Raw genomic sequence first — 56,433 nt, forward strand, 5'->3', positions numbered from 1 at the left:
GAGATGGTGATGCCGGGCGACAGCGTGACGATGGACGTGGCGCTGATCGTGCCGGTGGCCATGGAGGAGAAGCTGCGCTTCGCCATCCGCGAGGGCGGCCGCACCGTCGGTGCCGGCGTCGTCGCCGCCATCAACGACTGAGCCTGCAAGGCCCGGCGCATGTCGCGCCGGGCCACAGGTATCCCGCCCTGTCTGCGGCGGGTATCGACCCAGATCGATGTGCATCACGCCGGCCTTCGTCTTGACGGAGCGCCGGCGTTGCTTTGTCCTGTCTCTGCCTTGTCTTGGGGGAGACTCGGATGTCGGTGGGTTCCATTCTCCGGGCCGGGTATTTTCTTGTCCTGATCTGTGTGGGCGCGGCGGTCCTGACCGGTGCAGCCCGGGGTGATGCGTTGACCGACGGGCGCTTCCGCGCGGAAGTTGCTGCGCTGATCCAGGGCATTCGGCCGGGGGTGGAGGTCCGTCTGGAGGCGGATCCGGCGCAGCTCAGCGTCGGCACGAAGACGATCGACCTGACAAATCTGTATCAGGGCGTCCACGGCCTCTCCGAAACCGAACGCCGGCGGGAGGTCGAGGAGTTCCTCGCCGTTGCCTTGGCGAGGGCCGCCCCCGCGCCGGACACAGGCAACTTCGCGGCGGTCCGGTCGCGCCTGCGCCCGCAACTCGTGCCGGACGAGATCCTCCAGCAATACACGATGCTCGCGCATCGCCGGTTTTCCGAGACGCTGCACGTGGTCTACGTGCTCGACGAGCCGAATCGCTATCAGTACGTGACCCGCGAGATGCTCGCGGGCTGGCGGGTCGATCCCGCAGAGGTGGAGACGGCGGCCGTCGCGAACCTAGCGGCGACCTCGCGGGACGCGCCGTTCCAGTTGATGCTCGGGGACGGTGCGCCCCTGTTCACCATGGCCGATCCCGGCGACGACTTCGCCATCGCGCGGCTGCTCGTACCGTCCTATCTCGACGAGATCCGGCACGCCCTAAAGTCAGACAGCATCACGCTGGTCGGACCGACCCGCAACCTGCTCCTCGCATGGCCCTCGGACAGCCCGGCCCGGCGCGACTTGGCCGCCGAAGCCACGCGTTCCCTGCGCGAGGGCCCGTACGGCCGCAGTGACGAACTGTTCCGCTACGACGGTCACCAAGTCCGGCCGCTGAACAGGATGGAGCGGGCGGATCACGGCCGCTGATCTGCGGTGGGCGCGCAGTTCGCGGTCGCCGCGCATTGCCGCCGGCCGATCGGCTGCGACGGCGCTGTATCGGATCCGGAGTCTTGGGCCCTTCGCCGGGCGCATCCCGATCCGGCTGGCATCGAGGGCGGCGATTTCCGGCCCTCCGACCCCGCTCCGGCCGCCGAACCCCTTGCAAGCCGGGCCGCGATGAGGCATTGGGCAACGCGCTAGGAGTGTAGCTCAACTGGTCAGAGCGCCGGTCTCCAAAACCGGAGGTTGCGGGTTCGAGTCCCTCCACTCCTGCCAGACATCCTGCCCGATCCCGCGCGGCGGCCCGGTCGACAAGGCCGCGGAGTTGCGTTAGAGCGGGCGCAATCCGAGATCTGAAGCGACCGTCGGTGCGGGCCCATCCGGGTCCTCGGCGCCGTCATTCGTGTTCCCGGAGCGGTCTCTGCCCGGGGCCGAACACGCACAGACACTGGCGCCATGGCATCGAACGAAGCGACCAAGAAGGTGGACCTGGTGCGCGGCGCGGCCCGCGGCCCCGCGAACCCGCCGCCGGCCCGTCCGGTGACCCCGGCCCGGGCGCCGCAGAAGCGCGCCACGCCGGGCGAGTTCTTCGCCCAGGTCCGCGACGAGGCCCGCAAGGTCACGTGGCCATCCCGCCGCGAGACCACCATCACCACCATCATGGTGTTCGTGATGGTGGTGGCCGCGAGCCTGTTCTTCACGGTGGTGGATCAGGCCCTGCGCTTCGTGGTCGGCCTGATCCTGGGCCTCTGAGGCCGGGTACTATTGGACGAGGGAGACCTCGCAGACGTATCGGAGTTGAACGGAACCGTGTCGAAGCGCTGGTACATCGTCCACGCCTACTCGAACTTCGAGAACAAGGTCGCGCAGTCCATCAAGGACCAGGCGGCCCAGCGCGGGCTGACCGAGCTGTTCGACGAGGTGATGGTCCCGATCGAGAAGGTCGTGGAGGTGCGCCGCGGCCGGAAGGTCGATGCCGAGCGCAAGTTCTTCCCCGGCTACGTTCTGGTGAAGTGCGACCTCACCGACGAGGTCTACCACCTCATCAAGAACACCCCGAAGGTCACGGGCTTCCTGGGCGCCGACAAATCGAAGCCGGTGCCGATCCCGGACGCTGAGGCCGAGCGGATCAAGGGTCAGGTTGCCGAGGGCGTCGACCGGCCGAAGCCGTCGGTCTCCTTCGAGATCGGCGAGACCGTCCGGGTCGCCGACGGCCCGTTCGCCAGCTTCAACGGCACCGTCGAGGAAATCGACGAGGCCCGCTCGCGTCTCAAGGTGGCGGTGTCGATCTTCGGCCGGGCCACCCCGGTGGAGCTCGAATACGCCCAGGTCGAGAAGGCCTGAGCCTCCTGATTTCGGCAGCCCCCGGGTTGCCGATTTTTCCGGCCGGCGCTGAGCGGCGGCCGTGAAGCCGCCGCATCCCGCTGGGGATGCGGCACCATCCGCGGGAGATCCGCCCGGCCTCGCCTCCGGGATCGCCGGATCGCACCGCGACCTGCAACCGTCCGACCCGCCGCGCTTCAGGCCGCGTGGGGGCGGATTCTCATTGGGAGCAGTCCCATGGCGAAGAAGATCACGGGCTACGTGAAGCTTCAGGTCCCGGCCGGCGCGGCGAACCCGTCGCCGCCGATCGGCCCCGCGCTCGGTCAGCGCGGCCTCAACATCATGGAATTCTGCAAGGCCTTCAACGCGAAGACCGCGCAGATGGAGAAGGGCACCCCGATCCCGGTGATCATCACCGCGTATCAGGACCGCTCCTTCACCTTCGAGATGAAGCAGCCCCCGGTCACCTTCTTCCTGAAGAAGGCTGTCGGCCTGAAGATCGGCAAGAAGCCGGCCTCCGGCTCGAAGACCCCGGGCAAGGGCCCGACCGTCGGCAAGATCTCCGAGGCGCAGCTGCGCGAGATCGCCGAGAAGAAGATGCCCGACCTCAACTGCGACTCGATCGAGTCGGCCGTTGCCATGATCCGCGGCTCCGCCCGGGCCATGGGCCTCGAAGTGACGGCCTGAGGGAGGACAGCATGGCTAAGGAAGGCAAGCGCATCCGCGCCGCCCGCGAGGGCATCGAGGTCACCAAGCTCTATCCCCTCGACGAGGCGATCAAGCTGGTGAAGGAGCGGGCGACCGCGAAGTTCGACGAGACCGTCGAGGTCTCCATGAACCTCGGCGTCGATCCCCGCCACGCCGACCAGATGGTCCGCGGCGTCTGCAACCTGCCGAACGGTTCCGGCCGGACGGTGCGGGTCGCGGTGTTCGCCCGCGGCGCCAAGGCGGACGACGCCAAGGCGGCGGGTGCCGATATCGTCGGCGCCGAGGATCTCCTGGAGATCGTGCAGAGCGGCAAGATCGAGTTCGATCGCTGCATCGCGACCCCGGACATGATGCCGCTGGTCGGCCGTCTGGGTAAGGTACTGGGCCCGCGCGGCCTGATGCCGAACCCGAAGGTCGGCACCGTCACCATGGACGTGAAGGGCGCCGTCGCCGGCGCCAAGGGCGGCTCGGTGGAGTTCCGCGTCGAGAAGGCCGGCATCGTCCATGCGGGCGTCGGCAAGGTCTCGTTCGACGCCGACAAGCTCGTCGAGAACATCAAGGCCTTCGCGGACGCCGTCGCCAAGGCGAAGCCCGCGGGCGCCAAGGGCACCTACGTTCAGCGCATCGCCGTCACTTCGACGATGGGCCCGGGCGTGAAGGTCGAGCCGAACACGGTTCTGACCGCCTGAGGCAAGACGACTCGTCCACGCTGCGGAGCGCCCGGTCGGAAACGGCCGGGCGTTTTCCGTTCGAGCGTCCCTCACGTCATTCTCAACCACGGAGGGGGGCGCCAACGCGCACGGCTGTGCTAGATAGGCCGCCATGCGATGCACCCTGACGGTCTCCTCCAAGCGACGCATCCTGTGCGTCTTCCCCGCCTACACGCCGTCCTTCGGGACGTTCTCCCACGCCTACCCACTGATGGGCGGGGTGAAGGCGTTCATGCCGCCGCAGGGGCTGCTGCTGATCGCAGCCTACATGCCGGAGGCGTGGGAATGCCGGTTCATCGATGAGAATATCCGCCGCGCAGGCCCGGCCGACTTCGCCTGGGCCGACGCGGTGTTCGTCTCCGGCATGCACATCCAGGAGCCGCAGATCCACGACATCCGCGACCGCGCCCACGCGGCCGGGAAGGTCACGGTGCTGGGCGGCCCCTCGGTCTCGGGCGCGCCGGAGAAGTACGGCGACTTCGACTACCTCCATATCGGCGAGATCGGCGACGCCACCGACCAGCTCGTCGCCCGCCTCGACGCCGACCTGACGCCGCCGCCCGCCCAGTTGGTGCTGGAGACCAAGGACCGGCTCGCGCTCGCCGACTTCCCGGCCCCGGCCTACGAGGCGGCGCCGCTCAAGCGCTACCTGATCGGCTCCCTGCAATTCTCGTCGGGCTGCCCGTATCGCTGCGAGTTCTGCGACATCCCGCAGCTCTACGGCCGCCAGCCGCGGCTGAAGAGCCCCGAGCAGATGTGCGCCGAGCTCGACGCCATCATCAGCCAGCCGGGCCATCCCGCGGTGGTCTATTTCGTCGACGACAATTTCATCGCCAACCGCAAGGCGACCCGCGAGATGCTGCCGCACCTCGTGGCATGGCAGAAGAAGAACGATTACCCGCTCCAGTTCGCCTGCGAGGCGACGCTGAACATGGCCAAGCAGCCCGAGATCCTCGAGCTGATGCGGCAGGCCAACTTCATGACGGTGTTCGTCGGCATCGAGACCCCGGAGGCGGAGGCGCTCAAGGGCATCGACAAGACCCACAACGCCGCCGTGCCGATGTACGAGGCGATCGAGACGCTGAATTCCTACGGGCTGGAGGTGACCTCGGGCATCATCCTGGGGCTCGATTCCGACACGGATAAATCCGAGCAGAACCTGATCGACTTCATCGACCGGTCAGCGATCCCGGTCCTGACCATCAACCTGCTCCAGGCCCTGCCCAAGACCCCGCTCTGGGACCGGCTGGAGCGCGAGGGGCGGCTCCTGCACGATGCGAGCCTCGAATCGAACGTGCTGTTCAAGCGGCCCCACGATTCGGTGGTCAGCAGCTGGCGCCGGGCGATCGCGCATGCCTATGAGCCGGAACAGATCTTCGAGCGGTTCAAGCACCAATGCGCGGTGACCTACCCGAACCGCATCACGACGCCGACCGCCGGCAAGCTCACCTTCACCAACCTGCGCCGGGGCCTGATCCTGGGCTTCAACATCATCACCCGGGTCGGGATTTTTTCGGACTATCGCAAGCCGTTCTGGAGCGCGGCGGGCTACGCGCTGAAGCGCGGGCAGATCGAGGCGGTGTTCAACATGGGCTTCGTGGCCCACCACCTGATCCGCTTCACCCGCGAAGCCCTGCGCGGCGAGCACAACGCCTCGTTCTATGCCGCCAAGGCCGCCGAGGCGAAGGAAGCCCGCGACCGCAGCTGGTGGGAGGCGGCTCGGCGGAAGCTGGTGCCGGAGCGCGAGGCGGCGTAGCCCAGGGCGCGCCGAGTGAGGCAATCGCAGCGGGGCTTCTCATCAAGCCCTTGCCTGCGGCGGAAAAGTCGCGCTTCGGCCCTTGGCAGGCGGCTTGCTAGGCTCTATACACCGCGCCTCACGCATTTGATCCTTACGGAAGGAGAACGGCCGATCGGCCGGTTTCCGCTCGAAATGTCGCCCGGGCAACCGGGTGGCACTGGCCGGACGGATCCCCGGGGCCAAAAGCCCCTCGGAGCCTTGTCCGGCCATGTCCTGTCCGAGACTGCAGGTGCCGGTTCGCCGGCTTAATCCGCCAGCCTGCACAGACGGGGAAGACCGAATTCGAAAATGCCTCGCTGCGGCTCGCGCCGCGGAGGGGCTGTCGGTTTGAACCAACTCGCCCGAGGCGGCCTCCAGGGGCCGCGCGGGGACAGGGCCGCGAAGCGTCGTTCGGACGTTCCCGGTCTTACGGCCGAGATCACGTCCGGGCGGCATGTGCAACCGGCGGACCCGAAACCGGGTTCCGCCAACCGGAGAGAGCCCAGTGGACCGGACAGCAAAAGCTGATCTCGTCTCGACGCTCAACGGCGTGTTCAATCAGAGCGCCGTCGTCGTCGTGGCCCACTACAAGGGCCTCACGGTCGCCGACATGCAGAAGCTGCGTTCGCAGATGAAGCAGGCCGGCGCCACCGTGAAGGTCGCCAAGAACAGCCTCGCCGGCATCGCACTCGATGGCACGGACGTCGCCTCCATCAAGCCGCTCCTGAAGGGCCCGACCCTGCTCGCCTATTCCGGCGATCCGGTCGCAGCCGCCAAGGTCGCGGTCGATTTCGCCAAGGCTAACGACAAGCTCGTGATCCTCGGCGGCGCGATGGGAACGACCGCCCTGAACCCGGACGGCGTGAAGGCTCTGGCCTCGCTTCCGTCCCTCGACGAACTGCGCGCGAAGATCGTGGGCCTCGTGCAGGCGCCCGCGACCAAGATCGCTCAGGTCGTCAACGCGCCGGCTTCCAAGCTCGCCCGCGTGTTCGGGGCCTATGCCAAGAAGGACGAGGCCGCCTGAGGCCCTTCAAAAACCATCCGTTCGAACCGATATTGAGAGGAATTCACCATGGCTGATCTCGCCAAGCTCGTCGACGACCTGTCCTCGCTGACCGTTCTCGAGGCCGCCGACCTGGCCAAGATGCTCGAAGAGAAGTGGGGCGTCTCGGCCGCTGCTGCCGTCGCCGTGGCCGCTGGCCCGGCCGCCGGTGGTGGCGCTGCCGCCGTCGAGGAGCAGACCGAGTTCACGGTCGTCCTCGCCGCCGCCGGCGACAAGAAGATCGAGGTCATCAAGGAGGTCCGCGCGATCACCGGCCTCGGCCTCAAGGAAGCCAAGGACCTCGTCGAGGGCGCGCCGAAGCCGGTCAAGGAAGGCGTTGCCAAGGACGAGGCCGAGAAGCTCAAGGCCCAGCTCGAGAAGGCTGGCGCCAAGGTCGAGCTCAAGTAAGTCGACGATGGGCTGGTTCCGGCCCATCACTCCACGGAGGCTCCTCGCGAGCCTGTCGTGACCGGAGCCCGCGGGTCAGCACCCGCGGGCTTTAGGCCGCTTCGGCGGATGGTCCCGGAAGGGACCGGCAGAAGATTCGGTTCGGTGGCGCGGCTCGGCGGGGCGCGCGTCACGGCCCGGCGCGGGAGGTTCCTTCGGGGACGCTTCCCCGGGCGCGAGGCACGCGGGTAGGAGCGAGGTCACATGGCCAACACGCTGGTCGGTCGCAAGCGCATTCGGAAGTTCTTCGGCAAGATCAAGGAAGTTGCCGAGATGCCGAACCTCATCGAGGTTCAGAAGGCGTCCTACGACCAGTTCCTGATGGTCGACGAGCCCGAAGGCGGGCGCGGCGACGAGGGGCTGCAGAGCGTGTTCAAGTCGGTCTTCCCGATCTCCGACTTCGCCGCCACGGCCCTTCTGGAGTTCGTCCGCTACACCTTCGAGCAGCCGAAATACGACGTGGACGAGTGCCGCCAGCGCGGCATCACCTTCGCGGCCCCGCTGAAGGTCACGCTCCGCCTGATCGTGTTCGATGTCGATCCCGACACCCAGGCCAAGTCGGTCAAGGACATCAAGGAGCAGGACGTCTACATGGGCGACATGCCCCTGATGACGGAGAACGGCACCTTCATCGTCAACGGCACCGAGCGCGTCATCGTCTCGCAGATGCACCGCTCGCCGGGCGTGTTCTTCGACCACGACAAGGGCAAGACCCATTCCTCGGGCAAGCTCCTGTTCGCCGCCCGCATAATCCCGTACCGGGGTTCCTGGCTCGACGTCGAGTTCGACGCCAAGGACATCGTGCACGTCCGCATCGACCGGAAGCGCAAGCTGCCGGCGACGTCGCTGCTCTATGCCCTCGGCCTCGACGGCGAGGAGATCCTGTCGACCTTCTACAACAGGGTCGTCTACGACCGGGACGGTGCCGAGTGGCGCGTGCCGTTCGATGCCGAGCGCATGAAGGGCATGAAGGCGACCGTCGACCTGATCGACGCCGATTCCGGCGAGGTCGTGCTCGAGGCCGGCAAGAAGCTCAACGCCCGCAACGCCCGCCAGATCACCGAGAAGGGCACCAAGTTCCTCAAGGCGACCGACGAGGATCTCGTCGGCCAGTACATCGCCGAGGATCTGGTCAACGCCCAGACCGGTGAGATCTGGGCCGAGGCCGGCGAGGAGATCTCCGAGAAGCTCCTGAAGAGCCTCGAGGATGTCGGCACCACCGAGCTGCCGGTGCTCGACATCGATCACGTCAATGTCGGTCCCTACATCCGCAACACCCTGGCGGTGGACAAGAATTCCGGCCGCGAGGGCGCGCTGTTCGACATCTACCGGGTCATGCGCCCGGGCGAGCCGCCGACCCTCGACACCGCCGAGGCGATGTTCCACTCGCTGTTCTTCGATTCCGAGCGCTACGACCTCTCGGCGGTCGGCCGCGTGAAGATGAACATGCGCCTCGACCTCGACGCCGCCGACACGGTCCGCACCCTCCGCAAGGAGGACATGCTGGCGGTGGTCAAGGCGCTGGTGGAGCTCCGCGACGGCAAGGGCGAGGTCGACGACATCGACCACCTCGGCAACCGCCGCGTCCGCTCGGTGGGCGAGCTCATGGAGAACCAGTACCGCCTGGGCCTCCTGCGCATGGAGCGCGCCATCCGCGAGCGCATGAGCCAGGTCGATATCGACACGGTCATGCCGCAGGACCTGATCAACGCGAAGCCGGCGGCCGCCGCCGTGCGCGAGTTCTTCGGCTCGTCGCAGCTCTCGCAGTTCATGGACCAGACCAACCCGCTGTCCGAGGTGACGCACAAGCGCCGCCTCTCGGCGCTTGGCCCGGGCGGTCTGACCCGCGAGCGCGCCGGCTTCGAGGTGCGCGACGTGCACCCGACCCATTACGGCCGCATCTGCCCGATCGAGACGCCGGAAGGCCCGAACATCGGCCTGATCAACTCGCTCGCCACCTTCGCGCGGGTGAACAAGTACGGCTTCATCGAGACCCCGTTCCGCCGCGTGCGCGACGGCGTGGTCACCGACGAGGTCGCCTACCTCTCGGCCATGGAGGAGGCGAAGTACTACGTCGCCCAGGCCAATGCCCAGATGGACGAGAACAAGAAGCTGACGGAGGACCTCGTGGTCTGCCGTCGGGCCGGCGACGTGATCGTCGTGGGCCCTGAGCGCGTCGATCTCATGGACGTCTCGCCCAAGCAGCTCGTCTCGGTCGCTGCGGCCTTGATCCCGTTCCTCGAGAACGACGACGCCAACCGCGCGCTCATGGGCTCGAACATGCAGCGCCAGGCGGTGCCGCTGGTCCGCGCCGACGCCCCGTTCGTGGGCACCGGCATGGAGGCGGTGGTCGCCCGCGATTCCGGCGCCGCCATCGCGGCCCGCCGGGCCGGCATCATCGATCAGGTGGACGCCACCCGTATCGTCATCCGCGCCACCGAGGAGGCCGACGCCACCAAGCCCGGCGTCGACATCTATCGGCTGCAGAAGTTCCAGCGCTCCAACCAGTCGACCTGCATCACGCAGAAGCCGCTGGTCCGCGTCGGTGAGTTCGTGAAGAAGGGCGAGATCATCGCCGACGGTCCCTCGACCGAGTTCGGCGAGCTAGCGCTCGGCCGGAACGTGCTCGTCGCGTTCATGCCGTGGAACGGCTACAACTTCGAGGACTCGATCCTGCTCTCCGAGCGGATCGTGAAGGATGACGTGTTCACCTCGATCCACATCGAGGAGTTCGAGGTGATGGCCCGCGACACCAAGCTCGGGCCGGAGGAAATCACCCGCGACATCCCGAACGTTTCGGAAGAAGCGCTCAAGAACCTCGACGAGGCCGGCATCGTCTATATCGGCGCCGAGGTGAATGCCGGCGACATCCTGGTCGGCAAGATCACCCCGAAGGGCGAGAGCCCGATGACGCCGGAGGAGAAGCTGCTCCGCGCCATCTTCGGCGAGAAGGCCTCGGACGTGCGCGACACCTCCCTGCGGGTGCCGCCGGGCGTCACCGGGACCATCGTGGAAGTCCGCGTGTTCAACCGCCACGGCGTCGACAAGGACGAGCGCGCCCAGGCGATCGAGCGCGAGGAGATCGAGCGGCTCGCCAAGGACCGCGACGACGAGCAGGCGATCCTCGACCGCAACACCTACGCCCGTCTGGCGGATGTGCTGATCGGTCAGGCGCCGGTGGCCGGCCCGAAGGGCTTCAAGAAGGACACCACGCTCACCCGCGAGCTGATCAACGACTACCCGCGCTCGCAATGGTGGCAGTTCGCCGTCATCGAGGACCGTCTCATGACCGAGATGGAGGCGATGCAGAAGCAGTACGACGAGTCGAAGAAGCGTCTGGAGCAGCGCTTCCTCGACAAGGTCGAGAAGCTGCAGCGCGGCGACGAGCTGCCCCCCGGCGTCATGAAGATGGTCAAGGTCTTCGTGGCGGTGAAGCGCAAGATCCAGCCGGGCGACAAGATGGCCGGCCGTCACGGCAACAAGGGTGTCGTGTCGCGGATCGTGCCGATCGAGGACATGCCGTTCCTGGAGGACGGGACGCATGCCGACATCGTGCTCAACCCGCTGGGCGTGCCCTCGCGCATGAATGTCGGCCAGATCCTGGAGACGCATCTGGGCTGGGCGGCTGCGGGCCTGGGTCGCAAGGTGTCGAAGGCGGTGGATGCCTATCTGAAGACCCAGGACATCGCGCCGCTGCGGGAGGAGATGACGGCGATCTACTCCCCCGGCGAGCTCGACGGCCTGACGGACGAGGAGCTGGCCGAGGCCGGCAACAACGTCCGCCGCGGCGTGCCGATGGCCACCCCGGTGTTCAACGGCGCCAAAGAGGCCGACATCGAGCAGATGCTGGAGATGGCCGGTCTCGACCGCTCGGCGCAGTCAACGCTCTATGACGGGCGGACCGGCGAGCCCTTCGACCGCAAGGTGACGATGGGCTACATCTACATGCTGAAGCTGCACCACCTCGTGGACGACAAGATCCACGCCCGGTCGATCGGCCCGTACTCGCTCGTCACTCAGCAGCCGCTGGGCGGCAAGGCGCAGTTCGGCGGTCAGCGCTTCGGCGAGATGGAGGTCTGGGCGCTGGAGGCCTACGGCGCGGCCTACACGCTGCAGGAGATGCTCACGGTGAAGTCGGACGACGTGGCCGGCCGCACCAAGGTCTACGAGGCGATCGTCCGCGGCGACGACACGTTCGAGGCCGGCATCCCCGAGTCGTTCAACGTGCTCGTCAAGGAGATGCGCTCGCTCGGCCTCAACGTCGAGCTGACGTCCTCCAAGAAGGCCGCCAACGACCAGCTCGAGCCCCCGGCCGACGCGGCCGAGTAAGCCAGCAGAAAACCTCCCGTGGCGGCGTGTTGCCGCCACGGTCGAGCGGGGAGGGGAGGGGCCTTCCGCGGTACGACGACGGTGAGCAGCGCCCGCGCGGGGTGCGGCGCCGGACCTTTTTCAGGACGCGGTGGCCCGGCGCGGGGCTGCCGGCGTCAACAGGGAGCGGATCATGAACCAAGAGGTCATGAACCTTTTCAACCAGCAGGCCACACCGGTCAGCTTCGACCAGATCAAGATCTCGATCTCGTCCCCGGAGAAGATCCTCTCCTGGTCGTACGGCGAGATCAAGAAGCCGGAGACCATCAACTACCGGACCTTCAAGCCCGAGCGCGACGGCCTGTTCTGCGCGCGTATCTTCGGGCCGATCAAGGACTACGAGTGCTTGTGCGGCAAGTACAAGCGCATGAAGTACAAGGGCGTCATCTGCGAGAAGTGCGGCGTCGAGGTCACCCTCGCGCGCGTCCGGCGCGACCGCATGGGCCATATCGAGCTGGCCGCCCCCGTCGCGCATATCTGGTTCCTGAAGTCGCTGCCCAGCCGCATCGGCCTGCTGCTCGACATGGCGCTCAAGGACCTTGAGCGGATCCTGTACTTCGAGTCGTACTGCGTCATCGAGCCGGGCCTCACCCCCCTGAAGGAGCGTCAGCTCCTGACGGAGGAGGAGTACCTGCGCGCCCAGGAGGAGTACGGCGAGGACTCGTTCACCGCCATGATCGGCGCCGAGGCCATCCGGCGCATCCTGCAGGAACTCGACCTCGACAAGATCGCCAACGATCTGCGCGAGGAGATCGCGGTCACCACCTCGGAGCTGAAGCCCAAGAAGCTCCTGAAGCGGCTCAAGATCATCGAGGCCTTCCAGATGTCCGGCAACAAGCCGGAATGGATGATCCTCACCGTCGTGCCGGTGATCCCGCCGGACCTGCGCCCGCTGGTCCCGCTGGATGGTGGCCGCTTCGCGACCTCCGACCTCAACGACCTGTACCGCCGCGTCATCAACCGCAACAACCGCCTGAAGCGGCTGATCGAGCTGCGCGCGCCCGACATCATCATCCGCAACGAGAAGCGGATGCTACAGGAGGCGGTCGACGCGCTGTTCGACAACGGCCGCCGCGGCCGGGTCATCACGGGTGCCAACAAGCGCCCGCTGAAGTCGCTCGCCGACATGCTGAAGGGCAAGCAGGGCCGGTTCCGCCAGAACCTGCTCGGCAAGCGCGTCGATTACTCGGGCCGCTCGGTCATCGTGGTCGGCCCGGAGCTGAAGCTGCACCAGTGCGGCCTGCCCAAGAAGATGGCTTTGGAGCTGTTCAAGCCGTTCATCTACGCGCGCCTCGACGCCAAGGGCTTTTCCGCCACGGTGAAGCAAGCCAAGAAATTGGTCGAAAAGGAAAAGCCGGAGGTCTGGGACATCCTCGATGAGGTGATCCGCGAGCACCCGGTGATGCTGAACCGCGCGCCGACGCTCCACCGCCTCGGCATCCAGGCCTTCGAGCCGAAGCTGATCGAGGGCAAGGCGATCCAGCTCCACCCGCTGGTCTGCGCCGCGTTCAACGCCGACTTCGACGGCGACCAGATGGCCGTCCACGTCCCGCTGTCGCTCGAGGCGCAGCTGGAAGCGCGCGTCCTCATGATGTCGACCAACAACATCCTGCACCCGGCCAACGGTCAGCCGATCATCGTGCCGTCGCAGGATATCGTGCTCGGCCTCTACTACCTGTCGATCGTGGCCGAAGGCGCGCCGGGCGAGTACAAGGCCGACAACGCTAAGAACCCGATGCAGGGCGTCTACGGCGACATGGGCGAGCTGGAGCACGCCTTGGCCGCCAAGGCCGTGTCGCTGCACACCAAGATCAAGTGGCGCTGGACCGGCATCGGCCCGGACAATCAGCCCCTGACCAAGACCTACGAGACCACCCCGGGCCGGGTGATCCTGTCCGGCGCCCTGCCGAAGCACGCCAAGGTGCCCTTCGACGTCGTCAACAAGCTGATGACCAAGAAGGAGATCTCGGCGATGATCGACACCGTCTACCGCCACTGCGGTCAGAAGGAGTCGGTGATCTTCTGTGATCGGATCATGGCGCTCGGCTTCAACCATGCGTTCAAGGCCGGCATCTCGTTCGGCAAGGACGACATGGTCGTGCCGGAGAACAAGTGGTCGATCGTCGACACGACCCGCGCGCTCGTGAAGGATTACGAGCAGCAGTACAACGACGGCCTGATCACCCAGGGCGAGAAGTACAACAAGGTGGTCGATGCCTGGGCCAAGTGCTCGGACAAGCTGGCCGCCGAGATGATGGGCCGGATCTCGGCCGTCCAGAAGGACGAGCACGGGGCCGACAAGCAGGTCAACTCGATCTACATGATGAGCCACTCGGGTGCCCGTGGCTCGCCTGCCCAGATGAAGCAGCTCGCGGCGATGCGCGGCCTTATGGCCAAGCCGTCGGGCGAGATCATCGAGACGCCGATCATCTCGAACTTCAAGGAAGGCCTGGACGTTCTGGAGTACTTCAACTCCACGCACGGTGCCCGTAAGGGCCTAGCCGACACCGCGCTGAAGACCGCCAATTCCGGCTACCTGACCCGCCGCCTCGTCGACGTGGCCCAGGACGCCGTGATCCGCGAGGTCGATTGCGGCACGACCAACGGCATCAAGATGCGCGCCATCGTGGATGCCGGTCAGGTCGTGGCGACGCTCGCCACCCGCATCCTGGGCCGCGCGACGGCCGAGGATCTGGTGGCGGCCGACGGCACGGTGATCGTCAAGACCGGCGAGACCATCGAGGAGCGGCACCTGCCGGCGATCAACGCCGCCGGCATCCAGGAGGTGAAGATCCGCTCGGTGCTGGTCTGCGCGACCAAGAGCGGCGTCTGTGCCACCTGCTACGGGCGCGATCTCGCCCGCGGCACGCCCGTCAACATGGGCGAGGCCGTCGGCGTCATCGCGGCGCAGTCGATCGGCGAGCCGGGCACGCAGCTCACGATGCGCACCTTCCACATCGGTGGTGCGGCTCAGATCGCCGACTCGTCCTTCATCGAGTCGAGCTTCGAGGGCACGATCAAGATCCGCAACCGCGCGATCGCCAAGAACTCCGATGGCGATCTGATCGCCACCGGCCGCAACGTGGCGGTGGTGGTCGTCGGGTCGGACGGGGTCGAGCGGGCGGTCCACCGCCTGCAATACGGCGCCAAGCTCCGGGTCGACGAGGGTGACAAGATCAAGCGCGGGCAGCGGATCGCCGAGTGGGATCCCTACACCCGCCCGATCCTCACCGAGGTCGACGGCATCGTGGCCTATGAGGATCTGGTCGACGGCCAGTCCATGACCGAGACCACCGACGAGTCGACCGGCATCGCCAAGCGCGTCGTCGTCGACTGGCGCGGTTCGGCCCGGACCTCGGACCTGAAGCCCGCGATGGTTGTGGTCGACCGGGACGGCAAGGCGCTCAAGCTGCCCCGCGGCTCGGACGCCCGCTACTTCCTGCCGGTCGACGCCATCATCGGCTTCGATCCGGGGGCGAAGGTCAATGCCGGCGACATCCTGGCCCGCGTCTCGACCGATTCGGCCAAGACCCGCGACATCACCGGCGGTCTGCCGCGGGTGGCCGAGCTGTTCGAGGCAAGGCGCCCGAAGGACGCCGCGATCATCGCCGAGAAGTCGGGGACCATCGCGTTCGGCCGCGACTACAAGAACAAGCGTCGGCTCACGCTGACGCCGCATGACGGCTCGGAGGCGGTCGAGTACCTGATCCCGAAGGGCAAGCACATCCACCTGCAGGATGGGGACGTGGTCGAACTCGGCGATTACATCGTCGACGGAAACCCGGCGCCGCACGACATCCTGGCGATCAAGGGCGTGGAGGAACTCGCGGCCTACCTCGTCAACGAGATCCAGGAGGTCTACCGGCTGCAGGGCGTGTCGATCAACGACAAGCACATCGAGGTGATCGTCCGGCAGATGCTGCAGAAGGTCGAAGTGACCGACGGCGGCGACTCGGACATCCTCTCGGGTGACCAGATCGATCGCACGGAGCTGACCGACTTCAACGAGAAGCTGCTCGCCGAGGGCAAGAAGCCGATCCAGGGCGTTCCGGTCCTGCTCGGCATCACCAAGGCGTCGCTGCAGACGAAGTCGTTCATCTCGGCGGCCTCGTTCCAGGAGACCACCCGCGTCCTCACCGAGGCGGCGGTCAACGGCAAGGTCGACACCCTGGAAGGCCTGAAGGAGAACGTGATCGTCGGCTCGCTCATCCCGGCCGGCACGGGTTCGATGGTGGCGGATATCCGCTCCATCGCCCGCCGCCGCGACGCGATGATCCTGCAGCAGAAGCAGGCCGAGAGCGGCGCGATCCCGGTCGAGGAGCTTCCGCCCGCCGCCGAGTGAGGCAGCTGGCAGGACTGAGATGCGAGAGGGCGGCCTTCGGGCCGCCCTTTTCTATGGCGGCATGGCTTGTTCGACCCTGCCGTCGTTGGGAGCGAAGCAATTCAGGGCGGCGCCACGCTACCGGATGTCCCGCTGCCCGGGGTCACTTCGCTCCGCTCGCGGAGACGGAGCCGCCCGTGTCGACGGCAGCGTTCAACCTGGGACCGTATCGAGACACGCGCAGCCCTCCGCCCTTAACCACGGCTCAACCATACCGGGCGATAAATCTGAGGCGGCCGCAGAAACACCCTGGAAACGGGGAGGATCGGGCCGGGTCGGGTGCGTGAGTACGGGTCAGGCGTCGTGGGCACGAGACGAGGACGACGGGAATCGGGTCTGCGCTGGCTCTCGGCCGCGATGACCCCTTGGATGGTTGGCCTCGGCCTGCTGGTGTCGTTCACCGCCGATGCCGGCACGGAGAACGCCATCGGATCGAGCCGTCTTGGTCTGATCGATGCCGACACCGTCCCGCCGCTTCCGCCCGGCACGCTCCTGATCGGATCCGCCCTGCGCCGCCTTAGCGACGAGCTGCCCCGGACGGTGTTCAAGACCGGCGCGCATGTCTTCCCCCTCGTGGAGCGGGCGGGCAAGGGCAATCCCGCCCGGCCGCCGGCCGAGAGCTTCGCCCGTCGAGCCGTGAACCTCCGCGAGACCGGCGCCGCCCTGATGTTCGGTGACGTCACCGGCAGCGTCACCGGTGTGCTCACGCAAGGATCGGCGGTCTGGGATCCGGAATCCGAGCCGGAAGCCACCTTCCTGCCTGTTCCCGATCTCGGCCTGACCACCGGCTCCGGCAGCGCGGCTTCCACCGGCACGGGGACGGCCGACCTGACCGAGGACGGCGATCCCGCGCGCTTCGACGGCTCCACCCCGCCGGTGCCCCGCGCCGTGGCCCTGTCGTCCACCACCCCGGCGCCGGCCGACGCGATCCCGATCGAGGTTGCCGCGGCAAGCCTCGCGCTGCCGGATTTCGCGATCCGCACCGAGCGCCCCGACAGCGCCCAGCCGGTCCCGGAGGATGCGCGGCGGCGCTACGCCGACCTGATCGACCCCGAATCCCTCGACAAGGAGCAGCGCTGCCTGTCGGAGGCGGTCTATTTCGAGGCCCGCAGCGAGCCCGAGGCGGGGCAGGCCGCCGTCGCCCAGGTGGTGCTGAACCGCGTGAAGAGCGGCCTCTATCCGGCGAGCGTCTGCGGCGTCGTCTACCAGAACCGCCACCACTACATGGGCTGCCAGTTCTCCTTTGCCTGCGAAGGCAAGTCGCTGCGCATCACCGATGCCGGCGCCTGGGAATCCGCCACCCGCATCGCCCGTTCGGTGATCGAGGGCCGGACCTATCTCGCAGAGGTCGGCGCGGCGACGCACTACCACGCCGACTACGTGCGGCCGGGCTGGGCGCGGCGCTTGCGCAAGATGGACGTGATCGGCCGCCACATCTTCTACCAGCTCAAGGCCGGCCAGACCTGACGGAGTCCGATCCGGATTTGACAAGAGATCCTGATGAAGATCGGAGCAATTCTACCTAGGTAGGCGACGCCTAAGCAGTCGAAACCAAGGGTTAATTTTACCTTCGTTCCCGATAAAGCTTGCGCGCCGCGCAACGAGTCTGGCCTCTGGTACGTCGAGACGGGTGCCGCAGGGGCGGCCCCTTCCGCCGTATTGCGTATCAGAGGATTTCCATGACCGCGCCGGTCGCCAGCACCTTCGTCCTCGCCGCCTTGGGCGGCCTGCTCCTCGCCGCACCGGTCCAGGCCGGAGGCTGCTACGGCAGCGCCTGCTACCGCCACGTGGTCATGCCGCCGGTCTACGACACGGTGCAGGAGACCGTGCTGGTGCGTCCGTCGCGCACCGTCTACCGCACCGTCCCGCCGGTCTACGATACCGTGACGGAGCGCGTGCTGGTCTCGCCGGGCGGCCGGTTCTGGCAGACGAGCCGCGGCCCCGGCGGCGAGCTGATCGGCTGCTGGGTCACCACGCCGCCGCGCTTCGCCCTGCGCACCCGGACCGTGGTGGTCCGCCCCGCGCAGGCGATCCCCGAGACGATCCCGCCGGAATATGCCAGCGTGAGCCGGCGCGTCCGCGTGGCGCCCGCCCGGGCCGGATGGGTTCCGGTCGGTGGCGGCTATGGCGGCGGCTACGCCCCCGCTTCCTATGGCGGCCCGCTGATCGGCTCGATCCCGGATGCGGTCGGCATGACCGGCGCCAGCTCGTCGGATCTCGGCGTGGCCCTCGGCTTCAGCTACGGCAGCCAGTACGAAGGGTATTGATCCGGTCCGCGTCGGCTTGATTCCGGGCGTCCCGGCGACACCTCACCGCCAACGACGGGAGGTGACGATGGGGACGTTCAAGGCCTGGGTGGTCGAGAAGGGCGAGGCCGGCCAGAGTCTCGCGTTCCGGGATTTCGACGAGGCCGACCTGATGGACGGCGACGTCACCGTGCGGGTGACGCATTCGACCCTCAACTACAAGGACGGGCTTGCGCTCACCGGCACGTCGCCGGTGGTGCGCCGCTTCCCGATGATCCCCGGCATCGACTTCTCCGGGATCGTCGAACGCTCGGACCATCCCGAATACACGACGGGCGACGCAGTGGTGCTCACCGGCTGGGGCGTGGGCGAGACGCATCTCGGCGCCTACGCGCAGCGCGCCCGGGTGAAGGGCGACTGGCTGGTGCCGCTGCCCCAGGGCCTCACCCCCGAGCAGGCCATGGCGATCGGCACCGCCGGCTACACCGCGATGCTGTGCTGCATGGCGCTCGACGCCCACGGGGTGACGCCCGACCACGGCCCGGTGATCGTCACCGGCGCCTCGGGCGGCGTCGGCTCGGTGGCGGTGGCGCTGCTCGCGCGGGCGGGCTGGCACGTCATCGCCTCCACGGGGCGGGACGGCGAGTCGGATTACCTCAGGAGGCTGGGCGCCGCCGAGATCCTCGACCGGGCGGAACTCTCGAAGCCTGGCAAGCCCCTCGGCAAGGAGCGCTGGGCCGCGGGCATCGACGCGGTCGGCTCGACCACCCTCGCCAACGTGTTGGCACAGACCCGGGCCGACGGCGCGGTGGCGGCCTGCGGACTGGCACAGGGCATGGACCTGCCGACATCGGTGGCACCGTTCATCCTGCGCGGCGTCTCGCTCCTGGGCATCAACAGCGTCACCACCCCACAGAAGAAGCGCCGCGAGGCCTGGACCCGGCTCGCCCGCGACCTCGACTTGGCCAAGCTCGCCACCATGACCAGCACGGTTCGCCTGGAGGAGGTTGGCCGGCTCGGCGAGGAGATTCTGGCCGGCAAGGTGCGGGGGCGCATTGTGGTGGAGGTGGCGTAGGAAAGCCGTCTCAGCGGCTCTTCCGGGCCTGAAGCAGGTAGCTCATCGGCAGCAGGCGGCCGGCGGCGAGGGGCTCGAAAGCCGTCGAGCTGATGTTCTCGGGAAATTCCTCGAACCGCTCGATCACGAGACCTGCGCCGATGAGGGCTTCGAACACCCGCCCGAGGGGATGCGCGAACCAGTAATGCGGTCCGACCTGCGGCGCCGGCCCATCCCCATACACGATCGCCTCCTCCCCCACGAAGGGCGTGGCGCGGAAATAGGAGTGCCGAACGAGGAGGGGTGTGTCCTCCCGCGGCTCGAACATGTTCACCACGGGGTGCTCCTCGTGGATCAGGATCCGTCCGCCCGGGCGCAGCAGGCGCGCCGGCACGGCCATGAACCGGGCGAGATCGGGCATCCAGCCGAAGACGCCGATCGTGATCACCACGAGGTCGAAGGCGCCGTCGTACCGGGCCTCGATCGCGTGCACGTCGCCCGCGACGAAGGTGCAGGCGCGCCCGGCGATCCGGGCGAGTTCCCGGGCCTGATCCAGGAACACCTCCGACTGGTCGAACCCGACCGCTTCCCGGGCGCCGAGATTCATCAGCGATACCGTTTCCCGGCCGTTGTTGCAGCAGATCTGCGCGACGGTCGCACCGTCGAGCCCGATCGATCGAAGGGCTGCTTCCATGGGGGGATCGAACCAGGAGAAGCCGGGATCCCCCGCAAACCCGTCTGTCAGACGTTTCCAGGACGGGGCGTCGCGGTGGAGTGGGGCGGAGGCGTCCCAAGCCCTGCGGTTGGCGGCGATCGCGTCGGCCGAGGATGGCGATGACATCGGCTGCTCCGCGTGATTCCGAGCGCATCGTACACGGCCGCCGCCGTAGCGGGGAAGGCGGCACGATCCGTCCGGAACCTTTGCCATGCGAGCCGTGTTGCCTGTTTTATGAGCGTCGCATTCGTCAAAGAGCCCGAGGGCGGGGAAGCATTCGAGAATCTGCCTGACCGGCCGATCTCGCCCCACACCAACTTCGTGACCCCGGAGGGCCTGGCCCAGATCGAGGCTGAGGTCGCGCGTCTGGAGAAAGAGGTCGCTTCGCTCGATCCGACCGACAAGGCCGAGGATTCCCGCATCGGGCGCGACCTGCGCTATTGGGCGGCCCGCAAGAACACCGCGCAACTCGTGGAGAGGAAGAGCGGCGATACCGTGCAGTTCGGCTCGACCGTCACGGTGCTGCGCGCGGACGATTCAGGCCAGGAGACCCGCCAGACCTTCCGCATCGTCGGCGAGGACGAGGCCGATCCGCACAAGGGCTCGATCTCCTACGTGGCACCGCTCGCCCGGGCGATCACCGGCAAGACGGTGGGCGACGTGGTCGAGGTGAACGGCCACGAGGTCGAGTTGGTCGAGATCCGCTGAGGCTCGTCCCGAGGGGGCGTACCGGCTGCACCGAAACGGTGTTCGGCAGCAATGCGAAGCCGCCGCGCCGATCTGGTTTTGCGCTGCCCCTCCTCGGCGCATCCAGCGTCAGTGGAATGCCACTCCGATCCAGCACGCGACCTCGCGACGTGCCCAGTGATTCGGTGCCGCTGTCGCTCCAGCGGGCCGGGACAACGGCGCGTCGTGCTTGCCGGGCGCCGATACTGCTCCGTGTCGCAGGCTCCCCACGGCCCCACAGCCACGCGTTGCCAGCCGTCGGATTCCGATACCGCTCAGACTCCCAGCCCCTCGAAGCGCGGCCGCAGGGGCAGGATCGCCTCCGCCATATGCTCCATGAAGACGCGCACCCGGGCGGCGTGGCGCAGGTCCGGATGCGTCAGCACCCAGAGATCGACCCCGAGATCGGGCTGCGGTCCCGACAGACGGCGCAGGGCCGGATTGGCATCGCCCGAGAAGCAGGGCAGGGGACCGATCCCGAGACCCGCCGCGACCGCGGCCTCCAGCCCCGTCACCGTGTTGATCCGCAGCCTGACGCGATCGGCCGCCGCCTGCGCGCCGACGAAGCGCGTGAACGTACCGCCGGCTACGGTCGGATCCGGACTGACCCAGGCCTCATCCGTGAGATCGCCGTAGTCGCGGTCGGCCCGGCCGTAGATGGCCCAGGCCACCGCGGCGAGGCGGCGTCCGACCAGGGTCTCGCTCGGATCGCGGCTCGCCCGGATCGCCACATCGGCATCCCGGCGCGACAGGTTGAGCGCCGCCTCGGCCAGGAGCAGCTCGATCCGGATGTCGGGATAGCGGGCGCCGAACTCCGCCAGGATCGGCATGAGCAACTCCACGGCGAGGCTCGTCGGCGCTGTCACGCGCAGCTCGCCGGAAGGTGTCTCGCTCCGGCCGGCCGCCCTGCGCTCGAACCGGGTGACGTCGGCTTCGATCCGGTTCGCCGCCTCGACCATAGCTTGGCCGCAGGGGGTCGGCACGTACCCGGTCCGCAGGCGCTCGAATAGCCGCGCCCCGAGCTTGGTCTCCAACGCCGTGAGCCGCCGGAAGGCGGTGGAGTGGTTGATCCCGAGCTGTGCCGCGGCCGCCGTCAGGCCGCCCCGCTCGGAGACGGCCTTGACGAAGCGGAACTCGTCCCAATCGAGCATGGCGATCCTTGCGTCTGCGCAAGGTAGGGTTTGCGCGGTAGGGCATTTTTGCAAGACGCGGAACGCGCGATGGAGACGGCTTCGCGTCGTCCGATGAGTCGGGCGGCCGTGTGAAACGCGAACCGGAGATCCCGACATGGCCAAGGTTCTGGTGCTGTACTACTCGACCTACGGACACGTGGAGCAGATGGCTTACGCCGTCGCCGAAGGGGCCCGCGAGACCGGGGCCGACGTGGTGGTCAAGCGCGTGCCCGAACTGGTGCCCGAGGAGGTCGCCCGGCAGAGCCACTTCAAGCTCGATCAGGCGGCCCCGGTCGCCACCGTCGACGAACTCGCCGATTACGACGCGATCATCTTCGGGACGCCGACCCGCTACGGCAACATGGCCTCGCAGATGAAGCAGTTCATCGACCAGACCGGCGGCCTCTGGATGAAGGGCGCTCTGGTCGGCAAAGTCGGCTCGGTCTTCACCTCCACGGCCTCGCAGCATGGCGGCCAGGAGACGACCCTGACGAGCTTCCACACGGTGCTGTTCCACCACGGCATGGTCGTGGTCGGGCTGCCTTACAGTTTCCAGGGGCAGGGCGGTGTCGAGGCCGTGAAGGGCGGCACACCCTACGGCGCCAGCACGATCGCGGACGGCGACGGCTCGCGCCAGCCGAGCCCCGTGGAGCTGGAGGGCGCCCGCTTCCAGGGCCGCCACGTCGCCGGCATCGCGGCCAAGCTGGCCTGAGGCTTTCAGCCAAGAAAAAAGGCTCGGATTGCTCCGAGCCTGAAAGGAAAAAGGCCATTGGGGGCTGAGAAGGCCTTCGTGATCAATAAACGGGCGGCGGAGAGGTCTGTTCCGCCGCTGGCGAAATAAATCGCATCCTGCCTCAACGGGGTGCGGCGGCCCGGGCCAGCCGGTCGCGGATCGCCTCGCCGAGCCCATCGGAGGGAACCGGCACCACCGCGATGGCGGCGGCGCCGGAAGCATCCAACGCCCGCAGCGCGCCGAACAGGCGCGCCGCCGCCTCCGCCAGGTCGCCGGCCGGGCTCAGGTTCAGCGCGGCACGGGCCCCGGCCAAGCCGGCCGGGTGTTCATCCCCGAACAGCAACACCGCCTCGCCGGGCTCGACAGACGTCGCATCGAGGCGGACCTGCGCCCGGGGCGCGTAGTGCGAGGCGAGCATGCCTGGGCCTGCCGGGTGGTCGGAATCGGCGGGATCAGCCCCCACCGGATCAAGGCCCAGGACCGCGCGGAGCGCTGCCCGGGTGATCCCGCCCGGCCGCAGCAGGCGCGGGACGCCGCCCAGGCAGGCTACGACGGTCGATTCAACCCCCACCGGCGTGTCGCCGCCGTCGAGCACCGCGGCGATCCGGCCGGCGAGATCATCGAGAACGTGGGAGGCCCGCGTCGGGCTCACCCGGCCCGAGCGGTTGGCCGAGGGCGCGGCCACCGGCCGGCCGACTTCGGACAGGAGCACCCGCGCCAGTGGATGCGCCGGCACCCGCAGGGCGACGCTCGGCAGGCCGGCGCGGGCGAGGTCGCAGACGCGCGTCCCTGGATCGGCCGGCACCACCAGGGTCAGGGGGCCCGGCCAGAAGGCTTCCGCCAGACGGCGCGCCAAACCGTCGAACAGGCCCTCTGCGAGGGCCGCGTCCATATCCGGCAGATGCGCAATCAGCGGGTTGAAGCGCGGCCGTTCCTTGGCGGAGAAGATCCGCGCCACGGCGGCGGGATCGGTCGCGTCCGCTCCGAGGCCGTAGACCGTCTCGGTCGGGAAGGCCACGAGGTCGCCCGCCCGCAGGAGTGCCGCCGCCTCGGCGAGGCCGGCCGTGTCGGGGTCGAGCCGCCGGGTCGCGGCCGGGACCGTTGACCCGGGATCGTTCATGGGGGAAGCCGTCTCAGAGACAGGGGCACGGCGCGCGCCTATTCTCGGGCCGCCGTAGACCCGGGACGCGGGCGCGGTCAAACCCGCGCCCGAGAACGGGCGGGCCGCCGCCCAGGGAGGATCGTCATGAGCTACCGCGCGCCAGTCCCGGAGATGCTGTTCACCCTCCAGCACGTGGCCGGGCTCGACGCGGTCGATCCTGAGGATGCCGAGGCGATTCTCTCCGAGGCCGGGCGGATCGCCGCCGGCGTGCTCGCCCCGCTCAACCGGGTCGGCGACCGGCACGGTACGCCGTTCGCAGAGGGGCGCGTCACCACCCCGCCGGGCTGGCGGGAGGCCTACCGCACCTTCACGGAGGGCGGCTGGAACGGTCTCTCGGCGGAGGCGGATCACGGCGGGCAGGGGCTGCCGAAGCTGATCGAGGCCGCCTGCACCGAGATGTGGAACGGCGCCAACCTCGCCTTCGGCCTCTGCCCGCTGCTGACCCAGGGGGGCATCGAGGCGCTGGCGGCCCACGGCTCTGACGACCTGAAGGCGCGCTACCTCGAGAAGCTGGTCTCGGGCGAATGGCCCGCCACCATGAACCTGACGGAGCCGCAGGCCGGCTCCGACCTCGCCCTGCTGCGGACCCGGGCCGTCCCGGCCGGCGACGGCACCTACAGGATCACAGGATCCAAGATCTACATCACCTACGGCGAGCACGACCTCGCCGACAACATCGTCCACCTCGTCCTGGCCCGGCTGCCGGACGCGCCGGCCGGAACCCGGGGCATCTCCCTGTTCCTCGTGCCGAAGGTACTTCCCGATGGCACCCGCAACGACCTGCGCTGCTCCGGCGTCGAGCACAAGCTCGGCATCCACGCCTCGCCGACCTGCTCGATGGCGTTCGGCGACCAGGGCGGTGCCACCGGCTGGCTGATCGGCCAGGAGAACAAGGGGCTGGCCTGCATGTTCACGATGATGAACGCGGCCCGCCTCAATGTCGGCCTCCAGGGCGTCGGCGTTGCCGAGGCCGCGACCCAGCGGGCCTTGGCCTATGCGCAGGAGCGCCGGCAGGGGAAGGCCATCGGGGCCGCCGAGGCGACGAGCCCGATCGTCGCGCATCCCGACGTGCAGCGGATGCTGCTGACCATGAAGGCCTACACGGCCGCCGCCCGGGGCATCTGCTACCTCACCGCCGCCGCCCTCGACGCCTCGAAGGGTGCTGAGGGGCAACCCGCCCTCGACCGGGCCTCCCTGCTGACGCCGGTGGCCAAGGCGTTCTCGACGGACCTCGCCAACGAGGTGACCTCCCTCGGCGTGCAGGTCCATGGCGGCATGGGCTTCGTGGAGGAGACCGGCGCGGCGCAGCTGATGCGCGATGCCCGGATCCTCGGCATCTACGAGGGCACCAACGGCATCCAGGCCATCGACCTCACCGCCCGCAAGCTGCCGCTGAACGGCGGCGCCACGGCGCGTTCGCAGATCGCCTGGATGCGCCGGGCGGCCGAGGGCCTGCTGAAGGCGGGGGACCCGGCCTTCGGTCACATGGCGGCGCGGCTGCGGGACGGGATCGGCAGCCTCGACCGGGCGACGAGCCATCAGCTCGCGGCGCTCGCCTCCAACCGACCGGAGAACGCCCTCGCGGGGGCGACCCCGTATCTGCGCCTGTTCGGCCTCGTGCTCGGCGGCGCCTGCCTCGCCCGCAGCGCGCTGGCGGCCGCGGCCGCCCGGAAGGCGGGCGAGACCGATCCGGCCCACGCCGCCCGCATCGCGCTCGCGCGCTTCTACGCCGAGAACCTCCTGGTGGCCGCCTCCGGGCTGGAGCAGAGCGTGGTCGCAGGCGGCGCCTTCACGGACGAAGCCGGGATGGCGCTGGCAGTCTGAGGGGCCGCCGGAGCCGCAGGCATATCGCGCTGGCTCCGCCCTGCGGCACGATGTTCAATGCCCGCGATTCGTCCCCCGGCCGGGCCGTGGCCGCCCGGCCGTGGGAGACGATCGGGTCGGGGAGCCGACAGGGGGTGGGCATGAATTTCGACAAGCAGCGGCGTCTCGTCGAGCGCCTGCTGGAGCGGACACGTGCGGGGGAGCTGGTCTGGCAGGAAAGTATCCGGCCGGACGTGTTCCAGGCTGCCTTTCAGAACAGCAGCGTGCAGATCAAATCGGTCGATGACGGGCGCTTCACCGAGTTCCACGTCTCGATCATCGATGCCATCGGCCGGATCGTCGACGATTTCGGGCGCGATGAGCTCGATCGCGACAGCCCGCGCCAACCAGGGTCGTGGTCGCGCGCCCTGGAGGAGCTCTACGCCCTGGCGCGTCGGAGCGCGTTGCGGGCGGATGACGCGATCGACAGTATACTGGCTGAAATCGAATAGGGATCGGATCCGGACGCCGCCATGCAGACGATCATCATCAGCGACCTGGAGGGCGGCGTCCGCCTGATCACCCTGAACCGCCCGGAGAAGAAGAACGCGCTCACGGGCGCGATGTACGACGCCATGCGGGAAGCCCTGGCCCAGGCCGATGCGTCGGACCAGATCGGCGCTGTCGTGTTCGCCGGGCAGCCCGGCATGTTCAGCGCCGGCAACGACCTCGCCGATTTCATGAGCGGAGCTGGGGACGGGTTCAGTGCCTCGCCGGCTCTGGCCTTCATCCGCCAACTGGCCCGCACGCGCACCCCGATGGTGGCGGCAGTCGACGGGATCGCGGTGGGGATCGGCGCGACGCTCTGCCTGCATTGCGACCTCGTCTATGCCAGCCCGGCGGCGCGGCTGCGCATGCCGTTCGTGGAACTCGGCCTCGTGCCGGAGGCGGCGTCGAGCTACCTGCTGCCCCTGCGGGTCGGGCGGCTGCGGGCGACCGAGTTGCTGCTCCTGTCCCGGCCGCTGGAGGCCGACGAGGCGCAGGCGCTCGGACTCGTCAACGCGGTTCTCCCGGCCGACATGCTGGTGGAGCAGGCCGTCGCCCAGGCGACCAAGCTGGCCGCCCTGCCGCGCGGGGCGCTCGCCGCCTCCCGGGCGCTGATCCGGGGCGATCAGGCCCAGGTCGAGGCGGCCCTGGAGGCCGAGGCCAAGGCGTTCGACGCGCAGCTGCGCTCGCACGAATCCCAGGAGCGGCTCGCAGCCTTCCTCAACCGCGCCAAGCCTGCCTCGGCGTGAGCGCGCCCGATCTGTCGCACAAGATCTGCCTGGTTGCGGGCGCCTCGCGGGGCGTCGGCCGGGGGCTGGCCCGGGCGCTCGGCGAGGCGGGCGCCACCGTGATCGTCACCGCCCGGTCCAGCGAGACCGGCGCGCGGACCGAGATGCGCTCGGAATCAATCGAGGACACCGCCCGCATGGTCGATGAGGCCGGCGGGCGCGGCCATCACTATCTCTGCGATCACCGCTCTGAGCGCGCCACGGACGCAATGATGCACTGGGTGCTCCGCCGGTTCGGTCGGATCGACGTGGCGGCCTGCAGCGTCTGGGGCGGCAACGAGGGCTATGACGGCGAGCGCTATCCGGACGGGGCCGGCTGGGGCACGCCGTTCTGGCGCCGTTCCGCCGAGCCCTATCTCGGCTTCCTCGAAGCCGGTCCTTTGCCGGCTCTGCTCCTGGCCCGCGCCGTGGCCCCCGCCATGGTGGCGGCGCGCTCCGGGCTGATCGCGCTGGTCTCGTTCGGGACCGAAGAGTACCTCGGCGATATTTTCTACGACTCGGCCAAGGCCGCCACCAACCGGCTGGCGCTCGCCTTCGCCCGGGAACTCGCGCCACACGGCGTCACGGCGCTCGGCCTGTCGCCGGGCTACGTCGCCACCGAGCGGGCGCGCGATCTCGGTCAGGACGCGCTCGCCACCGAGGGGCCGCTCTATGCCGGCCGGGCGCTCGCCGCACTGGCTGCCGATCCAGACATCGCGAGCCGGGCCGGCGCGGTTCTGCACGCGGGCGATCTCGCGCGGGTCTATGGCTTCACGGACGCGGACGGCACGCAACCCGAGCGATTCCGGGTCGGACCGTGACCCTCCCCGAGGCTGCGGCTGTCGCCGAAATGGCGCAACCCCCGGGCAAGAGGGCTGGATTCGCCGTCGACGCGCGGGAGGGGGTTGATTCGCAGCGTCCGGACGGGCGTCCTGTCGACCGCACCGGTCGGGATTGTTGCGGCAGCGAAAAACGGCCTCAATTCGCCCGCAAGTGAGGAGCGCGCCTGCACCTGCACTGATTCCTCCCGGGGCCGGACAGCGCGCGTGAATAGAGGGAAACTGGCATGTCGCAAGCGAACACGGCCCCGCGCGTGCTGATGGTGTTCCCGAAATTCTACGAAAACTCCATGTGGAACTTCAAAGAGGCCATGGAGATCCAGGGCGCCCGTGCCCCGGCGCCGCCGCTCGGCCTGATCACGCTCGCCGCGATGCTGCCGCCAGCTTGGCAGGTGACCCTGGTCAACCGCAACTGCGAGGAAGTCACGGACGACCAGATCCGCGCGGCCGACCTCGTGATGACCGGCGGCATGCTGCCCCAGGAGCCGGACTGCCTGGTCGTCATCGACAAGTGCGTGGCGCTCGGCACCCCGGTCTGCGTCGGCGGCCCGGCGCCGACCTCGACGCCGGAGGTCTACGACAAGGCGGATTTCCTCGTGCTCGGCGAGGCCGAAGGCATCCTCGATAAATTCGTGGCCGCCTGGGAATCCGGGGCGCGCCGCGGCCGGCTCACGGCGGAGAAGTTCAAGGCCGACGTCACCAAGAGCCCGATCCCGCGCTTCGACCTGCTGACCTTCAGCCACTACCTCTACATCGGCGTCCAGTTCTCGCGCGGCTGCCCGTTCACCTGCGAGTTCTGCGACATCATCGAACTCTACGGCCGCGCCCCGCGGACCAAGACCACGCCGCAGATGCTGGCCGAGCTCGACCGGCTGTACGGCCTCGGCTACCGGGGCCATGTCGATTTCGTCGACGACAACCTGATCGGCAACAAGAAGGCGATCAAGCTGTTCCTGCCGCATCTGATTCAATGGCAGGCGGATCACGGCTACCCGTTCAAGTTCTCCACCGAGGCCTCGCTCAACCTCGCGGATGACGAGGAACTGCTCGGGATGATGCGGGACGCGAATTTCTTCGCCCTGTTCACCGGGATCGAGACGCCCGACGAGGCGACGCTGATCCAGACCCAGAAGAAGCAGAACACCAAGCGCTCGATCGCCGACAGCGTGCACAAGCTGTACGAGCACGGGATGTTCGTCACCGCCGGCTTCATCGTCGGCTTCGACACCGAGCAGGACAGCATCTCCAAGGCGATGTCGCTCTGCATCAGCCAGACCGGCATCCCGATCGCGATGGTCGGCCTGCTCTTCGCCCTGCCGAACACGCAGCTCTCGCGCCGCCTGCGCAAGGAGGGCCGGCTCTACGAGAATTACGCGGCGACCACCGCCGATCAGGGCGACCAGTGCACCCAGGGTCTCAACTTCGTGACCCTGCGCCCGCAGCGCGACGTGCTGGCCGATTATCGGGACGTCCTGCAGGAGGTCTACGACCCGGTGAACTTCTTCGACCGGGTCCGCGTCGTGGCCCGGCGGGTGAAGCGGCCGAAATTCGCGGCCCAGAAGCTCAACTGGGGCCACATCGCTCACGACCTCTGGTCGCTGGCCCGCGTGTGCTGGCGGATGACCGTGCGGCGGCCCGAACTCGCCAAGCACTTCTGGAGCGTGTTCCTCGAGACCGCACGCCACAATCCGGCGGCCCTGGAGGCGGTGGTCACCAACATGGTGATCTACCTGCACGTCTATCCGTTCTCGCGCTACGTCATCCGTGAGATCAACGGCCGGATCACCGAGCTCGACGCCGGCCGCTGGGTGCAGCCGCCGGTCCTGGCCCCGGAAGCCGAGGGCTGCGGCAAGGCGGCGCCGGTGGGCAAGGTGGTGGCGAAGGCCGAGGTGAAACACCTCGCCGCGGTGGCGTGACGGGTTGCCGGCGTGGGCGGGATCCCGCCACGCCGCCCTTGCCGCCGTTCCCCGTAAACCTTAGCTGACCCCCGCGAGGCCACGTCCTCCCCCCGTCTGGCGGGGCACAAGCCCGGGACGGCCCGGCCCTTTCAGGAGGGCCGCCATGCCCTGGATCTATCTCGTCACCGCGGGTGTGCTGGAGGTCGTCTGGGCCTTCGCCATGAAGCAGTCGGACGGTTTCACACGCCTCTGGCCGACCGCACTCATGGCCGTGGCGATGGCCGGCAGCGTGGGCTTCCTGGCGCTTGCCATGCGCACGCTGCCCCTGGGCACCGCCTACACGATCTGGACCGGCATCGGCGCCGTCGGCGCGTTCCTCGTCGGCATCACGGTGCTCGGCGAGGCGGCGAACGCCACGCGGATCCTCGCGGCCGGCCTGATCGGCTCGGGGCTTGTGCTGATGAAGCTCTCGAGCCCAGGTTGAGCCCTGCACCAGGGCGGCTGCCGTGCGCGCAGGCCCTCAGGCCGCCCGCACCGTCGCCAGGAACGTGTCGATCTCCCGACGCAGCTCGGCGGATTGTTCGGACAGGCTCGCCGCTGACATGAGCATCCGCGTGGCGGCCGTGCCGGTCTCGTCGGCGGCCTGCGCCACCGAATCGATCGTGCCCGTGACCGCGCCCGTGCCGGTGGCCGCCTCCGCGACGTTGCGGGCGATCTCCCGGGTCGCCGCGCCCTGCTCCTCGACGGCGGCCGCGATCGAGGTCGCCACGTTGTCGATCTCGCGGATCCGCGCCGCGATGCCGTCGATCGCATGGACGGTTTGACCCGTTGCCCCCTGGATGCGCCCGACCTGCCCGGAGATCTCCCCGGTTGCCCGGGCGGTCTGCTCGGCGAGCTGCTTCACCTCGGCGGCAACCACCGCGAACCCCTTGCCGGCCGCGCCAGCCCGGGCAGCCTCGATCGTGGCGTTCAGCGCCAGCAGGTTGGTCTGGCCGGCGATGTCGGTGATCAGCCGCACCACGTCGCCGATCCGGCCGGCCGCGGCGCTCAGTTCCTGCACGAGGCTGCCGGTCTCGCCGGCCTGGACCACCGCGCCCCGGGCGAGCTCGGCCGAGCCGTCCACTTGGCGGCTGATCTCCTGGACCGAGGCGCCGAGCTCCTCGGCCGCCGCCGCCACGGTGCCGACATGCTGCGCCGCTTCCTGCGCGGCGCCGGCCACCGTCGCCGAGCGCGCGGCCGTGTGGATGGCGGTGCTCGACATCGCCTCGGCATCGGCGCGCAGGCCGAGCGCGGCGTCCGACACCCGCGCCAGCACGCCGCCGACCGCGACCTCGAAGGATTCGGCCATGGCGTGGACGGCGCGGCGGCGCTGGGTCTCGGCATCCTGGCGGGCGAGGGCAGTGTCCCGCTCCAGCGCGCGGCTGCGGATGAGGTTGTCCTTGAACACCTGAACGGCGGCCGCCATCGCGCCGATCTCGTCGCGCCGGCCCGTATGGGGAACTGCCACACGCTCGTCGCCGTCGGCGAGCCGCCCCATCGCGCCGGTCATGCGCGCGATGGGGCGGGCGATCCCGAACACGGCGAACAGCATCGCGGCGGCGGCGACTGCGAGGCCGACCACGGTGGCGGCGAGCGCGATGAGCTTGGCCCGCGTGGCCTCCCGCACGGTCTCGGCGACATTGGCCTCCGTCTGGGCGCGCGCCGAGGCGATCGTCTCGGTGAGGCTCGCCACGGCCGCGTCGTTCTGGGCTCCTGTCGCGGGGTTCAGCACCAGCGCGAGGGCGCCGGGCTGATCGCCGGCGATCATCAGCTCGACCACTTGGAGCTGGATATTCTGATAGGCGTTCCAGGCGGTGGTGAAGCGCTCGTAGATCGCCTGATCCGCCGGCTTCGTCAGCCGGCTCTGGAAGGATTGGCGCAGGTCGGAGAGGGCCCCGAGCGTGTCAGTGAGCGCGGTCTGGTTCTTGTCCAGGGCCGCCATATCGGGCGAGGCGACCGCGAGCCTGTAGAGGTTCAGCCGCGCATCCCGGACGGCCTTTCCGAGGGATTCGGCGAGGTTCTGGGTGGGCAGCGCCCGCTCCGAGACCGCGATCGCGTTCGCCTCGATCTCCGACAGGGCCGTGACGCTGGCGATACCCTGCCCGACAGCGGCGAGGGCGAGCAGTCCGATCGCGCCGGAGAGAACGGCCTTGAGGGAGAAACGCATCGAAGCTTCCGTCTTCGCGGCGGTGCCGCGCCTTCAGGACGCGTATTCTCCGATAAAAATCTTAATCTTTTGCCGATCGGGACCGGAACTATCCCTAAAGCCACTTCTTCCATCGGAAGAAGAAGTACGGAAATACCGCGGCCACGACCATCATGACCAGGGCCATGGGGTAACCGTACGGAAGGTCCAGCTCCGGAATGGACTTGAAATTCATGCCGTAGATCGAGGCGATCAGGGTCGGCGGCATGAAGACAACGGCCATGACCGAGAACAGCTTGATGATGTTGTTCTGCTCAAGGTTGACGAGGCCGAGGGTCGCGTCGAGCAAAAATTGAATTTTGTTGTTGAGGAAGGTGGCGTGCTCCTCCAGGGATTGAAGATCCCGCAGGGTCGAGCGGACATCCTCCCGCAGGTCGCGCGGTGCCTTGTTGGTCCGGTAGGTCGCCGACAACGAGAGCAGGATCCGCTCCATCGAGACGAGGCTCTCGCGCTGCTTCGAGATCAGGTCGCCGTGCCGGCCCAGCGCGCGCAGCGTGTCCTGCAGGGCGGTGTTGCGGGCGGACGGGTCTTCCTGCACCTCGAAGATCTTGCCCGAGAGGCGGTCGATCCGCTCGCCCTGGAGCTGGAGCACGTCGGCGGCGCGGTCGATCACCGCCTCGATCAGGCCCGCCAGGATCGACTCGCCGGAGGGCGCCGAGGTGCTGCCGTTGCCCATCGAGCGGCCGGCGCGCTGGGTGTACATCCGGAAGGCCTGCGGCTCCTCGTGGCGCACGGTCACGAGGCGGTTGCCCCGCAGGATGAAGGTGATGCCGGCAAGCCCCGGTTCCTCGGAATCGCTCACCTTCGAGAGCACCCGCCCGGTCATGTAGCGGGCACCCTCCTCGACGTAGAGCAGCTCGGACGGCTCGATGTCCTTCATCTCCTCGCGGGTCGGCACCTCGATGCCCGCAAAGGCCTCGACCTTCATCTCCTCCTCGCGACTCGGGCGGATCAGATCGAGCCAGACGGTATCCTCGGGGATCGTGTCCTGGAGGTCGACGACGCGGCGTTCAAGCTGCGTGGATCCGGCGCCTTGGGCGGGATGGTGGATGAAGATCACGAACAGGTCTCGGGTGCAGGACGGTCACGGGACAGCGCTGGGTTTTATCCGCATCCGGCACGGCGACTCCCGGCGCAAGCTGCGCCGTGGGTGTGGCCGTGTTTTCTGACACTTCCGTGACATTGCCGCCCGGTTCCGGGATTCACCGCCGGACCGGAGCGGCCTGCGCAAACGCGGCCCCGCACCGGCCACCGTGGAGGCCGGCCTAATTGCAACCGTCGCAGATGCTGTTGTCGATCTTGTCGGTGAGGGCCCGCTCGCGTCGCTCTTGCCGGCGGGACGGGACCTCACCGGGGCCCATGGAGGTGCCCGGCGGCTTGGTCACACCGTATTGGTTCGTGTTCGGCGCCGTGATGGTCGAGGCGGGGCCGCCGCCGGTACCGGTCTGGTCGGGCGCGACGGTCTGCGCCGCCAGCGAGCCGGGCAGGACAAGGCTCAGGGCGGCAAGCGCCAGCGGGCGCAGGGATCCTCGGTGCATGGCCATCTCCAATCGCCGAGAGAACGTGAGACTCCTCCGCAGGTTGCGTGCCTCACCGACGGGACGCGGGGCGCCGGAACACGCCGACCATCTCGACATGTCCCGCGTGGCGGAACTGATCGACCGGCGTGACGCCCTCCAGCCGGTAGCCGCCGGCCACGAGGGTGGCGGCGTCGCGGGCGAACGTGCCGGCATCGCAGGCGATGCCGACCACCAGCGGCACCCGGGATGCGGCGAGCTGGCGGGCCTGGGCCTCCGCGCCGGCCCGGGGCGGATCGAACACCACCGCGTCGAAAGCATTGAGTTCGAGGGGCAGCAGCGGGCGGCGGAACAGGTCGCGGCGCTCGGTCGTGATTTGCCGGAGGCCTGTCGCCGCGCGAGCGGCCCGGTCGAGGCCGGCGAGGGCCGCCGCATCAGATTCCACGGCGTGGACCGCGGCGCGCCCGGCCATCGCGAGGCTGAGGGGCCCGCAGCCCGCAAACAGGTCGGCGACGCGGCGCAGGCGGGGTCCGAGGGCGGCCAGAGTCAGCTCCGTGAGGACCGCTTGTCCGGCCGCGGTGGCCTGGAGGAAGCCGCCGGGCGGCGGGTACAGGCGCGTGTCGCCGCCGGTGACCGAGACCGGCTCGGCCTCCATCAGGCGCTCGCCGTGGAGCGACAGACGTGCGAGCCCGAGTTCGCCCGCGACCCGTACCAGGGCGGCGCCCACGCCCGCACTGACGGGACCGTGGCCCCGCAGGTCCACGTCGAGGCCCTGGTCGGTGGCGGTGACGGCCACGTCGAGCGGTTTGCGGCCGTGGCCGAGGGGGGCGGCGAGGCGGCGCGCCACCTCGGGTGCCGGCTGCAGCGCCGGCACGGTGATCGGGCAATGGTCGATCGGCACCAGCGCGTGGCTGCGCGCCGCCATCAGGCCGGCTTCGGCCCGGCCCTCGACGGCGCGGACGTGCAGCGTGAGCCGCCGCCGCCCGGCCCCGTGGGCATCGATGGCTGGTTCGGGCGTCACGGCGAGCCCGGCCTGCGACAGGGCCTGCGCGACGAGACCGCGCTTCCAGACGAGTTCGGACGGACGGGCGAGGTGCTGCGTCCGGCAGCCGCCGCAGCGCATGACGTAGGGGCAGAACGGCGCGACGCGGTCGGGGGAGGCCTGCTCGATGCCGAGGAGCTCGGCGCGGCGCCCCTCGCGCCGGATCGTGACGCGCTCGCCGGGCAGCGCATCGGGGACGATGGTCCCGTCCTCCGCGATGCCGTCGCCCCGGGCGCCGAGATCCCGGATCGTCACCGTCTCGCTCAGGGTCTCGCTCACGAAAACCTCGCGCCGATCAGGAATTCGACATTGCCGTCGCCGCCGGTCACCGGCGAGGCGATCAGGCCCAGGATCGCGGCGCCGAGCCGCTCCAGCTCGCCGCGCACGGAGGCGCAGACCTCCGCGTGGACGGCAGGATCGCGCACGAGGCCGCCCCGGCCGATCCGATCGCGGCCGGCCTCGAATTGCGGCTTGATCAGTGCGACGAGGCTCGAGCCCGGTGTCAGGAGCGCCGGCAGCACAGGCAGCACGAGGCGCAGGCCGATGAAGCTGACATCGACGCTCGCGAGGTCCGGGCGCGGTGTCAGCGCTGCCGGATCGAGGCCGCGGATGTCCGTGCCCTCCCGGTTCGTCACGCGCGGATCGGCCGCGAGCCTGGAATGGAGCTGCCCCCGGCCGACATCGACCGCATGGACGTGGCGCGCGCCCCGGGTCAGCAGCACATCGGTGAAGCCGCCGGTCGAGGCGCCGACATCGAGGGCGACGCGGCCCGCCGGATCGAGGCCGAACGCGTCGAGCGCCGCCGCCAGCTTGAGGCCGCCGCGGGAGGCGTAAGGATGCTCGGCGACGGCCTCGACCCGGGCCCCCGGTTCGATCTGCTCCGAGGCGCGCGCGAGCGGCCGGCCATCGACGCGCACCTTCCCGGCCCGGATCGCGGCCTGCGCCCGGGCCCGGCTCTCGAAATGGCCGTGCTCAACGAGGAACAGATCGGCGCGCCGCGCCGACGTGGTGTGGTCCGGTATGGTCCGGTCGGAGGTCATCAGGGCTTCGTGCGGTCCCGGCAGATCTGCGGCATAGGTTCCCGCGCCCGGCCCTGTCGATGGCCGGCGCGCTTCCTACCTAGACCGGGCCTGACAGGAGAGCCACCGCATGATTCGTACCCTGCCGCTGCTCGCAGTGCTCGCCACCGTCGCCGCGGGCGGCGCCCACGCCCAGGAGCCGCCGAAGGAGGCCGCCAAGGCCGCCGAGACCTTCTCGGCGCCGATCAAGAACGCCAAGGGCGACACGATCGGCTCGCTGGCGATCCGCGACGGCGCCAACGCCCTGGTGCTGCGCGTCGCGCTCCAGGCCGGCGCCCTGTCGCCCGGCTGGCACGGCCTGCATTTCCACGCCGTCGGCGACTGCTCCGATCCGAAGTTCATGAACTCCAAGGCGCACGTGAACCACGATCAGAGCAAGCACGGCCTGCTCAACCCGGACGGGCCCGACGAGGGCGACCTGCCGAACCTCTATGTGGCGCAGGACGGCTCCGCCAACGCCGAGGTCTGGAGCGAGACCCCGCTCAACGGCGAGGGCGGCCTGAAGGACGGGGATGGCTCGGCGCTGATCATCCACGCCAACGAGGACGACCACACCAGCCAGCCGATCGGCGGCGCCGGCGACCGGGTCGCCTGTGCGGTGATCAAGTAACCGGGTTTTCGATCACCGCCTGGGGCGAGGGCATCGCGGGCGGGATCGGCCGCGGGCGGCCGGCCTCGTCGATCGCCACGAAGGTGAGGGTGGCCTGCGTCACCCGCTCCCGGACCTGGGTGCAGAAACGCCGCGCCCAGGCCTCGACTTCGATCTTCATCGAGGTCCGGCCGACATGCGAGACCCGGGTGTAGACGCAGAGCACGTCGCCGACCCGGACCGGCCGGATGAACGTCATGGCGTCGAGCGCAACCGTGACGACACGGCCCTGCGCCCGGTCGACCCCCGCGATGCCGCCGGCCTGATCCATCTGTGACAGGACCCAGCCGCCGAAGATGTCACCATTGGCGTTGGTGTCGGCCGGCATCGCGATGGTGCGGACCGTGAGGTCGCCTTTGGGCAGGTCGTCTTTGGACAGATCGGTCTCCGGGGGCGGCGTCACGCTCGCGGCCGATGAGATCCCGACGTGCTGCATGCCGTCCACCCCGTCCGTCGCGCGCCGTCAGACCAGAAGGCCGGCGAGCTTGAGCCCGGCCGCCAGCAGGATGGCGGCCCCGCTCAGGATGCATTCGAGCGGGATCGATTGCCAGAGGTCCGGCGTCGCCGTTGCGGGCTCGGCGCTTTGCGCAAGATCGTTCATCGGGAATCCTCCCGGGCCGGCCGATCTGTCGCCGCCGGTCCCGTTGCCTGCATCATACCGCATGGCCGTCCCAGGCGCATCCCGAATCGGGGCATGAAAAACCCGGCGGCTCAGGGAGCCGCCGGGTCGGTCAAGCGCGGCTGCGCTTAGTAGAAGAACCGCCGACGGTAATAGTGGCGACGGAAGTAGGGCCGCGGGCCGTAGAAACGGCGGCCGTAGAACCGGCGACCGTAGTAAGGACGACGGTAAAAGGGCCGCGGGCCGTAGAAGCGGCGACGGTAGTAGTACTGGGCCTTCTCAGTCACCGCCGGGGCGGCAGTGGCCGGAAGGGCGAGGCCCGGACCGATCGGCGCGGCGGACGCGCCCTCCGGCGCCGCGGCCGCGAAGCCTAGCACCAGCAGGGCCGCGAGCAGGAATTTCCTCAGCACGGTCTCGACTCCCTTGAGTGATTGCGTCTTGGACGACGAACCGCACGGGAAGCGAGAGCCACCGCCCGGTCCGAAACGCTGCAACGCGTGGGCGAGGCGAAGCGTTGCAGCGTAACCACTGCTGAGTTCCGGACAGGGTTCATCGCGCGTTGAGGACTTGGTGCTCAGGCGATCTTCGTCGTCATGTCCTCGATGCGCGCCTCGGCGCTTTGCCGCACGAGGGCGATGCCGTGTTCGCAATCCTCGCGGCGGACATAGCCCTCACCCGACTCGGCGATCACCTCGCCGTTGCGCGCCCGCAGGCGCCAGCGCCACTCACCCTTCGCGTCCCGGTAGAGTTCGAACCGCATGATCCCGGCCCCCTGACAATCCGCTGGATCAGATGGGTTGCCGGGCCCGGAAGGGAAGGCGTCCGCCGCAGGGCGGGACGCCAAGGCCGGACGCCGAGGCGGGATGCGGGACAGCCATGACGCTCCCCCGCACGCGGTTCAATCCGCTTACTTCGCCTTGTCGGCGATGCCCTTGAGGCCGGCCTCGTAGACGCCCGCGATCGCCTCCTTGGCCTTGTCGTCCGGAGCGCCCTTGGCCTTGAAGGTGCCCGTCCACGTCACCTTCGAGCCGTTGCCAGCCTTCGCCACCATGATGGTCGAGTGGTAATCGGTGACGGGCAGCGGGCCTTCCAGGATCGTGTAGGTGTAGTCCATCTTCTTGTCGCTGCGGGACTCTTCCTCCTCGACGATCGTGCCGCCACCCTTCAGGCTGAGGGTGCGGACATCCTTGCCGCCCTTCTTGGACAGGGCGCATTTCTCGATCACCGGGTGCCAGTCGCCGATCCCGCAGAATCCGCCGATGGTCTTCCAGACCGTCTCCGGCGAAGCCGCGACATCCGCGGTTTTCGTGACTTCGAGGGCCAGAGCCGGTGAGAGCGACGCCACGACGAGGGCGGCGGCCGGGATGATAATCCTGAGCATGAGGCGTTTTCTCCGATCATTGGTTTGCGGGCCTTCTGGCCGGCGCGATCAACTAGCGCGCGATTGAGCTGCTACGAGAGCAACCTTCAGATCCTCACGGATCTGTGAGTCCAAAAAAACAGCCGCCCGGGACGGCTTCGTCCCGGGCGGCTGTTTCGCATCAGCGATGTCGTGGTGGTGTCAGGAGCGAGGCGCCCGCTCCAGCCATCCGATGTTGCGGCCTTCGCCGCCGCCACCGCCGTTCCGCGGACGGGCTTCAGCCCGCTGGGGCCGGCCGTCGCGGTTCGGGCGGCCCTGGTTCGGGCGCTCCCCCTGCGGCCGGGCCGGCCGGTCGGCGCGGGCCTCGCGACCCTGCGGGGCGGGACCGCGGTTGTCATTGCGCCCGTCGGTCCGCCCGTCCTGGGGACGACCCTGCCGGGGCGCGCCCTGGCCGCCGAAGCCGCGGCCGCCCTCGGGCCGGCCCTGCTGGGGACGACCCTGCTGCGGCCGGGACCGCTGGCCCGGACGGCCGCCGCCGGGGCGCTGCTGCTGCCGCTCGGGCCGGCGCTCCTCCTCGCGGGCGATCTCGGCTGCCTCCTGGCGCGAGGGCGGGTTGAAGCCCTCGGGGAAACCCGCCACCGGCACCTTCTGGCGGGTGATCCGCTCGATGTCGCGCAGGTAGGCCTTCTCCTCGTCGTTGCAGAACGAGATGGCGAGCCCGTCGGCGCCGGCGCGGGCGGTGCGGCCGATCCGGTGGACGTAGCTCTCCGGCACGTTCGGCAGGTCGAAGTTGACCACGTGGCTCACACCCTCGACGTCGATGCCGCGGGCCGCGATGTCGGTGGCGACCAGAACCCGGCAGGAGCCGTCCTTGAAGGCGGCCAGCGCCCGCTCGCGCTGGGGCTGGCTCTTGTTGCCGTGGATCGCGGCGGCCGCGATGCCGACCTTGTCGAGGCCGCGCACCACCCGGTCCGCCCCGTGCTTGGTGCGGGTGAAGACGAGCACGCGCTCGATCGCCGGATCGCGCAGGATGTGCCCGAGCAGCGCCTGCTTGGCGCCGGTATGGACGAAGATCACCTGCTGCTCGACCCGCTCGGCCGTGGTGGCGACGGGCGTCACCGCGACCTGGACCGGGTCTTTGAGGTACTGGCTCGCGAGGCCGGCGATGTTCTTCGGCATGGTGGCCGAGAAGAACAGGCTCTGGCGCTTCTCAGGCAGCATCTTCACGATGCGCTTGAGGGCATGGATGAAGCCGAGATCGAGCATCTGGTCGGCCTCGTCGAGGACGAGGATCTCGACACCTTCGAGCGTCAGGGAGCGGCGGTCGACGAGGTCGATCAGCCGGCCCGGGGTGGCGACGAGGATGTCGACCCCCGGTGCCAGCGCCCGCTCCTGGCGGCTGATGGTGACGCCGCCGAACACGACTGTGGTGGTGTAGTGCAGGTGGCGGCCGTAATCGGTGAACGACTCGGCGATCTGGTTGGCGAGCTCGCGGGTCGGCGAGAGCACCAGCACCCGGCAGCCGCGGCGCGGGGCGCGGCGGTCCGAGAGCGAGAGGCGGTGCAGGATCGGCAGCGCGAAGGCCGCGGTCTTGCCAGTGCCGGTCTGGGCGATGCCGCAGAGGTCGCGGCCCGTCATGGCCGGCGGGATCGCCTGGGCCTGGATCGGGGTCGGCGCGACGTAGCCGGCCTCGCTGAGCGCCCGCAGAACAGGCTGGGCAAGGCCGAAATCGGTGAATTGGGTCAAGGATGTATCCGATGCAGCAGGAGCGGCCGGGCGCCTCGCGGTGCGAGCGGTGCCGTGTTCGGGCCGGTCCGTTGGCAGGGGGCAGCCCGCGTGATGGGGCGGCCCGGGTGCATGCACGTTATGAAGAGGGGGGCCGGATCACGCCGGAAGGCGCCCGATCCGTCACGCAGCCCCCTCAAGCGGGCCATGGCGGCCGCTGACGCTGCATCGCCGATATGCGGGTGTGCAGCTGCGAAGTCAATGCAGCGCGGCCGGCTCCGGCGCATGGCACCGCCCCCATAGGCGCACGGCTCGATCGAGGCCGGGCCGCCCGAACCACTGCCCGGGAGGGGTGGTACAGGGGCGCGGCGCGGTCCCGAGGATTGGCCATCCTCCGCCCAGTCCCGGTGCCGCGCAGCCCGAACGAATCTTGAATTGCCCTGCGCAATCCTTGAGGAAGCGCAGACGATGGCGCGGCCCGGACAGGCCTCGTGCCAGCTGACGAGGGGGAAGAATGATCCGGTCTGTTCTGTCGGTGAGTGCCGGTCTGGCGGTGATCGCGGTCGTCTTCGCAGCCCTGTGGATCGGCTATGGCCCGCGTCCTCAGGGCGGCCCGGACAAGCGGGCCGCCGCAGCCATTCCCCTGTCGCAACAGGCGCACAACCCCGTAGACGCCAAGGGGCAGTCCATCCGCACCATCGCGCCGGGATCGCCGTCCGGTCCTGGGATGGCGGCGACGGCGCCCCCGGTGTCATCCCCGCCCGCGGTTGCCCCGGCCAACCCGCCGGTGAACCCCGGTCCGTCGGTCGATCCGGGTTCTCCCGCGCGGCAGGCGGACGGCCCGTCCACGACGGGTCTGAGGACGGAGACGGCCCCCGGCGATGCGCGCGAACCATCCGTGCCGCCCCCCGGCGGGAGCGTCGATCTCAACACGGCGTCGGTCGAGCAGTTGAACGCCCTCGGGGCCGGCATGATCGGTCGGCGAATCGTCGAGTTCCGCCCCTACGCCGCGCCCGATGAGCTCCTGTCGCGTCGCGTCCTGAAGCGGACCGATTACGACACCATCAAAAATGCGATCACCGTCCGCTAGCCCTGCGGACGGGGGCGCCGCAGTGAACGCGCGGCCATCGCGGGCGTTGTCGTCCGATCGCGCGCGAGACGTGATCGTGGAACGCTCAAGGAGTTTGCCATGCGCAAGACCGCATTCATCGCGGCCGTGGCCCTGATGTCGATGGGAACCGCCAGCTTGGCCGCCGAATCTACGGGCGCCTCTGGTCCGTCCGGTACGACGCCCCGGATGCAGGGGTCGCCCAACGCCGCGGGCTTCGGCAAGGCTGAAACCACCGGGACTGCCGGCGCCACGACGCCGGACACCACAGCCAGTGAGAACGGCAAGATGAAGGGGCCGCCGAACGCGTCAGGATTTCAGCACGGCAATTCCGGCACGCCGGCGGCCCGCTGATCCGGAAGCGGGGTCGCGTTTCGGCAGCTTGCCGGGGAGCCCGATCCGTGTGCGACCCACTATGACGGTTGGTGCATCGCGAAGGGCACCATCCGTCAGCCGACCCCACCGTCGGGATGGGTTCGGGAGCCAGTGCTCGCGTACTGCTGTGTCGGATTGCTCCGTGAGGGACGATCGTCCGCATCACGTTCTGCACCCATCTTCTCTCATCGTTCGAGAAAAGAGTGGTGCGGCCAAGAGGACTCGAACCTCCACCCCTCGCGGGACTAGCACCTCAAGCTAGCGCGTCTACCAATTCCGCCATGGCCGCATCGGACGCGATGATCCGTGTCCGCTCGCTCGACAGAGGCGGCCCGCGGGAGATCCCGGAGGCCGGTACGGTGTCGGCGGCGCAGCGGATAACAGATCGCTTAGCTGCCGACAAGCGCCTCGCTCATGCGGACTCGTATCCGTTGTCCAGAAGCGAGGCCGCGCCGTCGCCGATGCTGGCGCCGGGCTCCACGATCGAGGCGGCCTTGCGGATCAGCTCGGTCACCTCGATGGAGATCCGGTCGCCCGTCACCACGATCTGCCCACGGGCGATCGGATGCTGGTTGGCCAGGATCTCGACCATGTCGCTGTCGCTGGCCTCCAATTCGATCACGGCACCGCGGCCCATGCGCAGCAGCATGTGCAGCGGCATGCGCGTGCGGCCGAGTACCACCGTCAGATCGACCTTCAGCGTCTCGAAGACCGCCACAGCCCGCCATCCCGTCTCGCGGCCACGCCCTTGCTTGCAGAGCCCTTGCAACCGCTGGCCGCGGATGTTGAAGGCTGCAACCATCGCTGCAGGATGGTGAACCCTTGGTAAACGCGACGCGCCTCACGGTTGGCCCGCACGCCTTCCCGAAGCGGCCCGGCTCCGATCCGGTCGCCGGGCCGGTGGCATGGCGGGTGAGCGACGCGCCCGTGGACTACCAAGCCGCCATCGCCTGGATGGAGGCGCGGGCCGAGGCGATCGCCCGCGGTGCCGCCCCGGAATGCGTCTGGCTGTTGGAGCACCCCCCGCTCTACACCGCCGGGACGTCGGCGCGGCCGGAGGATCTCGTGGCGCCGGACCGGTTCCCGGTCCACGCCACGGGGCGGGGCGGGCAATACACCTATCACGGGCCCGGCCAGCGCGTGGCCTACGTGATGCTCGACCTCGACCGCCGCAGCCGCGACCTGCGCGCCTACGTGGCGAGCCTGGAGGCGTGGCTGATCGCGACGCTCGCGGCCTTCAACGTCCGCGGCGAGCGCCGGGAGGACCGGGTCGGCGTCTGGGTGCGCCGCCCCGAGAAGGGGCCGGAGGTCGAGGACAAGATCGCGGCGATCGGCATCCGGGTGCGCCGCTGGGTCAGCTTCCACGGGATCAGCCTGAACGTGGAGCCGGACCTCGCCCATTTCGACGGGATCGTCCCCTGCGGGGTGCGCCAGCACGGCGTGACGAGCCTGGTCGATCTCGGCCTGCCGGTGAGCCTGGTCGAGGTGGACATGCCGTTGCGGGCGGCGTTCGAGGAGATTTTTGGGGTTACGGCGATAGAGGAGGTGGCAAACGCTGTTTGACCGGTCCCGGACGGAATAACCCAGCGACAAGCGTGTGCTTCGCCGCCGTACCCCCCCGATCAGAAATCCGCGTGCAGCCGCGAGGCGAAGAAGTGGGCCGGGCCGCGGTCGCGGTTGTAGCCGGGGTTGTTGATGAACTGATAGTCGAAGGTCAGGGTCACGAACTTGGTCAGGTTCAGGGCGTAGTAGGTCTCCAGCGCCCGCTCGGTGCCGTAGTTGAGCCGTCCGTCGCCGATCAGCAGCCCGTAGAAACCCGCCGCGAAGGCCGCCCGGTGCGAGGGCGACAGCCCGTTCATCGCGGTGCCGATCCCGATCGTGTCGTCCGGCCGGTCCCAGGCCTTGCCCTTCAGCGATAGGCCGCCCGAGAAACTCTGGTCGATATCGGTGAACGAGATGTTCTCCGTGCGTCCGTCGTTCAGGCTGGCCCGGGCGAACAGGCCGAGTTCGGGCGTCAGCGCCTGTTCCAGGTTGATGTAGCCGCCGGTCTTCCGGCGCGGGCGCCGGGTGGCCGCCGCGGCGTCGTTGATGTCGTTGAAGGCGCCGAGCTGCGTCAGCGACACCACCTCCCGGTTGTTGGCGGAGACGCCGACATTCGAGAAGATTCCGAAGCGCAGCTTGCCCGGCTGGTCCAGCCCCGGCAGGACGTAGCGCTGCTCGAACTCGGCGTTGAGCCCGGCGCGGCGGAACACCCGCGGATCGAGCACGTCGCTCGACGGTTCCTTGGGCACCTGCGTGTAGGCGGCCCGGATCGCGAACTCGGGCCGGTTGTACTCGGCGTAGACGCCCTGCGTGAAGCCCGGCAGGTTGGCCGGGAAGTCCCAGGCCGAGGAGCCCCAGAGCGACCAGTTGAAGAAGTCCACCCGCGGATCGTGCGCGTAGATGTTGCCGTCGAAGAAGTCGCCCAGCGCGAACTTGCCGGCGATCAACGTGATCCGCTCGGCATCGTAGCGGGTCGCGACCTGGTTCGGCCCGTCCGGCACCTCCACGGTCTCGCCGCCGAGATTGATCGTCTGCTTCACGTAGTAGCGGTTCGAGCGCAGCTTCGGGAACGGGGCGCCGGCCTTCTGCGCCTCGCCGTTGACGAAGCCGGCCACGCCCAGCGTCCGCGACAGGCCGAAGCCCTGGCTAAATTCCGGATTGTAGTAGAGCTCCGTGGTATCGGTGAGCTTGAGCCCAAGGAAGATCGTGGCCGTGGTGGTCTGCCGGGCCTGATGCGGAAGCAGGCTCTGGGCCCCCTCGTAGGGCGAGCGGAAGCCCGGCACCCCCTGCGCGATCAGGGTGGTCTGCCCGTGCAGCGAGAAGCGGCCGGTATCGCCGTTGTCGGGATCGTGCGGGGCGGTCTCGTCGGGGTCTGGCGGCACCCGCAGCCCGTCCGGGAACCACATCAGCCGCAGGAACATCTGGTTCGAGGTAAAGCTCGCCCGGGTCGAGACCGGGCCGCCCTGGTCTCCGGGCACCACGCCCAGCGGGAAGCGCCGGCTGCCGCCGAGATCGATGTAGCGGTAGTCGATCCCGAGGGCGAGATGGTCGCTGACGGCGTATTGCACCCCCGCGCCGAGGGTGAAGCCGAGATAGCCGAGCTCCCGCCGCGCTGTAGTCTCGCCACCCGTGTCGAGATCGGGATAGGTCGCGAGGAAGCGTGCATTGGCGCCAGCGAGGCCGAAGGCGCCGTAGATCAGGTAGCGTTCGAAACTGTAGCCGAGCCGCGCCCGCAGGGTGCCGTAGAGTTCGGTCTTGGCGCGCACGATGTTGAAGGCCGGGTCCACGTCCCCGTAGCCGAAGCCCGCGATGGTCGAGGGGACCGGCCGCTTCAGGTTGGCCGCATCGAGACTGGCCTCGACGCCGTAGACCCAGGGGCCCGTCTGCCAGTTCCAGCCCGCGAACAATCCGCCGACCGCCGTGGTGGCGTTCCGCCCCTGGTCGCTGCGGCCCGTCGAATCGCCGCTCTTGAACGCCGGCACCGGCCGCCCGCCGATCGTGGTCGGACCGAAGGTATAGGCCCCGTAGGAACCGCCCGCGCTGCCCTCGAGTCCGAGATAGCCGCCCGACCAGTCGGTGTAGGCGGACGCCTCCGCTGCCGGACGCTGTACTGCTAGGTCGGCTGCGCGCGCGGAGGCGATGAGCACAGGCGCCAGCAGGAGAATCGCTGCCTGAGTCAGCGCCGGGATTCGGGGATGGGATCTCGCTTGAGCCAAGGGTGCGGGACGGATTCTCATGCGACTCACAGCAACAATATAGCTTTTGCTAAAACCTGCTTCACGTCCGCGCAAGCCGTGGCGTGCCGAGCGGCGAACGCAGTGTCGCACGTGCGGCATGGCTGCTTCCGACCCTTCGCCACGTTCTCGGCCGTTAGCGTGGCCGTTGCATGACGATCCCGAGATCGCTGCAGCGGTCAAGATCCGGTCGGCCACAGCGCGGCGAAAAGTCTTCGCTGCTACAGATTACAATCAGCCGGGTGTGAGATTGAGACTGAGAAATACAGCGCCGGCATGCCGAAAGGCTATCAGATTAGAATTGTTATTATTTGATGGTGGTGCGAATCCTGTTTGAACTTCTCGCGCGAGAGTCTATGTGCGGAGGCATGCGCGCCTCACCCGCCCCATCGCTTCTCCGCGGCCTTGCCGTGGCCGTCGCCCTCGTGACCGCGGGGGCCGCCGCGGCCAAGGAAGTGCCGATCGGCCCGCACGTGACCCGCAACGGGCTGGAGGTCGCGGCCGTCTATCTGCAGCCGATCGAGATGGAGCCCGCCGGCATGATGCGCGACGCCGCGCAGTCGGACCTCCACCTCGAGACCGATATCCGGGCCGCCAAGGACAACCGCAACGGCTTCGCCGAGGGCGACTGGGTGCCGGCCCTCGACGTGCGCTTCGAGGCGGTGAAGCTCGACGGCGACAAGCCGACCGACCAGAAGGTGTCGGGGATGCTGATGCCGATGGTCGCCAATGACGGGCCGCATTACGGCGACAACGTCAAGCTGTTCGGCCCCGGCCGCTATCGCCTCAAGGTCACCGTTGCGCCCCCCGGGAAGGACAGCCATTTCGGGCGGCACGTCGACAAGGAAACCGGGGTCGGGCCGTGGTTCGAGCCCTTCGACGTCGTGCAGGACTTCACCTTCGCCGGCGTCGGCAAGAAGGGTGCCTACTAGGTTTCCGGAGGTTTTTGTGTCCCGCCTGCTGCGCCGCGCCGCAATCGCTGCCCTGCTCCTCACCGCCGCCGCGGCCGGTCCCGTGCGGGCGGACGAGATGCCGGTGATCAAGGTGGAGATGCGTGACGGCGTGATCCTGCCGGCGGTGATCGAGGTGCCGGCCAACACCCGGTTCAAGCTGGAGATCTCGAATACCGGGCAGTCGCCCGTCGAGTTCGAGAGCACGGAACTCAAGCGCGAGAAGGCGCTGGCCGCCGGTTCGACCTCGGCGATCGTGTTCCGGACCCTCGATGCCGGCACCTATCAGGTGTTCGACGACTTCCATCCCGACGCCAAGGCCACCCTGGTGGCCAAATGAGCGTGTCGACGGCAGCGCCGGCTTCCCTCTCCATAGCGTCCGGCCCCGCCCGGCGGACCTGGGTCGACGCGCGGCTCGCCGCGTTCGGCGACGCGATGCGCCGCTATGGCTGGGTGATCCGGTCGGTGCAGTGGCTGATCATCGCCGTCTACGCGGTGCTGGTGATCGTGCCCGCCCTGCTGCCGCTGCCCGGCAACGCCGCCCATATCTGGACCAATCTGACGCTCGCCGCCCAGTTCGCCTTCTGGGGGATCTGGTGGCCGTTCGTGCTGCTCAGCATGGTGCTGGTCGGCCGGGCGTGGTGCGGCATCCTCTGCCCCGAGGGGGCGCTGAGCGAGTTCGCCAGCCGCTGGAGCCGTGGCTACGCGGTGCCGCGCTGGATCACGTGGCAGGGCTGGCCGTTCCTGGCCTTTGCCGGCACCACGGTCTACGGCCAGATGACCAGCGTGTACGGCTATCCGAAGCCGGTTCTGGCGGTGCTCGGCGGCTCGACGCTCGCGGCGATCGTGGTGGGGCTGCTCTACGGGCGCAACAAGCGGGTCTGGTGCCGCTACCTCTGCCCGGTCAACGGCGTGTTCGCGGTGCTGTCGAAGCTCGCCCCGATCAGCTTCCAGGTCGACCGCGCCGCCTGGGCGGCCTCGCCGAAGCCTGCCCGGGGCAGCAAGGCGTTCAACTGCGCGCCGCTCGTGCCGGTGAAGACGATGCGCGGCGCCGGGGCCTGCCACATGTGCGGACGGTGCAGCGGCCATCGCGGGGCGGTGCGCCTCGCCCTGCGTTCGCCCAACCACGAGATCGTGCACGTGGCCGGCACCGAGCCGGATCTCAACCAGACCGTGCTGATCCTGTTCGGCATGCTGGCCCTGGCGGTGGGCGCGTTCCAATGGTCGGCGAGCCCCTGGTACGTCGACGCCAAGCAATGGGCCGCGACCTGGCTCATCGACCATGGGATCACGTGGCCGCTGGAGATGTCGGCCCCCTGGTTCGTGCTGACGAACTACCCCGACCGCAGCGACGTCATGACCCTGCTCGATGGCGGGCTGCTCCTGGCCTATATCGGCGCGGCGACGGTGATCCTCGGGCTGGCCCTGTCGGGGATCGTGGCGCTGGCGACCCTGTCCCTCGGGGGCTGGTCGCTCCGGCGCTTCCACCACCTGACGCAGACGCTGATCCCGGTGGCGGGCTGCGGCGTCTTCTTGGGGCTCTCGGCGCTGACCGTCACGTTCCTGCGCGGCGACGGCATCGTGATCCCCCATGTGGCCGAGATGCGCGCGGGGCTGCTCGCCGGGGCCAGCCTGTGGAGCGTCTGGCTCGCATGGCGGGTCGCCGGGCTCGACGCCGCCAGGGTCCGACGGGCGGCCGCCACAGTCTGCATCGCCGGTGCGGCCGCCCTGTCGGTCGTCAACTGGGTGCTCATGTTCTGGATCTGGTAGCGCGGTCCGCGCGCCCTCTCGCAACACCTCGCAATCTCTGGAGACCGCCATGATCGGCGCCTTCGTCATCGCCTTCCGCGAAGTCATCGAGGCGGGCCTCATCATCTCGATCGTGCTGGCGGCGACCCGCGGCATTCCCGGCCGGATGCGCTGGGTGCTGCTCGGCATCGCGGGCGGGCTCGCGGGCGCCGGTCTGGTGGCGCTGTTCGCGGAAAAGATCTCCGATGCCTTCGAGGGCAGCGGGCAGGACATCCTGAACGCGGCGGTGCTGATCGTCGCGGTGCTGCTGCTGGTCTGGCACAACACCTGGATGAGCAAGCACGGCAAGGAGCTGGCGGGCGAGTTGCGCGCGGCCGGCGCCGCGGTGCGCTCGGGCGAGCGCGAGGCCGCCGCCCTCTCGATCGTGATCGGCGCCGCGATCCTGCGCGAGGGCGCAGAGCTGGTGCTGTTCCTCTACGGCCTCGTGGCCTCGGGCACCTCGGGGGCGGATATCCAGTTCGGCGCGGTGGCCGGCATCGGCGCGGGGGCGCTGCTCTCGGCGGTGACGTATTTCGGGCTCGCCTCTATCCCGAGCCGCTACGTGTTCTCGGTGACGAGCGTGCTGATCATCTTCCTGGCCGCGGGCCTCGCCGCGCAGGCCGCCCAGTTCCTGGCCAATGCCGGTGTGGTCGACGTCCTCGGCCACACCCTGTGGAACAGCTCGGGCGTGATTGCCGAGAATTCCTGGCCGGGCCGTATCCTGCACGCGCTCGTCGGCTACACCGACCGGCCGACCGCCCTGCAGGGACTGGTCTACGTCGCCACCATCGCGGTCATGGTCGTGCTGATGCAGTGGAGCGCTGCCGACAAGCGGCGCGCCGTGCGGCCTGCCTGATGCTGCGGCGACAGGTATCATAGGGGATTCCAAAGGGCTGAAGCCCTTTGGTGGGGTGCCGGGGCAAAGCCCCGGCGTACGGCCTCGGCCGCCAGCAGGGCTCTGCCCTGCACCCGCAAAAGGTCCCGGTCCTTTTGAATCCGGGACCTTCGATGGAGCGTGCTCAGGCCTGCGCGGCCCATTTCGTCGCGTCGGCCGGCTTCTGCTTGTAGATCGTCCAGGCGAAATCGACGTGCAGCTCCGTGGCGACGTCATCGCCCTGATGCGCCAGCAATTCGAAATGCTTGGGCTTCCGGCGCGGCACGTCGGTCACCGTCCAGCCCTTGGCTGCCGCTGCGGCAAGCGCCCGCGTGGGGTCAGCCGGACCGTCAGGTCGCGCCGGACCCGGCGGGTGGTGGGGCTTCTTGTGCTCGATCAGCACCGGCGCGCGGCCCTCGGCGGCGATCCGCGTGACCTTGATCTCCGAGGGGCGACGCTCGCCCTCCAGGCTGACGCGCAGGCCGGATGCGAGCGGGAACGCGTCCGCACCCTTGGGGCCGAGATCGGCGAGATGTGTCGTCCCGTCCGCTTCCAACGTGAAGCGGTGCGCGAAGACGTGCTGGATGGTGCCCGACAGGGCGGTGGTCTCGTGATGCGGCATGATCTTCTCCGTAGAGCGCCCAACCGCAGGCGCTTTCGATATATCGAATTATATCGAAAGCGTGTCAAGGCGTACCGGTCGCCACCGTCCGGTTCGGGTCGGCGCCCCATTCGGACCAGGAACCGTCATAGAGGCCGCGGGCGGGCCGGCCCATCGTCTCCAGGGCCAGCGCGATGATCGCCGCAGTCACCCCGGAGCCGCAGGTGGTCAGGATCGGCCGGTCCGGATCGACGTTGTTCTCCGAGAAGACGGCCGCCAGCTCCTCCGGGCTCTTCATCCGGCCGTCGCGCTGCAGCGCCGCGTAATGCAGGTTGCGGGCGCCCGGCATGTGGCCCGGGCGGACGCCGGGGCGTGGCTCCGGCTCCTCGCCGCGGAACCGCGTCGCCGAGCGGGCATCCACAACCTGGGACGAGCCGCTCGCCAGGGCGCGGGCGACGTCATCCGCATCCGCCACCGCGCCGTGGTCGAGCCGGGCGGTGAAGTGCCGGCGCTCGCGCGGGTGCGGCTCACCCTCTTCGGTGGGGTAGCCCGCCGCGGTCCAGGCCGGCAGCCCGCCATCCAGCACCAGGGCGTCGCGCACCCCGAAGGCCTTGAGCATCCACCAGACCCGCGGCGCGGAGAACAGGCCCATCCCGTCGTAGACCACGATCTGCTGGCCGTCGCCGACGCCGAGCGCCCGCATCCGCGCGGCGAAGACCTCCGGACGGGGCAGCATGTGTGGCAGGCTCGACTCGGTGTCGCTCATCGCGTCGAGGTCGAAGCGCCGGGCGCCGGGGATATGGGCCGCGCGGAACTCAGCCTCCGGGTCGCGGCCGGCCGCCGGCAGATACCAGGAGGCGTCGAGGACCACGAGATCGGGGGCGGTGAGGCGGTCGTGCAGCCAATCGGGTGACACGAGGGGCGCGTGGGCCATAGGCAGATCCGGCTCTGGTCGCGGGAGCCCGCACAAAACCACAGGTCGATCCGGCTTGCACGCCCGGGCGGGAACCGATTCGGAGGGTTCACGACGTTTCGTTAGCCCGACGAATGCCAATCGAATCGGCGTTGTAGCGGCCAGCTACGCATCCCGCACCGTGCTCCGATGCAACGCGTGCAGGTTGGTCTTGTTTTAAATTGCTGTAACCCCAGTTACGACAACAAGATGACGCTGATCGCGCCGGCCGAGCAGGCTTGCGTCAGGCGAGCCGACCCGGATGCCCTCCCTTTGGATGCGCCCGGGGTCGCCGTCGGAGCGGTGTCCCACCCACGTGTCTGCCGGGGCCTCAGGCCTCACCGAGCAGGAAGATTATTGAGCCGATCGACACCATGAATCAACTCGTTCGCATGTCCCAGATCGGCGAGGCCGAGACCATCAAGGAGCCGTCGGCCGACCTGCGCGTACCCTTCGCGCAGTCCGGAGCCTTCGTGTGCAAGTACATCATCGGCGAGCCGAATGACCGGGCGGTTTGCTGCGGCGCGCCGGTGGCCGACGGCAAGAGCTGGTGTGCCTATCACCGTCGCATCGTGTTCGAGCCGACCCGTCCGGGCCGCATCCGCTGAACTCTGCCCTAAGCAAGGCGTCACCCCCGCGCGTCACTGGGTCCGCATGATCTGGATGACGGCCGGGGTGATGATGACGACGAACAGCACCGGCAGGAAGAACAGGATCATCGGCACGGTGAGCTTGGGCGGCAGCCCGGCCGCCTTCTTCTCGGCCTCGGTCATGCGGTGGTCGCGGCTCTCCTGGGCGAGCACCCGCAGGGCCTGACCCACCGGCGTGCCGTAGCGTTCGGCCTGGATCAGGGCGGTCGCCACGGCCTTCACGGGATCAAGGCCCGTGCGCAGCACGAGATTCTCGTAAGCCTGGCGGCGGTCCGGCAGGAACGACATCTCGGCCGTCATCAGCGCGAGTTCCTCGGCGAGCACCACCGAGGAGGTGGCGATCTCCGTGCTCACCTTCCGGAAGGCGTGCTCGATCGCCATGCCGGACTCGACGCAGATCAGGGTCAGGTCGAGGGCATCCGGCCAAGCCTTGCGGATCTCGGCCTGGCGCTTCTTGGCGGCGTTGAGGAGGAACAGCTCCGGCGCCTTGATGCCGGCATAGGCGGCGCCGATCACCAGCCCGAACCGCGTCAGGTAAGAGACGTCGAGCGCCTCCAGCACGAACAGGTAGAACAGCGCGCCGATCACCGAGGCGACCGGCACGACGAGGCGGAAGAACAGGAACGCGGTCTCGGCGCCCTGGCCGCGATAGCCCGCCTGCATCAGCTTGCGCTTGGCCGTGTCGGTGGCGAGCCAGCGCTGCAGCTGATACCGCTCGACGATCGACTTCATGTAGGCCTTGGGCTCGACGCGCAGCGTGCCCCGGGTCGTGGCCTGGGCGCCCTTGGCGCGCTCGCGCCGCCGGATCTGCTCGCGCTCGTCGCCGACCACCTTCATCCGCTTCTCGAGCTTGTCGGTCTCGAAGAACGGCTGTGCCACCGCGAAGGCAGTCGCGGCCGCCGCGACGGCGGTCAGCAGCGTGCCCATGAAGCGGGGATCGAACAGCTTCGCGGCGATGTCGTCGATCATGGGATCGGTTCCGGGAAGAGCACGGCAGGCCCGATGGTCCGCCTTCAGAAGTCGAAGGCGATCATCTTCTTGATGGCGAAGATCCCGATCGACATCCAGATCGCCGCGCCGACCAGGGCGATCTTGCCGATATCGGTCGTCCAGAGCAGCGAGATGTAGTCGGGACTCGTCAGGGAAGTGATGCCCGCCACGCCGAAGGGCAGGCAGGCGATGATCGAGGCCGAGGCCTTGGCCTCCATGCTCATCGCCTGGATCTTGCCGCGCATCTTGGCCCGGTCGCGCAGCACCGTGGAGAGGTTGTTCAGCGCCTCCGACAGGTTGCCGCCCGATTGCTGCTGGATGTTGATCACGATCACGAAGAAGTTGACCTCGGGCGTCGGCACCCGGTCGAACAGGCGCGTGACCGCCTCACCGAGCGACAGGCCGAGGGCCTGGGTCTCCACGACGGTCCTGAACTCGCTGCGGACCGGCTCCTCGGCCTCGCGGGAGACCATGCGGAAGCAATCCCCGACCGGGATGCCGGTTCGGATACCGCGCACCACCACGTCGACGGCGTTGGGCAATTCCGCGTTGAACTTGGCGATCCGCTTGAGCCGCATGCGGCGCAGCAGCCAAGCCGGCAGGCCGAAGCCCCCCGCGAAGGCGGCACCGGCCCCCACGATCGGATTCTCGGTGACGATGAAGATCAGCAGCCCGCAGACCACGGCACTGATCGCGGAGGCCATGAAGAAGGTCTGCTTCGTCCAATCGAGGCCGGCGCGGGCGAGCTTCAACTCCACGGAGGCCTTGGAGGCGCCCTTGGCCTTCGCCTCGATCTCGCTCAGCGTCTTGGCAACCTGCTCGCGGCGGTTGACCGCCACGCCCCGCAAAGCCGCCCCGGTGGGCGAGACGCCGATCGCCTTCAGGCGCTTGTTCGCCCGCCGGTCGCCGTCGAGCAGGGGCAGGACCGCCACGTAGGCGATGGCCGCCACCGCGATGCCGATGAGGCCCGCGACGACCGGCAGGTTCGAGGCGCCGACGGCAGCGAGATTCATGCGCTCAGCTCCGGTCGACGACTTCGGCGGCGTCGAGCGCCTCGCCGAGCCGGCGCTCCAGGCCGTAATAGCGGGCGCGCTCCCAGAATTTCGGCCGGCCGATCCCCGTCGAGCGGTGTCGCCCGACCAGCCGGCCGTTCGCGTCCTCGCCGACGATGTCGTAGAGGAACACGTCCTGGGTGGTGATGACGTCGCCCTCCATGCCGAGCACCTCGGTGATGTGGGTGATCCGCCGCGAGCCGTCGCGCAGGCGCATGGCCTGGATCACCACGTCGATCGAGCCGCAGATCATCTCGCGCAGCGTCTTCGACGGCAGGGTGAAGCCGCCCATCGAGATCATCGATTCGATACGAGACAGGCACTCGCGCGGGCTGTTGGCGTGGAGCGTGCCCATCGAGCCGTCGTGGCCGGTGTTCATCGCCTGAAGCAGGTCGAACGCCTCGGGGCCGCGCACCTCGCCGACGATGATCCGCTCGGGCCGCATGCGCAGGCAGTTCTTGACGAGGTCGCGCATGGTGACCGAGCCCTGGCCCTCCATGTTCGGGGGGCGCGTCTCCAGGCGGACCACATGGGGCTGCTGGAGCTGGAGTTCCGCCGCGTCCTCGCAGGTGATCACCCGCTCGTCATGCTCGATGAAGGCCGTGAGGCAGTTGAGCAGCGTGGTCTTGCCCGAGCCCGTGCCGCCCGAGATCACCACGTTGCAGCGCGATTGACCGATGATCTTCAGGACCTCGGCGCCCTCGGGCGAGATCGCCCCGAAGCGCACGAGCTGCTCCAGGGTGAGCTTGTCCTTCTTGAACTTACGGATGGTGAGCGCCGGGCCGTCAATGGCGAGCGGCGGCGCGATGACGTTGACGCGGGACCCGTCCGGCAGGCGCGCGTCGCAGATCGGCGAGGCGTCGTCGACCCGGCGGCCGACCTGGCTGACGATCCGCTGGCAGATATTCATCAACTGCTGGTTGTCGCGAAACCGGACGCTGGTCAGCTGGATCTTGCCCCCGACCTCGATGAAGGTCCGGTTGGCGCCGTTGACCATGATGTCGGCGATGTCGTCACGGGCCAGCAGGGGCTCGAGCGGGCCGTAGCCCAGCACGTCGTTGCAGATATCGTCGAGCAGCTCCTCCTGCTCGGCGATCGACAGGACGATGTTCTTGAGCCCGATGATCTCCGTGACGATGTCGCGGATCTCCTCGCGGGCGGTCTCGCCGTCGAGGCGCGAGAGCTGCGTGAGGTCGATCGCCTCGATGAGCGCGCCGAAGATCAGGCTCTTGGTGCGGTAATAATCCTCGGACCGCGTGGTCTCGACCACCACGGGGGCGGCCGGCTCCGCCCGCCGGGGGGCCGGCGCAGCGTCGCGCGGGATTGAGGCCGGCGGCGGCGCGGCCGAGGTCTTCTGGAGCGGCGCGGGGGCGGGCGCCGCACCGCCGGTCGAGCGTCTACCGAACATGGGCCGGTCCCCGGGCGCGATCCCGCCCCATCACAAGGCCTTCCCGCCGGCGAGCTTGATGCCGCCGAGCTTCGTGCCGGCGAAGCGCGCGAGCAGCGGCTCCAGGAGGCTCGTGCGCCCACTGCGACGGGTTTCCGCGCGTCCGAGCGTCAGGGCGGCAAGGTCGTTGAACAGCTCCGCCACCTTGGAGCCAGCCTGGATCTCGGCGATCATCTGGCCGTTGTTGGCGGCCGTGCCGAACAGGGCCGGCTCGAACGGGATCGTCAGGGCGACCGGGGCCTCCAGGGTCTTGGCGAATTCCGGTGTGCCGATCTCGGGGCGCTTCGGCACGCCGACGCCGTTGAGCAGGATCCGCGGCGGCGCGTCGTTCGGGCGCCCGTGCTTGAGGGCGCCCATGATGTTCTTGGCGTTGCGCAGGCTGGCGAGATCCGGGCCCGCAACGATCAGGATCTCGTCGGCCGCCGTGAGGACGCGCTTCGTCCACGCGTTCCACTGGTGCGGCACATCGAGCACCACGCAGGGCACGCTCGCCCGCAGGTACTCGATCAGGGCGTCGAAGGCCGGCTCCGACAGGTCGATGGTGCAGTCGAGGCTCGCGGGCGCCGAGAGCAGGCTCAGCGTATCGCTGCACTTCGACAGCAGCCGCTCGACCAGGGCGGAATCCAGGCGCTCGGGGGCGAACACCGCCTCGGCGATGCCCTGCGGCGGGTCTTGGTTGAAGTTCAGCGAGGCGGTGCCGAAGGCGATGTCGAGATCGGCGATCACCGTCTGGACGCCCTGGCTGCGGGCCACCGACCATGCGAAGTTGTGCGCCACCGTGGAGGCACCGATCCCGCCCTTCACGCCGTAGACCGCCACCGTGCGGCCCACCGGCTTGACGCCCGGGGCGGTGAACAGGTCGGAAATCGCCGCGATCAGGGTCAGGGGATCGACGGGCGCCATCAGGTAGTCGGACACCCCGCGCTGGATCAGCTGCCGGTAGAGGACCACATCGTTGAGATGGCCGATCACGAGGACGCGGGTGCCCTCGTCGCAGACCTCGGCCAGGGCATCGAGGCATTCGAGCGGCTTCGAGCGCGGCCCCTGCGTCTCGATGACGATGACGTTGGGCGTCGGCGCGTGCCGATAGGCCTCGATGGCGGCGGCACCGCCGCCCATGCGGACCTTGACCTGCGCCTTCTGCATGCGCCGGTCGAGGGCCGCCCCCTCGATCACCGCGGCGGTCTCGCTGGTCTCGCAGAACGCCTGGATGGTGATCCGGGGCACCGGGGCGATCGTGCGCTCGGCTGTCTCGGACAGGTCTGCCATGACGGCACTTTCAGGTTCGCGTTCGGGGTGCGGCGTCGGGTTAGATGAGGTGGGTTCGCCGGCCAGCCTATTGGCCAACCTGCGATTTTACGTCGGTCTGCCCATCTTGACGCCATGTGGTTGATGGATCCTTGCCTTCGCGCAACTGGCCAATGTCCCGGACCCGCTTGACCGTGTCGATGCGACCCTCGGGCCGGCCGCGGACGAGGTCGACGGGGTCTGCGACCTGGGCGGCCACGGTCGATTGCATGGCGCAGCCGAGGTTCCACATCGGCCGGTTGCTGTAATCGAGCGCGAAGTTGCTGGTCCCCGTATCGTTGGGCCAGAGCCCGCAGGCATCGGACACCTTGGCCTGCATGCGCTGGAAGCTCAGGCGGATCGGCGCGGCGAGGCTCGGGGCCGCCACGGCGTAGGCGGTGACGGCGATCTCGCGGGGACCGACCCGGTCCTGCGCGGCCAGCCGGGTCAGGAAAGCCGCGGTGCGCTCGGCGGAAGCCGCCTGGGCCGGCGGCCCGCCGCGGGGGACCTCCATCAGGAGGATCCCGCGTCCGTAGCGGCGGTATTCCAGCATGAAGGCATCGACATCGGCGGTCTGGCGCGGATCGAGACGGCCGACGCCCGTGGGGAACACGTCGAGGCTGCGGGTGCCGTCGGCCAGGACGATCGGGTGCCGGACCCGGTAATCGGCGACCTCGATCGCCCCGGTGGTGGCGACCGGCTGGCTGTTGCAGCCGGCCGCAAGGGCG

At 69.0% G+C, this 56,433-nt stretch carries 53 protein-coding genes, 2 tRNA genes and 1 pseudogene (1 of these 56 only partly in view); 32 read left to right on the plus strand and 24 right to left on the minus strand.

The genetic code is table 11. The features are described 5' to 3' along the window. The 15 genes and pseudogenes from tuf to MKK88_RS11270 all read left to right on the plus strand — a co-directional run. Positions 1-141: pseudogene (gene tuf / locus MKK88_RS11200) on the plus strand (elongation factor Tu); the annotation flags it as partial. Positions 142-299: 158 nt separating this feature from the next. After that, the gene (locus MKK88_RS11205; protein ID WP_243999647.1) at positions 300-1,190 is read left to right on the plus strand and encodes a hypothetical protein; all 891 of its coding nucleotides are present in this window, start codon (positions 300-302) and stop codon (positions 1,188-1,190) included. Positions 1,191-1,401: 211 nt separating this feature from the next. Then, positions 1,402-1,478: transfer RNA gene (locus tag MKK88_RS11210), tRNA-Trp, on the plus strand. 180 nt (positions 1,479-1,658) lie between these two features. Continuing rightward, positions 1,659-1,955: a preprotein translocase subunit SecE gene (gene secE / locus MKK88_RS11215; protein WP_243999649.1), complete on the plus strand. Its 297-nt coding sequence runs from the start codon at positions 1,659-1,661 to the stop codon at positions 1,953-1,955. A gap of 57 nt (positions 1,956-2,012) precedes the next feature. Beyond that, positions 2,013-2,546, plus strand: coding sequence for a transcription termination/antitermination protein NusG (gene nusG / locus MKK88_RS11220; protein WP_091721608.1), 534 nt, complete (start codon positions 2,013-2,015; stop codon positions 2,544-2,546). Positions 2,547-2,762: 216 nt separating this feature from the next. Further along, entirely contained in the window at positions 2,763-3,212 is a 450-nt protein-coding gene (gene rplK, locus MKK88_RS11225) for a 50S ribosomal protein L11 (protein WP_043385646.1), read from the plus strand. 11 nt (positions 3,213-3,223) lie between these two features. After that, positions 3,224-3,922, plus strand: a complete 699-nt coding sequence (gene rplA, locus MKK88_RS11230) for a 50S ribosomal protein L1 (protein WP_043348287.1) — start codon at positions 3,224-3,226, stop codon at positions 3,920-3,922. Positions 3,923-4,055: 133 nt separating this feature from the next. Next, positions 4,056-5,699, plus strand: a complete 1,644-nt coding sequence (locus tag MKK88_RS11235; protein WP_243999652.1) for a B12-binding domain-containing radical SAM protein — start codon at positions 4,056-4,058, stop codon at positions 5,697-5,699. 526 nt (positions 5,700-6,225) lie between these two features. After that, positions 6,226-6,744: a 50S ribosomal protein L10 gene (rplJ, locus tag MKK88_RS11240; protein WP_243999654.1), complete on the plus strand. Its 519-nt coding sequence runs from the start codon at positions 6,226-6,228 to the stop codon at positions 6,742-6,744. Positions 6,745-6,792: 48 nt separating this feature from the next. Further along, positions 6,793-7,170, plus strand: coding sequence for a 50S ribosomal protein L7/L12 (rplL, locus tag MKK88_RS11245; RefSeq protein ID WP_210030145.1), 378 nt, complete (start codon positions 6,793-6,795; stop codon positions 7,168-7,170). A 243-nt stretch (positions 7,171-7,413) separates the two neighbouring features. Beyond that, positions 7,414-11,538: a DNA-directed RNA polymerase subunit beta gene (gene rpoB / locus MKK88_RS11250; protein WP_243999656.1), complete on the plus strand. Its 4,125-nt coding sequence runs from the start codon at positions 7,414-7,416 to the stop codon at positions 11,536-11,538. A gap of 172 nt (positions 11,539-11,710) precedes the next feature. After that, positions 11,711-15,919, plus strand: coding sequence for a DNA-directed RNA polymerase subunit beta' (gene rpoC / locus MKK88_RS11255; protein WP_243999658.1), 4,209 nt, complete (start codon positions 11,711-11,713; stop codon positions 15,917-15,919). A gap of 408 nt (positions 15,920-16,327) precedes the next feature. Next, positions 16,328-17,425 (plus strand): cell wall hydrolase, encoded by a 1,098-nt coding sequence (locus MKK88_RS11260; RefSeq protein ID WP_243999660.1) that lies wholly within the window; start codon positions 16,328-16,330, stop codon positions 17,423-17,425. A gap of 212 nt (positions 17,426-17,637) precedes the next feature. Next, positions 17,638-18,225: a hypothetical protein gene (locus tag MKK88_RS11265; RefSeq protein WP_243999662.1), complete on the plus strand. Its 588-nt coding sequence runs from the start codon at positions 17,638-17,640 to the stop codon at positions 18,223-18,225. A gap of 67 nt (positions 18,226-18,292) precedes the next feature. Further along, positions 18,293-19,279 carry an MDR family oxidoreductase gene (locus MKK88_RS11270; RefSeq protein ID WP_243999664.1) on the plus strand — a complete coding sequence of 329 codons (987 nt, stop codon included), beginning with the start codon at positions 18,293-18,295 and terminating at the stop codon, positions 19,277-19,279. A gap of 10 nt (positions 19,280-19,289) precedes the next feature. Here MKK88_RS11270 and MKK88_RS11275 read toward each other — a convergent pair whose 3' ends face one another. Beyond that, positions 19,290-20,099, minus strand: coding sequence for a class I SAM-dependent methyltransferase (locus MKK88_RS11275; protein WP_243999666.1), 810 nt, complete (start codon positions 20,097-20,099; stop codon positions 19,290-19,292). Between the two features lie 108 nt (positions 20,100-20,207). Here MKK88_RS11275 and greA point away from each other — a divergent pair, with 108 nt between their 5' ends. Beyond that, entirely contained in the window at positions 20,208-20,681 is a 474-nt protein-coding gene (gene greA, locus MKK88_RS11280; protein WP_243999668.1) for a transcription elongation factor GreA, read from the plus strand. A gap of 293 nt (positions 20,682-20,974) precedes the next feature. On the opposite strand, the gene MKK88_RS11285 is transcribed toward greA, so the two are convergent. Continuing rightward, on the minus strand, positions 20,975-21,850 hold the full coding sequence (locus MKK88_RS11285; protein WP_243999670.1) for a LysR family transcriptional regulator: 876 nt from the start codon (positions 21,848-21,850) through the stop codon (positions 20,975-20,977). A 136-nt stretch (positions 21,851-21,986) separates the two neighbouring features. Between MKK88_RS11285 and wrbA the strand changes: the two genes are divergently transcribed. Further along, positions 21,987-22,583, plus strand: coding sequence for an NAD(P)H:quinone oxidoreductase (gene wrbA, locus MKK88_RS11290; protein WP_243999672.1), 597 nt, complete (start codon positions 21,987-21,989; stop codon positions 22,581-22,583). Positions 22,584-22,725: 142 nt separating this feature from the next. Here wrbA and MKK88_RS11295 read toward each other — a convergent pair whose 3' ends face one another. Continuing rightward, entirely contained in the window at positions 22,726-23,724 is a 999-nt protein-coding gene (locus MKK88_RS11295) for an L-threonylcarbamoyladenylate synthase (RefSeq protein WP_243999674.1), read from the minus strand. A 126-nt stretch (positions 23,725-23,850) separates the two neighbouring features. Here MKK88_RS11295 and MKK88_RS11300 point away from each other — a divergent pair, with 126 nt between their 5' ends. The 6 genes from MKK88_RS11300 (at position 23,851) to MKK88_RS11325 (ending at position 30,103) form a co-directional block, all read left to right on the plus strand. Then, a complete protein-coding gene (locus tag MKK88_RS11300) occupies positions 23,851-25,590 on the plus strand; it encodes an acyl-CoA dehydrogenase (RefSeq protein WP_243999675.1) in 1,740 nt (579 codons plus the stop codon). Between the two features lie 140 nt (positions 25,591-25,730). Beyond that, positions 25,731-26,081, plus strand: coding sequence for a hypothetical protein (locus tag MKK88_RS11305; RefSeq protein ID WP_243999677.1), 351 nt, complete (start codon positions 25,731-25,733; stop codon positions 26,079-26,081). 21 nt (positions 26,082-26,102) lie between these two features. Further along, positions 26,103-26,864 carry an enoyl-CoA hydratase-related protein gene (locus MKK88_RS11310; protein ID WP_243999679.1) on the plus strand — a complete coding sequence of 254 codons (762 nt, stop codon included), beginning with the start codon at positions 26,103-26,105 and terminating at the stop codon, positions 26,862-26,864. Further along, a complete protein-coding gene (locus MKK88_RS11315) occupies positions 26,861-27,703 on the plus strand; it encodes an SDR family NAD(P)-dependent oxidoreductase (protein WP_243999681.1) in 843 nt (280 codons plus the stop codon). Before MKK88_RS11310 ends, MKK88_RS11315 begins: the two co-directional genes overlap by 4 nt. Positions 27,704-27,948: 245 nt before the next feature. After that, entirely contained in the window at positions 27,949-29,637 is a 1,689-nt protein-coding gene (locus MKK88_RS11320; RefSeq protein ID WP_243999683.1) for a B12-binding domain-containing radical SAM protein, read from the plus strand. A gap of 145 nt (positions 29,638-29,782) precedes the next feature. Then, on the plus strand, positions 29,783-30,103 hold the full coding sequence (locus MKK88_RS11325) for a DMT family transporter (RefSeq protein WP_243999685.1): 321 nt from the start codon (positions 29,783-29,785) through the stop codon (positions 30,101-30,103). A gap of 36 nt (positions 30,104-30,139) precedes the next feature. Here MKK88_RS11325 and MKK88_RS11330 read toward each other — a convergent pair whose 3' ends face one another. The 5 genes from MKK88_RS11330 to MKK88_RS11350 form a co-directional block, all read right to left on the minus strand. After that, positions 30,140-31,825 carry a methyl-accepting chemotaxis protein gene (locus MKK88_RS11330; protein WP_243999687.1) on the minus strand — a complete coding sequence of 562 codons (1,686 nt, stop codon included), beginning with the start codon at positions 31,823-31,825 and terminating at the stop codon, positions 30,140-30,142. 94 nt (positions 31,826-31,919) lie between these two features. After that, on the minus strand, positions 31,920-32,924 hold the full coding sequence (locus MKK88_RS11335) for a magnesium transporter CorA family protein (protein ID WP_243999689.1): 1,005 nt from the start codon (positions 32,922-32,924) through the stop codon (positions 31,920-31,922). Positions 32,925-33,129: 205 nt separating this feature from the next. After that, positions 33,130-33,402: a hypothetical protein gene (locus tag MKK88_RS11340; RefSeq protein ID WP_243999690.1), complete on the minus strand. Its 273-nt coding sequence runs from the start codon at positions 33,400-33,402 to the stop codon at positions 33,130-33,132. Between the two features lie 52 nt (positions 33,403-33,454). Further along, the gene (locus MKK88_RS11345) at positions 33,455-34,702 is read right to left on the minus strand and encodes a class I SAM-dependent RNA methyltransferase (protein ID WP_243999692.1); all 1,248 of its coding nucleotides are present in this window, start codon (positions 34,700-34,702) and stop codon (positions 33,455-33,457) included. Beyond that, positions 34,699-35,463 carry a TlyA family RNA methyltransferase gene (locus tag MKK88_RS11350; RefSeq protein WP_243999694.1) on the minus strand — a complete coding sequence of 255 codons (765 nt, stop codon included), beginning with the start codon at positions 35,461-35,463 and terminating at the stop codon, positions 34,699-34,701. Before MKK88_RS11350 ends, MKK88_RS11345 begins: the two co-directional genes overlap by 4 nt. A 109-nt stretch (positions 35,464-35,572) precedes the next feature. On the opposite strand from MKK88_RS11350, the gene MKK88_RS11355 reads away from it, so the two are divergent. Beyond that, positions 35,573-36,112 carry a superoxide dismutase family protein gene (locus MKK88_RS11355; protein ID WP_243999696.1) on the plus strand — a complete coding sequence of 180 codons (540 nt, stop codon included), beginning with the start codon at positions 35,573-35,575 and terminating at the stop codon, positions 36,110-36,112. Here the strand turns inward: MKK88_RS11355 and MKK88_RS11360 are convergent. The 6 genes from MKK88_RS11360 to MKK88_RS11385 all read right to left on the minus strand — a co-directional run bounded on the left by MKK88_RS11360 (position 36,105) and on the right by MKK88_RS11385 (position 39,876). After that, positions 36,105-36,587, minus strand: a complete 483-nt coding sequence (locus MKK88_RS11360; protein WP_243999698.1) for an acyl-CoA thioesterase — start codon at positions 36,585-36,587, stop codon at positions 36,105-36,107. The two genes, MKK88_RS11355 and MKK88_RS11360, sit on opposite strands and share 8 nt — an antisense overlap. A 27-nt stretch (positions 36,588-36,614) precedes the next feature. After that, a complete protein-coding gene (locus MKK88_RS11365) occupies positions 36,615-36,752 on the minus strand; it encodes a hypothetical protein (RefSeq protein WP_243999700.1) in 138 nt (45 codons plus the stop codon). A 146-nt stretch (positions 36,753-36,898) separates the two neighbouring features. After that, the gene (locus MKK88_RS11370) at positions 36,899-37,180 is read right to left on the minus strand and encodes a hypothetical protein (RefSeq protein WP_243999702.1); all 282 of its coding nucleotides are present in this window, start codon (positions 37,178-37,180) and stop codon (positions 36,899-36,901) included. A 164-nt stretch (positions 37,181-37,344) separates the two neighbouring features. Then, complete coding sequence (locus tag MKK88_RS11375) at positions 37,345-37,530, minus strand: YegP family protein (protein ID WP_012320748.1); 186 nt, start codon at positions 37,528-37,530, stop codon at positions 37,345-37,347. Between the two features lie 147 nt (positions 37,531-37,677). Continuing rightward, positions 37,678-38,151 carry an SRPBCC family protein gene (locus tag MKK88_RS11380; RefSeq protein WP_243999704.1) on the minus strand — a complete coding sequence of 158 codons (474 nt, stop codon included), beginning with the start codon at positions 38,149-38,151 and terminating at the stop codon, positions 37,678-37,680. Between the two features lie 180 nt (positions 38,152-38,331). Next, complete coding sequence (locus MKK88_RS11385; protein WP_243999706.1) at positions 38,332-39,876, minus strand: DEAD/DEAH box helicase; 1,545 nt, start codon at positions 39,874-39,876, stop codon at positions 38,332-38,334. Positions 39,877-40,369: 493 nt separating this feature from the next. Between MKK88_RS11385 and MKK88_RS11390 the strand changes: the two genes are divergently transcribed. Further along, complete coding sequence (locus MKK88_RS11390) at positions 40,370-40,945, plus strand: ComEA family DNA-binding protein (protein WP_243999708.1); 576 nt, start codon at positions 40,370-40,372, stop codon at positions 40,943-40,945. 99 nt (positions 40,946-41,044) lie between these two features. After that, positions 41,045-41,317, plus strand: coding sequence for a hypothetical protein (locus MKK88_RS11395; RefSeq protein ID WP_243999710.1), 273 nt, complete (start codon positions 41,045-41,047; stop codon positions 41,315-41,317). 225 nt (positions 41,318-41,542) lie between these two features. On the opposite strand, the gene MKK88_RS11400 is transcribed toward MKK88_RS11395, so the two are convergent. Next, a tRNA-Leu gene (locus tag MKK88_RS11400) sits at positions 41,543-41,627 on the minus strand. 123 nt (positions 41,628-41,750) lie between these two features. Continuing rightward, on the minus strand, positions 41,751-42,056 hold the full coding sequence (locus tag MKK88_RS11405; RefSeq protein ID WP_243999834.1) for a FliM/FliN family flagellar motor switch protein: 306 nt from the start codon (positions 42,054-42,056) through the stop codon (positions 41,751-41,753). Positions 42,057-42,160: 104 nt separating this feature from the next. Between MKK88_RS11405 and lipB the strand changes: the two genes are divergently transcribed. Further along, a complete protein-coding gene (lipB, locus tag MKK88_RS11410) occupies positions 42,161-42,901 on the plus strand; it encodes a lipoyl(octanoyl) transferase LipB (protein WP_243999712.1) in 741 nt (246 codons plus the stop codon). A gap of 59 nt (positions 42,902-42,960) precedes the next feature. Here lipB and MKK88_RS11415 read toward each other — a convergent pair whose 3' ends face one another. Continuing rightward, entirely contained in the window at positions 42,961-45,027 is a 2,067-nt protein-coding gene (locus MKK88_RS11415; RefSeq protein ID WP_313902309.1) for a carbohydrate porin, read from the minus strand. A 455-nt stretch (positions 45,028-45,482) separates the two neighbouring features. On the opposite strand from MKK88_RS11415, the gene MKK88_RS11420 reads away from it, so the two are divergent. Genes MKK88_RS11420 through MKK88_RS11435 form a run of 4 tightly spaced genes read left to right on the plus strand, consistent with a single transcriptional unit; the run spans position 45,483 to position 48,708 of the window. Continuing rightward, positions 45,483-46,046, plus strand: coding sequence for an iron transporter (locus MKK88_RS11420; protein WP_243999715.1), 564 nt, complete (start codon positions 45,483-45,485; stop codon positions 46,044-46,046). 16 nt (positions 46,047-46,062) lie between these two features. Further along, the gene (locus MKK88_RS11425) at positions 46,063-46,404 is read left to right on the plus strand and encodes a cupredoxin domain-containing protein (RefSeq protein WP_243999717.1); all 342 of its coding nucleotides are present in this window, start codon (positions 46,063-46,065) and stop codon (positions 46,402-46,404) included. Then, positions 46,401-47,834, plus strand: coding sequence for a 4Fe-4S binding protein (locus tag MKK88_RS11430; RefSeq protein ID WP_243999719.1), 1,434 nt, complete (start codon positions 46,401-46,403; stop codon positions 47,832-47,834). Before MKK88_RS11425 ends, MKK88_RS11430 begins: the two co-directional genes overlap by 4 nt. A gap of 49 nt (positions 47,835-47,883) precedes the next feature. Continuing rightward, complete coding sequence (locus MKK88_RS11435) at positions 47,884-48,708, plus strand: FTR1 family protein (RefSeq protein WP_243999721.1); 825 nt, start codon at positions 47,884-47,886, stop codon at positions 48,706-48,708. Positions 48,709-48,871: 163 nt separating this feature from the next. Here MKK88_RS11435 and MKK88_RS11440 read toward each other — a convergent pair whose 3' ends face one another. Together MKK88_RS11440 and sseA are read right to left on the minus strand one after the other, a co-directional pair. After that, positions 48,872-49,348 carry a hypothetical protein gene (locus tag MKK88_RS11440; RefSeq protein ID WP_243999723.1) on the minus strand — a complete coding sequence of 159 codons (477 nt, stop codon included), beginning with the start codon at positions 49,346-49,348 and terminating at the stop codon, positions 48,872-48,874. 64 nt (positions 49,349-49,412) lie between these two features. Then, the gene (sseA, locus tag MKK88_RS11445) at positions 49,413-50,261 is read right to left on the minus strand and encodes a 3-mercaptopyruvate sulfurtransferase (protein ID WP_243999725.1); all 849 of its coding nucleotides are present in this window, start codon (positions 50,259-50,261) and stop codon (positions 49,413-49,415) included. 392 nt (positions 50,262-50,653) lie between these two features. On the opposite strand from sseA, the gene MKK88_RS11450 reads away from it, so the two are divergent. Continuing rightward, a complete protein-coding gene (locus MKK88_RS11450; protein WP_160533403.1) occupies positions 50,654-50,887 on the plus strand; it encodes a GcrA family cell cycle regulator in 234 nt (77 codons plus the stop codon). 33 nt (positions 50,888-50,920) lie between these two features. On the opposite strand, the gene MKK88_RS11455 is transcribed toward MKK88_RS11450, so the two are convergent. The 5 genes from MKK88_RS11455 to MKK88_RS11475 all read right to left on the minus strand — a co-directional run. Continuing rightward, positions 50,921-51,898, minus strand: a complete 978-nt coding sequence (locus MKK88_RS11455; RefSeq protein ID WP_243999727.1) for a type II secretion system F family protein — start codon at positions 51,896-51,898, stop codon at positions 50,921-50,923. A 44-nt stretch (positions 51,899-51,942) separates the two neighbouring features. Further along, positions 51,943-52,932, minus strand: coding sequence for a type II secretion system F family protein (locus MKK88_RS11460; RefSeq protein WP_243999729.1), 990 nt, complete (start codon positions 52,930-52,932; stop codon positions 51,943-51,945). 4 nt (positions 52,933-52,936) lie between these two features. Beyond that, positions 52,937-54,379 carry a CpaF family protein gene (locus tag MKK88_RS11465; RefSeq protein ID WP_243999731.1) on the minus strand — a complete coding sequence of 481 codons (1,443 nt, stop codon included), beginning with the start codon at positions 54,377-54,379 and terminating at the stop codon, positions 52,937-52,939. Between the two features lie 30 nt (positions 54,380-54,409). Continuing rightward, complete coding sequence (locus MKK88_RS11470) at positions 54,410-55,687, minus strand: CpaE family protein (RefSeq protein ID WP_243999733.1); 1,278 nt, start codon at positions 55,685-55,687, stop codon at positions 54,410-54,412. A gap of 67 nt (positions 55,688-55,754) precedes the next feature. Continuing rightward, positions 55,755-56,433: the 3' portion of a CpaD family pilus assembly protein gene (locus tag MKK88_RS11475; RefSeq protein ID WP_243999735.1), read on the minus strand. It continues 80 nt past the right edge of the window; the window shows 679 of its 759 coding nt (coding positions 81-759); the start codon falls outside the window, past its right edge; it ends in the stop codon at positions 55,755-55,757.

This window comes from Methylobacterium sp. E-005 (assembly GCF_022829725.1).
Classification (GTDB): domain Bacteria; phylum Pseudomonadota; class Alphaproteobacteria; order Rhizobiales; family Beijerinckiaceae; genus Methylobacterium.

Excerpts from the sequence above, each read along its gene's own strand:
- MKK88_RS11465 (WP_243999731.1), bottom strand. The coding sequence starts at position 54,379 with ATGTTCGGTAGACGCTCGACCGGCGGTGCGGCGCCCGCCCCCGCGCCG.
- rpoB (WP_243999656.1), top strand. The coding sequence starts at position 7,414 with ATGGCCAACACGCTGGTCGGTCGCAAGCGCATTCGGAAGTTCTTCGGC.
- MKK88_RS11325 (WP_243999685.1), top strand. The coding sequence starts at position 29,783 with ATGCCCTGGATCTATCTCGTCACCGCGGGTGTGCTGGAGGTCGTCTGG.
- MKK88_RS11340 (WP_243999690.1), bottom strand. The coding sequence starts at position 33,402 with ATGCACCGAGGATCCCTGCGCCCGCTGGCGCTTGCCGCCCTGAGCCTT.
- MKK88_RS11235 (WP_243999652.1), top strand. The coding sequence starts at position 4,056 with ATGCGATGCACCCTGACGGTCTCCTCCAAGCGACGCATCCTGTGCGTC.
- MKK88_RS11310 (WP_243999679.1), top strand. The coding sequence starts at position 26,103 with ATGCAGACGATCATCATCAGCGACCTGGAGGGCGGCGTCCGCCTGATC.
- greA (WP_243999668.1), top strand. The coding sequence starts at position 20,208 with ATGAGCGTCGCATTCGTCAAAGAGCCCGAGGGCGGGGAAGCATTCGAG.
- MKK88_RS11365 (WP_243999700.1), bottom strand. The coding sequence starts at position 36,752 with ATGAACGATCTTGCGCAAAGCGCCGAGCCCGCAACGGCGACGCCGGAC.
- MKK88_RS11285 (WP_243999670.1), bottom strand. The coding sequence starts at position 21,850 with ATGCTCGATTGGGACGAGTTCCGCTTCGTCAAGGCCGTCTCCGAGCGG.
- MKK88_RS11460 (WP_243999729.1), bottom strand. The coding sequence starts at position 52,932 with ATGAATCTCGCTGCCGTCGGCGCCTCGAACCTGCCGGTCGTCGCGGGC.
- MKK88_RS11305 (WP_243999677.1), top strand. The coding sequence starts at position 25,731 with ATGAATTTCGACAAGCAGCGGCGTCTCGTCGAGCGCCTGCTGGAGCGG.
- sseA (WP_243999725.1), bottom strand. The coding sequence starts at position 50,261 with ATGGCCCACGCGCCCCTCGTGTCACCCGATTGGCTGCACGACCGCCTC.
- MKK88_RS11295 (WP_243999674.1), bottom strand. The coding sequence starts at position 23,724 with ATGAACGATCCCGGGTCAACGGTCCCGGCCGCGACCCGGCGGCTCGAC.
- rplK (WP_043385646.1), top strand. The coding sequence starts at position 2,763 with ATGGCGAAGAAGATCACGGGCTACGTGAAGCTTCAGGTCCCGGCCGGC.
- MKK88_RS11450 (WP_160533403.1), top strand. The coding sequence starts at position 50,654 with ATGAATCAACTCGTTCGCATGTCCCAGATCGGCGAGGCCGAGACCATC.
- secE (WP_243999649.1), top strand. The coding sequence starts at position 1,659 with ATGGCATCGAACGAAGCGACCAAGAAGGTGGACCTGGTGCGCGGCGCG.
- MKK88_RS11300 (WP_243999675.1), top strand. The coding sequence starts at position 23,851 with ATGAGCTACCGCGCGCCAGTCCCGGAGATGCTGTTCACCCTCCAGCAC.
- MKK88_RS11395 (WP_243999710.1), top strand. The coding sequence starts at position 41,045 with ATGCGCAAGACCGCATTCATCGCGGCCGTGGCCCTGATGTCGATGGGA.
- wrbA (WP_243999672.1), top strand. The coding sequence starts at position 21,987 with ATGGCCAAGGTTCTGGTGCTGTACTACTCGACCTACGGACACGTGGAG.
- MKK88_RS11320 (WP_243999683.1), top strand. The coding sequence starts at position 27,949 with ATGTCGCAAGCGAACACGGCCCCGCGCGTGCTGATGGTGTTCCCGAAA.
- MKK88_RS11440 (WP_243999723.1), bottom strand. The coding sequence starts at position 49,348 with ATGCCGCATCACGAGACCACCGCCCTGTCGGGCACCATCCAGCACGTC.
- MKK88_RS11270 (WP_243999664.1), top strand. The coding sequence starts at position 18,293 with ATGGGGACGTTCAAGGCCTGGGTGGTCGAGAAGGGCGAGGCCGGCCAG.
- MKK88_RS11380 (WP_243999704.1), bottom strand. The coding sequence starts at position 38,151 with ATGCTCAGGATTATCATCCCGGCCGCCGCCCTCGTCGTGGCGTCGCTC.
- rplA (WP_043348287.1), top strand. The coding sequence starts at position 3,224 with ATGGCTAAGGAAGGCAAGCGCATCCGCGCCGCCCGCGAGGGCATCGAG.
- MKK88_RS11420 (WP_243999715.1), top strand. The coding sequence starts at position 45,483 with ATGCGCGCCTCACCCGCCCCATCGCTTCTCCGCGGCCTTGCCGTGGCC.
- MKK88_RS11435 (WP_243999721.1), top strand. The coding sequence starts at position 47,884 with ATGATCGGCGCCTTCGTCATCGCCTTCCGCGAAGTCATCGAGGCGGGC.
- MKK88_RS11430 (WP_243999719.1), top strand. The coding sequence starts at position 46,401 with ATGAGCGTGTCGACGGCAGCGCCGGCTTCCCTCTCCATAGCGTCCGGC.
- MKK88_RS11360 (WP_243999698.1), bottom strand. The coding sequence starts at position 36,587 with ATGCAGCACGTCGGGATCTCATCGGCCGCGAGCGTGACGCCGCCCCCG.
- MKK88_RS11205 (WP_243999647.1), top strand. The coding sequence starts at position 300 with ATGTCGGTGGGTTCCATTCTCCGGGCCGGGTATTTTCTTGTCCTGATC.
- MKK88_RS11355 (WP_243999696.1), top strand. The coding sequence starts at position 35,573 with ATGATTCGTACCCTGCCGCTGCTCGCAGTGCTCGCCACCGTCGCCGCG.
- MKK88_RS11350 (WP_243999694.1), bottom strand. The coding sequence starts at position 35,463 with ATGACCTCCGACCGGACCATACCGGACCACACCACGTCGGCGCGGCGC.
- MKK88_RS11275 (WP_243999666.1), bottom strand. The coding sequence starts at position 20,099 with ATGTCATCGCCATCCTCGGCCGACGCGATCGCCGCCAACCGCAGGGCT.
- MKK88_RS11470 (WP_243999733.1), bottom strand. The coding sequence starts at position 55,687 with ATGGCAGACCTGTCCGAGACAGCCGAGCGCACGATCGCCCCGGTGCCC.
- MKK88_RS11375 (WP_012320748.1), bottom strand. The coding sequence starts at position 37,530 with ATGCGGTTCGAACTCTACCGGGACGCGAAGGGTGAGTGGCGCTGGCGC.
- MKK88_RS11390 (WP_243999708.1), top strand. The coding sequence starts at position 40,370 with ATGATCCGGTCTGTTCTGTCGGTGAGTGCCGGTCTGGCGGTGATCGCG.
- MKK88_RS11455 (WP_243999727.1), bottom strand. The coding sequence starts at position 51,898 with ATGATCGACGACATCGCCGCGAAGCTGTTCGATCCCCGCTTCATGGGC.
- rpoC (WP_243999658.1), top strand. The coding sequence starts at position 11,711 with ATGAACCAAGAGGTCATGAACCTTTTCAACCAGCAGGCCACACCGGTC.
- MKK88_RS11330 (WP_243999687.1), bottom strand. The coding sequence starts at position 31,825 with ATGCGTTTCTCCCTCAAGGCCGTTCTCTCCGGCGCGATCGGACTGCTC.
- rplL (WP_210030145.1), top strand. The coding sequence starts at position 6,793 with ATGGCTGATCTCGCCAAGCTCGTCGACGACCTGTCCTCGCTGACCGTT.
- MKK88_RS11260 (WP_243999660.1), top strand. The coding sequence starts at position 16,328 with ATGGTTGGCCTCGGCCTGCTGGTGTCGTTCACCGCCGATGCCGGCACG.
- MKK88_RS11265 (WP_243999662.1), top strand. The coding sequence starts at position 17,638 with ATGACCGCGCCGGTCGCCAGCACCTTCGTCCTCGCCGCCTTGGGCGGC.